Origin of the sequence: Micromonospora costi, from assembly GCF_003626655.1 — a bacterium.
GTDB classification, from domain to species: domain Bacteria; phylum Actinomycetota; class Actinomycetes; order Mycobacteriales; family Micromonosporaceae; genus Micromonospora; species Micromonospora costi.
On the sequence record NZ_RBAN01000005.1, the window covers coordinates 1 to 56196 of the forward strand.

Here is a 56196-nt window from a genome sequence, read left to right on the forward strand (position 1 = left end):
TCGCACGAGGAGATCCTCGAGATCATCGGGATCGTCATCAACATGAACGTCTGGACCCGACTCAAGATGGCCGAGGGCGCCACCCCCGGTCTCGCCGAGCAGTCGATGTTGTGAACCCGCCCACCTGCCCGGCCGCGCTGTACGCCGCGAGCGACTACCTCGGCGGGACGTGCGCGACGAACTGCCGCCAGGACGCGGGGCCGAACGTCAGTGCGAGGCCGTCGGGGTCCTTGGAATCGCGTACGGCAACCACGCCGGGAAGGTTGGTGGCGACCTCGACGCAGTTGCCGCCGTTGCCGCCGTTGCGGCTGCTCTTGCGCCACGCGGCATCGGCTAGGTCAGTCATGTCGCACCTCCGCGATGATCCGCTTGATCATCTCGGTCGATTGTGCCTCATCGAGCGCGAGTGCATCCAGGCTCTTCCACGCCGTCCGGTAGGCGGCCAGCTCATCCGGCTTATCGAGGTAGAGAGCGCCGGTCAACGATTCGCTGTACGCGACGGATGGCTCAGGTGCCGCCCGTCCGCCCTTTGTGGGAGCGAAGTCCAGGATCACGAAGGAGCCTGCGACTGCGCCGGAGTGCGGCCCGACGGCGAACGGAAGCACTCGCACTGACACATTCGCCAGCTCGGCAGCTTCGAGGAGCCGGTTGAGCTGGCCGATCATGACACCGGGGTTGCCAACCACGCGGCGCAGCACCGATTCCGACAGCACGGCCTCCAACCGAGGCGGCTTCGGCAGCCGGCGGTTCAACAGGCCCTGCCGCTGCAGCCGCACCTCGACCGCCCGCTCCCGTTCTTCTTCGCTGGCCGAGGGCCGATCGAGTCGAGCGAGGCCGAGGGCGTAGTCGTGGGTCTGTAGCAAGCCGGGGATCAGCGTTTCCTCGTACTGACGCAGGTGTGACGCGGCGGATTCCAGCCCCACGTACAGCTCGAACCAGCTCGGCACCGCGTCGCCGTACGCGTGCCACCAGCCCTTCGACTTCGTCTCCGCGGCCAGGCCCTTCATGGCCTCGGTCATCTCGGTCGAGACGCCGTACAGCTCGCACCGGCGGTACGTGATCCACCTGCCGCTGGTCGCCGCCGACCTGCCGGCCGCGCAGCGCCTGGCCCGCGTGGTCGGCCGGTGGATGACGGTCCTGCCGATGATGGACCCGGGGGAGATGACGGTCTCCGAGGAGGATCAGCAGTTCCTCCGCCATCGTGTCTTCTGTGACCTGCTGCTGCCCGGCGGCCGGCGCTGCGTGCTCCGCGCCGACCACGACGGCGAGTGCACACGCCGCGTCCACAAAGGTCACGGGCAGATAACTTAGGGATACATGGCCGTCGAAGATCGTTAGCCTCGATGCCGGACCAGGCGACCTCGTCTGGAGTTAGGTGGAGGATTGATGAACCTTCGGAGGAGGGTGGTCTCGCCCGTCGCGGCGGCCGGTGCACTGGCCATCATCACGAGCCTCGCCGCGGGTCTACCGTCGGCGGCACAGGCAGCTCCGGCGTCCGCGGCAGCTGGCGCCCCGATCACGCACGAGGAGAACCCGCGGGTTCCCGTGGGGGCCGCGTGGACGGAGACGTACTTCCCGTCCTCGGACGGCAGCGGGGTCGAACTGCACGCCGACATCCTGCGCCCGGCGCACCTGCCGGCGCACGCGAAGACGCCGGTGATCCTGTCGGTGGGTCCGTACTTCTCGCACGCCGGGGAGACGTCTCCCGGTGGGTTCGACCAGGTCGGGCCGTCGGGGCGCTTCCAGGACTTCATCGACGGCGCGGGGCTCATGGAGCGTGGGTACACCTTCGTGATGGTCGACCTGCGCGGCTTCGGCGGCAGCACGGGGTGCCTGGACTTCCTCGGCCCGGGTGAGCAGGCCGACATCAAGGCGGCCGTCGAGTGGGCGGCGCGTCAGCCGTGGTCGACCGGCAAGGTGGGCATGTACGGCAAGTCGTACGACGCCAACACCGGGCTGGCGGCCAACGTCCTGAAGCTCAAGCCGCTGCGGGCGATCGTCGCCCAGGAACCGACATGGGACAGGTACAACTACCTGTTCAGCAACGGCGTGCCCCGCTCCAACGCGACCAGCAGCCCCCGGAGCTACTACTCGATCGCGACGATGCAGCCGCTGGCCGACGACAGCGACCGCTACAGGGCGAACGCGGAGTACGAGAAGACCCACCCCGAGTGCGAGATCAACAACCGCACCGACACCCAGAACCCCGACCCGAAGTCGGCGTTCTGGCGTGCCCGTGACTTCGCCTCCCGCGCCGCGGGCACCCACACGCCGCTGTTCGTCACGTCGGGCTTCATCGAGGACAACACCAAGCCCGAGGACATGCAGAAGTACCTGGCCAACCACCACGGTCCGGAGCGCGGTTGGCTCGGCCAGTGGGAGCACGTGCGCGGCAACGAGACCGACGCCAACGGCCGGCTCAAGATGGGCCGGGCCGGCTGGTTCGACGAGGTCATGCGCTTCTACGACCAGCACCTGCGCGGCATCAAGCCGTCGGTGACCGACCCGGCGTTCTCCGTCGAGGACAGCCTCGGCAACTGGCGTGCCCAGCCGACCTGGCCGGTGGTCAACGACTCGTACAAGGCGCGGCTGTCGCCCGGCCGGTACGTCGACGACGGCGGCCAGGCGCAGCGGACCGCCGAGCCGCTGGCGGCGCAGCAGGCCGCCGGCTGGGACATCGAGTACGCGCCGGAGGCCGGCTCGCCGACGGCCGACCAGACGACTGCGCTGAGCGCCGACGCGCCCGGCAACAGCTACTGGACCTTCTCGACGCCCGCCGCGAAGCAGGTGCGGCTCACGGGCACCCCGGAAATCACGCTGAAGACCAGGGGAGAGGGCAACGTCTGGGTACGGCTGTGGGACGTCGCGCCGGACGGCACGGCGACGATGTTCAACGAGAACGTCGCGTTGCTGAACTCCGACGGGGCGACCTCGTTCGCCCTGAAGGCCACGGACTGGACCTTCGAGCGAGGGCACCAGCTGGGGGTCCAGATCGGCACCATCACCTCCCGGGGCTGGCGCCCCGTTCCCTCGGGTCAGACGATCACCGTCACCGACGCGCGGCTCGCGCTCGAGGTGCAGGACCCGCGGTTCGACCGGCCCACGCAGGGTGACCGGTCGCCGTACCTGGACCGGTACGTGGCGGCGAACACCATCACGCTCGACACCGTCGGTGCTCCGACCTTCCCGCTGCGAGTTTCCAAGAAGGGATGACCGGGCGAGGGCTGCCCGACGCTCCTGCCGGGTGCCGGGCAGCCCGCCGCGTCCTCGGACGCAGAGCGTACGACCAGGCGCGTCGCGCCTGAACAGCGAAGGCCGTATCGGGCATCTTCCGCCCGGTGCGGCCTTCGCCGTGCGCGGCTTCCGTCGGCGTGTCCGCGCCTCGGCCGCCGCCTTGGCGAGCCCGCCGGTACCCGATGGGGGACCTTCGGCGGGAGCGACAGCGGCCGCCCGTGCGGGCCGAGAGAATCGGCGTGTCCGTGCCGGAGGCGCCGACCCGGCGACGAACCGTCGAGGAAGGGCGAGATGGTCCGTGGTCGCGCGTCGCGGGAAAGCCCAGCCGGCCGGGGGCGCCCAGCCGACCGGGAGCGCCCTGCCGTCTCGGCGCCCACTCGATCATGTGACTCATTCCACGACTTTTCCGACTTGGAAACTTTGCCGCCTGGGCAAGCCGCGCGGATAGTAGTGCCGTGACCTCGGACGTTGGCCTGCGCGAGCGGAAGAAGCGGGCGACCCGCACCGCGTTGAGCCGCGCGGCGTGGTCACTGATGGTGGAGCGCGGAATCGACGCGGTGACCGCCGAATCGGTGGCCGCGACGGTGGACGTCTCACCGAGGACCTTCCGCAACTACTTTTCGAGCCGCGAAGAGGCGATCCTCGACGCGATGGTGCAGCGTGCCGGCGCCCTCGTGGAGGCGCTGCGCGCCCGGCCCGCGGACGAGCCGGTGTGGGACTCTCTGGCCCACGTGCTGCCCGACGCGATCATGAACGTGCTCGGCGAACGGGAAGCGGACGTCGCGGCCCTGGTCCGCGCCTCCGCGGACCGGCCGGCGTTGCTGGCACAGCAGGTGACGGCGTTCGCCCGTGTCGAGCGGCGCGTCGCCGAGGTGATCGCCGAACGCACGGGCGCCGACCTCGACCGTGATCTCGCCCCGCACCTGCTGGCCGCCGTTCCCGCGGCCGCCCTGCGGGCCGTGGCCACGATGTGGGCCGACGGCGCGACCGGCGCCACCCTGCCCGACCTGGTCCGGGCGAGCATCGCCCAGCTACGCGACGGTCTGCCGCTGGGCCGCGCCGCTCCGGTGACGTAGCCCGTCACGGCGACGTCCCGCCGCGTCGCCGAACCGGACAAGCCTCCCGAACACGGGGTGGAGCGCGTCCCCGGCCTGACAACCCCTCGGGGTTGCCGGACCACGGACAACGACGGACGCGCCGCCCTGCCCAGCCGCCAGGAAAGGAACGCCGTGGGTGCCGTCGAGCGCAGGACACGCCCGCACCCCATCCGGGAGTTGCTGATCGTCGCCGCATTGTTCCTGGCGTACAAGGTGGGACGGCTGATCACGGTGGGGGACCTGTCGACGGCGTACGCCAGTGCCACCCACGTCTGGTCCTTCGAGCGCGCGTTGCGGCTGCCCGACGAGGCGGCGCTGCAGCAGTCGGTGCTGTCGTACCACGGGCTGGTGCGGGCAGCGAACATGTACTACACCTCCCTCCACTTCCCGGCCACTGGGGCGCTGCTGCTGTACACGTACCTGTTCCGTCCGGACCTGTACCGGTGGGGGCGGACGCTCCTCGCGGCGCTGACCGGCGTGGGGTTCGCCATCCAGGCGTTGCTGCCCATGGCCCCGCCGCGGCTGCTGTCCACGACCGGTGTGCTGGACACGGGCCAGATCGTGGGGCCGCGAGCCTACGGCGACCCCGCCACGGACACCCTCTCCAACCAGTACGCGGCCATGCCGTCGCTGCACGTCGGCTGGGCCACCGTGGTCGCCATCGTCCTGATCGCCGCCGGGCGCACCCGGTGGCGCTGGCTCTGGCTGCTGCACCCGCTGCTCACCCTCAGCGTCGTGGTCATCACGGGGAACCACTACTGGCTCGACGCCGTCGCCGCCCTGGGCCTGCTCGGCTCGATCCTGCTGCTGGCCCGCCGGCCTCAGGTGTCGCCCGGCGCCGCGCCCGCCGTCGTCGCGCCGGCCACGTACGCGGCCGCGCCGCCGACCGGCGTCACGCGCCGCCGGCTGGTGCTCACCCCGGACGGATGGGTTGACGGCCGCCCGGCCAATTCCGCCCGGCGGTTCGCCCGTTGGCAGGGGAGCGGTGACGCGGTCGCGGGTGCGCTGGTGAACGATCGAGGCGCCGAACCCGACCCTCTCCGGATGCACGACACGGGTGTGCGGCGCGTCGACGCCCGACGCGGCGACATGGACCAGGAGGTCGTCGCCGCCGGCGAGCCGGAACACTGATCACGCGACGGCCAAGGCGTACGCCGATGACGCCGGTCAGCCGGTGAACGACTCCGGGCCGAAGCGACCCCACGCCACGAACGCGGCCAGGACGAGATAGACCAGGTCCACCGCCATGAACCTGAACTCGCGACGCCGGATGCGGGTGAGCGCCGCACCAGCCATGATGATCGCCAGGCCGAGGGCGGCCAGCGGCGTCAGAACCGGCGCGACGTCGAGCGCCGCGGGCAGGATCAGACCCACCGCGCCGAGGACTTCGAGGGCTCCGATGGCCTTGACGCTGCCGGCGCTGAAGTCGTCGACCCATCGCGAGCTGGGGCCGAAGGCGGCGAGCCTCTCCTTCGAGATGATGATCTTGCCGCCGCCGCCCAGCAGGTAGGCGGCGGCCAAAAGTCCGGCAACGATCCACAGAGCGAGGTTCACGAGGTTCTCCCTGACGGTGTCGGCCATTCTCGTTCCGAAGCGGCGTGCTGTCCGGGCATGAGATGCCGGCGAGGCGATGCCTGTGACAGCCCGCGGCGTGACGCGCGTCACCGACCGGCGCTGTAGCAAAGAGATGGCGGCCGGCGTCTTGTGGTGGACAGGCAGACCACGGAGACGGGAGTCAGACGTGACCCAGGACGGCCGGCCGGACCCCGCCACCGACGCGTTCATCGCCCACCGCAACCTGCTCTTCACCGTCGCCTACGAGATGCTCGGCTCCGCGGCCGATGCGGAGGACGTCCTCCAGGAGACCTGGCTTCGCTGGGCGGACGTCGACTTCGACACGGTCCGGGATCCGCGTCGGTACCTGGTCCGGGTCACCACCCGGCAGGCGCTCACCCGGCTGCGGACGCTCGGCCGCCGCAGGGAAACGTACGTGGGGCCGTGGCTGCCGGAGCCGCTGCTGACGACGCCCGACGTGGCCGAGGACGTCGAACTGGCGGACAGCCTGTCGATGGCGGTGCTGCTGGTGCTGGAAACGCTCACCCCGACCGAGCGGGCGGTGTTCGTGCTCCGCGAGGTGTTCGACCTGGGGTACGACGAGATCGCGGAAGCCGTCGACAAGAGTCCCGCGGCGGTCCGCCAGATCGCCCACCGGGCGCGGGCCCACGTCGCGGCGCGCCGGCCGCGGGAGGTCGTCTCTCCGGCCGAGACCCGCGTGGTGCTCGAGGCGTTCCAGCGGGCGGTCGAGACGGGCGACCTGCAGAGGCTGCTCGACATCCTCGCGCCGGACGTCGTCGCCCTCAGCGACGGTGGCGGACTCAAGCAGGCCATGCCGCGGCCCGTCGTGGGGGCCGAGCGGGTGGTCCGCCTGTTCGCCGTCGGTCTGAAACTGGTGGGTGCCGACCTGTCGGTCGAGCCGGCGCAGGTCAATGGTTACCCGGCGCTGATCCTGCGACTCGGTGGCGAGATCGACAGCGTCATGGCGGTGCGGGTCGAGGGCGGGCGGGTCGCCGGGCTCTACACGGTGCGCAATCCGGAGAAGCTGTCCCGCGTCGAGCGGGAGACGGCGGTGGGCCGCTGAGTGGACCCGTGGCGCCCTCCGGCGGGTTCGCACGGAAGGCGCCACGAGGCCCTCGGATCAGGCGCCGGCGAGCTGCTCGCGGTGCTCGCGGGCGAACTCGGCGAAGCTCCGCGGAGGCCGGCCCACGATCCGCTCGACGTGGTCGTTGGTGAAGTCGCCCCATCCCGAGCCGTAGGCGATCCGGTACTCGGTCAGCGCCTCCGCCGTCCACGCGTCGAGCCCTGCCGCAACAAGGGTGTCGTGGGTCCGCTCCGGGGACTGCGCCGCGTACCGCACCGGGCGGCCGAGCACACGGGCGGCCTCCTCCGCGGCCTGGTGCAACGAGATGCTCTCCGGTCCGGTCGGCGTGTAGATCCTGCCCTCGTGCGCCTCGGGCGCCGCGAGGATCTCGGCCCCCGCGGCGGCGATGTCCCGTGCGTCGATGAGGCCGGCCCGCGACTCGCCGAGGAGCCCGAACAACTGGTCCCCGGTCACGGCGCCCAGCAGGTTCTGCATGAAGTGGCTCGGCCGCAGGATCGTCCAGGAGATGCCCGAGTGCTGCAGTTCGGCGTCGGAGAGCGCGTGCAGGCGGCCGTTGCGGGTGGGGGCGTCGTGCGCCGCGCCGATCGCGGAGAGCCGGACGATGTGCCGCACCCCGGCCTGCCGGGCGGCCCAGACCGCGTTCATGCTCTGGCTCGGCGCGAGCGGGCCCATCGGCGTCAGCAGCCACAGCGTCGTCACGCCGTCGAACGCCGGCGCCAGGGTGGCGGGCCGGTCCAGGTCACCGACGGCGACGTCGACGCCGTCGAGGTCGGGTGCGCGCTTCGCGTCGCGTACGAGGGCGCGTACGGGCTGCCGGCCGGCGAGTTCCCGCAACACCTCCCGTGACACGGTGCCGGTCGCTCCGGTGATCAGAATGGTCATGGCGTTCCTCCCGGTTGCGCGGCGTGATCCGGCCGCGGCTGGTCGGGCACGACGATATAGTCCAAAACTGTGATCGTCCAATGATTGGACTAAAAGATGAAACGCAGCACACGCAAGGAGCGCGATCCCGACCTCGGGATCCTGGCCGTCCAGCTGTCCGCCCGGGTCCAGCGCGAGATCTTCACGCGGGCGGCGGAGCGCGGGTTCGGTGACGTGCGGCCCCGTCACGGCGCCGTGCTCGCGTACCTGGACCCGGAGGGCACCCGTCCGGGCGAACTGGCCCGGCTCGCCGGGCGGAACAAGCAGACGATGGGGGCGATCCTCGACGAGCTGGAGCGGTTGGGCTACGTACGCCGGGCCCCGGACCCGGCCGATCGGCGGGCGAAGCTGATCATCCCGACGGACCGGGGCCGGGAGTTCATGGCGGTTTCCGACGGGCTCGTGGAAACGATCGAGCAGACCCTCGCCGACACACTCGGGCCGGACCTCTACCGGGACTTCCGCGCCGCCCTGGGCCGTAGCGTGGCGAGCCTCCCGGCGACCGGGCCCGACGGCGACGCCTGACGCGCCGCGCGTCACGCGGCGCGACCGGACCGGTCAGGAATCGAGAAGCGTCGGTTACCGGACCGCACCTAGCGTGATGGCCGTTGACGTCCCACCCGGCAGATCGCCGGAGGGGACTGCTCGTCACCCGAGGAGGTCACCGTGAACGGGAAGATCTGGATCCGACAACTCCACCGCTGGCTGGCCGTCACCTTCACGGTGACCGTCGTCGTCACGTTCGTCGCCCTGGCCCAGGAGGAGCCCGTCCTCTGGGTGTCCTACGTGCCGCTGTTCCCGCTCGCCCTGCTCTTGGTCACCGGCCTGTACCTGTTCGTGCTGCCGTACGCCACCCGGCGGCGCAGCGGTCGGCGCGCCGCCAGGTCCTCGTAGCCCGGCATGCTCCCGGCCGGAACGGGAAGGCCAGGGCCGTCCGCCGGACCGACCGAGGGGAATGCGCCATGACGGACACACCGGGCACGGCGTCGGGTGGTGCCCAGCCGTCGGGCGGCGGCTTCGCCGTCGTGGAGATGTTCACCTCCCAGGGCTGCAACAGCTGCCCTCCGGCAGAGGACGTGCTGTCCGAGATCGACCACGACGCCCGGGAGCGGGGCGAACCCGTCTACGCGTTGGGATTCCACGTCGACTACTGGGACCACCTGGGCTGGGCCGACCCGTTCGGCGCCGGGGCGCACACCCGACGGCAGGAGGCGTACGCGCGCGCGTTCGGCACCGGAGGGCTGTACACGCCGCAAATGATCGTCAACGGGTCCGTCGAGTTCGTCGGATCCGACCGCCGACGCGCGTCGACGGCGATCGCGTCCGCCCTGTCGCAGGCCGCCGTCACGCCTCTCACCCTGTCGGTGCGGGACGGTGCCGAGGGCACGCCCGCCGGGCGCCGGGTGATCGTGGAGTACGAGGCGGAACGGCTGCCACCGCAGGCGGTGTTGAACGTGGCGGCCGTCGAGCGTGGCCTGGAGACCGACGTGGCCCGAGGTGAGAACGCCGGGCGGCGGCTGCGGCAGGACAACGTGGTACGCGCCTTCGTGTCGACAGCGGTGAGCGCGGAGCAGGGCCGGGTGCACCTGGAGGTGCCGTCGGCGCTCGACGCTCGACACTCCTCGCTGATCGGCTACGTCCAGAGCAACGGCGACGGGGCCATCGTCGGCGCCACGACGGTCGACCTCCCGCCGGCACGGACCTGACCGGGCGGGCGTCCTCCCGCCACCGTCGGCCCGTAGGGCGTGTCCTGATCCACGAGCACCCGCAGGAAGGGACGGAGCGATGACCGACACGACCGAGAAGGCGATCCTGGCCGGTGGCTGTTTCTGGGGGATGCAGGATCTCATCCGGAAACGCCCCGGCGTGCTCGACACTCGGGTCGGATACACGGGCGGGGACGTGCCGAACGCGACGTACCTCAATCACGGATCCCACGCCGAGGCGATCGAAATCCACTTCGACCCGAGCCAACTGTCGTACCGCGACCTGCTCGAGTTCTTCTTCCAGGTCCACGACCCGACCACGAAGAACCGTCAGGGCAACGACGTCGGCACCAGCTACCGGTCGGCCATCTTCTACACCAACGACCAGCAGCGGCAGGTGGCCGAGGACACGATCGCCGACGTCGACGCCTCCGGCCTGTGGCCGGGCAAGGTGGTCACCGAGGTGAGCCCGGCGGGCCCCTTCTGGGAGGCCGAGCCGGAACACCAGGACTACCTGGAGAAGCATCCCGGCGGCTACACCTGTCACTTCGCCCGCCCGGACTGGAAGCTCCCCCGGCGAGGGGAGAGCGCCCGATAGCGGCCAGGGGGCCCGCCCGGCGCCGTGTATCCATCAGGAATCGAGAAGTGCGGTCGCGGTCCCGCGTCTAGCATGATGATCATGGACATCACCATTCACACCAGCGTCCTCCCGCACGTCGACCCGGACGCGAGCCTGGCCTTCTACCGCGACGCCCTGGGCTTCGAGGTCCGCAGCGACGTCGGCCAGGGCACGATGCGGTGGATCACCGTCGGCCCCGTCAACCAGCCCGAGACGTCCATCCTCCTGGCGCCGCCGGCCGCCGACCCCGGGATCACCGACGACGAGCGCCGCACCATCGCCGAGATGATGGCCAAGGGCACCTACGGCTGGATCCTGCTGGCCACCCGGAACCTCGACGACACCTTCGAGCAGTTGCAGGCCGGTGACGCCGAGGTCGTGCAGGAGCCCACCGAGCAGCCGTACGGCGTGCGCGACTGCGCCTTCCGTGATCCCGCCGGCAACCTGGTCCGCATCCAGGAAGTCCGCTGAGCGGCCGGAAGGGAGTGCTCTCATGTGTCACCCCTCCTGGGGGCGCGCGCTCGCGGAGGCGCAGCGCCTCAGGGACCTCGCGCGGCTGCGCCGGGTCCGCGACCGGATCGACCGGGAGTACGCGCAACCACTCAACGTCGAGGCCCTCGCCCGCGCCGTGCACATGTCCGCCGGCCACCTCAGCCGCCAGTTCCGGCTGGCCTACGGCGAGTCCCCGTACTCTTATCTCATGACCCGCCGCATCGAACGCGCCATGGCCCTGCTGCGTCGTGGCGACCTCAGCGTCACCGAGGTCTGCTTCGCGGTCGGCTGCGCGTCGCTGGGAACATTCAGCACCCGCTTCACCGAACTGGTCGGCATGTCACCCAGCGCCTACCGGCGCAGCGTCTCGCCGGCGGCCGGGATGCCGCCCTGCGTGGCGAAACAGGTGACCAGACCCGTCAGGAATCAAGAAGCTCGGGTCGCCGAGCCGCACCTAGCGTGATGGCCATGGCAACCATCGAATCCGTCACCCTCGACGTGGCCGACCCCGCGGCCGCCCACACCTTCTACACCGCCGCCTTCGGCGCGGACACCCCACTGCGCCTGCGTGCCTCGGAGGCGCCGACGACCGGCTTCCGCGGGTTCACCCTGGCGCTCACGGTGTCCCAGCCGTCCACCGTGGACGCGCTCGTCGGCGCGGCCCTGGACGCGGGCGCCACGTCGCTGAAGCCCGCCGCGAAGTCGCTCTGGGGTTACGGCGGTGTGATCCAGGCCCCGGACGGGACGATCTGGAAGGTCGCCACCTCGGCGAAGAAGGACACCGGCCCCGCGACCCGGCGGATCGACGAGTTCGTGCTCCTGCTGGGGGTCGCCGACGTGGCCGCGAGCAAGCGGTTCTACGTCGAGCGCGGCCTCGCCGTGGCGAAGAGCTTCGCCCGCATGTACGTCGAGTTCGACGCCGGATCGGGTCCCGTGAAGCTGGCGCTGTACCGCCGCCGGGCCCTCGCCAAGGACCTCGGCGTCGCCCCCGACGGCACCGGTTCGCACCGGCTCTCGATCGCCGGCGATGCCGGCCCGTTCACCGACCCGGACGGGTTCGCCTGGGAGGCCGCGTCAGTGGCCGCCGCACGCTGACAACCGGGGAAGGGCCCACGGGCGACACGGTGCCCGCCGTGGCATCCGTCATCTCCGATCCGACCGTCACCTTGTAGCATGCGGCGGACGACGGGCGGCAGCCGGAGCGCAGGCTCCGGCGCGACGCGGCGGAATCGCCGGGTCGGGCGGCCACGGTGCCGGCCCGGCCGGGGCCGGAGTGAGAGAGGAACCTGCTCCGCGTGTTCCAGGAACCGGATCCCACCCGCGTGACCGGCGGAAACAGCAACGGCGTGGCGTACCGCGCCACCGACGCGACCAGGGCCCCCGACCGGCCGGAGACGTGGGACGCGGAGCTGGCCACCGCCGTGCGGCGGGTCGCGGTGCTGCGCACCGGGTTCTACGTCGTCGTACTGCTGATCGCGCTCGGCGGCCAGGTGTCCGGGGCGATGGAACGGCTCGGCCTGCCGTGGTACGTCGCCCTTCCCGCCGTCGGCGCGCTGGAACTGGGCGGCGTCGTGGTCCTGGCCAACGCCGACGTCCGCCGCCGGCTCGGCGAGCGGGCGGTCCTGTCCCGGGTGCTGTCGGCGGGCATCGCCGCCGCCGCGGTCGCCTTCAACTGGCTGGCCCACGGCGACCACCTCGAAGGCGGCTTCTACGCGGGCATGTCCCTGCTCGGCTATTTCGTGTGGCTCATGAACACCGAGAACCAGCGGCGGGACCGGCTGCGCGCCATGGGGCAACTGCCGCCCACGACGCCCGCGTACGAAGTCGTCGGGCACTGGCTGCGCCACCCGTGGCTGACCCGCCGCGCCCGTTCGCTCGCGAAGGTCGACCCTCACCTGGGGCTGTACGGTTCGCTCGACGCGGCCCGGGCGCAGATCCGTGCCGAACGGCGGCAGGCGGCGCTCAGCAAGGTGCTGCACCGCAAGATCAGCCGCGCGCTGGACGCCACCACGGCGGACATCGCGGTGGCGGTCTACGACCTCGACGAGATCGCCCGGCGGCTCGCCGCCCAGGCGGACTACGACGGGCTCACCGCCCTGATCGCCGCCGACCTGGCACCCGCGCGCGTGCTGGCCGGAAACCTGCCGGCGGGCCGCCGCCGGTGGTGGCGGCGTAGGGCCCGCCGGTCCGAGGCGCTCGCCACCCCGGCGGCGCAGACGGCCGCCGACACCCGGCTGCTCGCCCATGCCCTCCAGTCGCTGACGGTCGCGCCCGCCGCTCCCGACACTGGCCCCGCACCCGCCGCAGGCCCGACGCCTGGTGCGGCCCCCACCGCCGACGGCACCCACGAGACGGCGGACGCGGCCACCGTCCGCCCGGCGGCCTCCGATCGCACGGAGGTGGACGCGGTCGGCGACGGGCCGGGGGAGGCCGGGGACACGAGCGGGCAGGAGAGCCCCGCCGAGCAGGCGGACGCGGGGCCCGAGCAGGCGGGGAACGGCACCGGGCGACCGGGGGCGGAGCGGTCCCGGCCCGCGGACCGCACGGACCGCCAGCAGGACCGGGCCGAGAGCGGGGGAGAGGCCTCGACCACGGGACAGGCCGACGCCGCCCGCGTCTCCGGCTGGGCCGCGCTGCACGCGGAACTCGCCCCGCTACTGCCGGCCGCGCCGCGCCGCTCGCGCAGCACACCGGACCGCCCGGCATCGTCCGGCCCGGACGGGTCCGGGCCGGTCGCCGAGCCGGAGGACCCGGCACCGCCGGCTCCGACCCGCAGGGCGCCGGCGCGAACCGCGACGGGCCGAGCGCGCGTGGCCCGGGTCGCCGGTGCCACGGGCGAGCGGGGACCCATCGCGGCCGCCACCCGCGAGTTGCCCCTGCTGACCGCGCGGGACCTGCCCGACCTCGTGGACGCCGCGGCGAGCCGTACCACCGCGCCCGTCGCGGTGCCCGACGCCACGGACGACGTCATCCCGCAACCACCGGCGTCACGGCCGCGACAGCGCCGGCGCGACGACACCGGCCCCTCGGACACCGCGCGGCGCCGGCCGACCACCCAGCCGACCGAGGCCGACCGCTCCTGACCGTGACCGGCGGCACTCGGCGTGCGGATCCCGGCCGCCGCCGTCCTCACCGCCACAGGGGGAAACGCGGCCGAGTGGAACCAACCCCGATCCGCCGTACGCACGCTCGATAGGCTGGCGATCGTGGCGGACTGGCGGATGCGGCCGGCCTCGACGGCGGACGTCGAGACGGTCGCCGAGTTGCGGGCCGTGGCGCTGCGGGCTGATCTGGAGCGGCTCGGGCGGTACGACGAGCGGCGGGTGCGGCAGCGGCTGCGGGACGGGTTCGCGCCGGAGCACACCTGGGTGATCGAGGTGGGTGACGCGTTCGCCGGCTGCGTGTCGCTGCGGCCGGCGGCGGACGCCCACTGGCTGGAGCACTTCTACCTGGCCACGCGCCTGCAGGGCAGCGGCATCGGTACGGCCGTGTTGCGCGTGCTGCTGGACGGGTGCGACCGGGACGGCACCGTGGTCCGGCTGAACGTGCTGCAGGGCAGCCGAGCACGCCGGCTGTACGAGCGGCACGGATTCACGCTGGAGGCCGAGGACCCGGTGGACGTGTTCATGGTGCGCCAGCCCTGCCGGATAAATGATCTAGCGCCGGCTGCGGGCGCGTGGCAGGCCCGCCTCGGGGCTGGGTAGCCAGGCGCCATCCGGCAGGTCGCGCCAGTTCCCGGCGGTGCCAAGGTCATCGGCCGCCTCCCGGAGCGCCGCGAGGCCGGGATGGCGCAGGTCCTTGCGCCAGATCATGCTCCAGGGATACATCGCGACCGGTTGCACGAGCGGTCGGACGACGGCCCCGGGCACGTCGGGTTGGCTGCTGATGGTGAGGATCGGCAGATCCCACTGCTGGATGTGGTAGGCGAGCTCGTCGACGCCCCGCACGTTGGGCCGGGGCGGCGCGGGTGGCATACCGGTGTCGGTGAACAGCTGCTCCATCACCTGTTCCCACTGGGCCGAGACGTGGTCACCGCAGTGCCAGCAGGCGTCGGTTTCCCGCAGGGCAGCGAGCGGTACCTCGGTCTCCTCGGCCAGCGGATGGCGCTCGGGCACCAGGACGGAGATCCGTTCGTACCGGATCAGATGGTGCTCCAAGCCGTGCGGCGGCTCACCGGTGATGCCGTGCCAGCGGCCGAACGTGACGTCGAGGCGGTGGCCGGCCAGCAGCGGCAGGGAGGCGTCCAACCCGCCGTGGAATCGGGCGAAGAACTCGTGACCGTCGGCGCGGGCTCGGGCTGCGGCGAGAACCAGCGCCGGCGTGAGCCGTTGGCCGACGACGTCGACCAGCAGTGACCGCCCCTCACCGCGCAGCTCACGCAGCGTCTCGTCGTGCAGGGAGAGGATCTGCCGGGCCCGGCCCAGCAGGCGCCGGCCCGCCGGGGTGAGAGCCACGCGGCGGCTGGTCCGGTCGAACAGCGTCGTGCCGGCACGGTCCTCGAGCTTGCGTACGTCGCGGCTGACCGCCTGCTGGGCCACGAACAGCCGTTCCGCGGCCCGGCTGAAGTGCAGCTCCTCGGCGACGGCGACGAAATGCCGCAGCAGGCGCAGGTCCAGATCCTCGGCCACCTGACCTGTCTACCGGACCTACACAACTTCTGTGTGGATGGTGCGGGAATGGGTGTTGGACCGTGACCGGTGGTGGCCGTCACGCTGAGGTTCACGCCAGCACAGACGATTCCCGAGAGGGGTGGCCACCATGACAACCATCGACGTGCGCGAACCGCAGTCGGTGCTGAGCACCCGGCAGACGGTGCCGATCGCGGATCTGACCCGGGCGCAGGGAGCGAGCCTGCACGAGCTGTGGCGGTTCCTGCGCGAGCGCGGGCTGTCGCCGAGTGGGCCGCCCTTCGTCCGATACCACACCTTCGGCGACGTCGAGACCGACGTGGAGGTCGGCGTACCCGTCGGGGATGCCGTCACCGGCGCGGGGCGGATCTCCTCCGGGGAGTTGCCCGGTGGGCGGGCCATCACGACGGTGCACCTCGGCGCGCACGACCGCCTGGGCGACGCCTACGACCGCTTGCAGGCACGGCTGGCCATGCACGGCCGGGCCGCCGGTCCCGGCTGGGAGGTGTACGAATGGATCGACCTGACCCGGGAGCCCGACCCGTCGAGCTGGCCGGCGCCGGCCGACTGGCGGACCCAACTCGTCCAGCCGATCACATGACCGGGTCGCCGCTCACCGGCCCCCGGTCCGCCGCACTCCGCGCGCCGGCTGGGGCGATGCGCCGGGCGTACCGGCTCGTCCGGCCGGCCGGGCGGTGACGCCATGCTGGCCGTCCTCCTGGCCCTGGGTGCCAGTCTCGGCTGGGGAGTCTCCGACTTTCTCGGCGGGCGGACGTCGCGTTCGGCGCCGCTGCTGTCGGTGTTGCTGGTGTCGCAGGCCACGGCGCTCGTCGTGGTGGTGGCGCTCGTCGCGGCGCGTGGCGTCGGCCCACCGGATGGCCGGTACCTGCTCTGGGCCGCGGCGGCGGGAGCCGGGGAGGCCATGGCGATCGCCTCCCTGTACCGGGGACTGTCGGTCGGGACGATGAGCATCGTCGCGCCGGTCGCCGCGACGGCGCCGGTGGTGCCGGTGATCGGCGGACTGCTCATCGGGCAGGTGCCCGGGCTCACGCAGGGCATCGGCCTCGGTCTCGCGATCGTCGGGTTGGTGATCACCTCGTGCCGGCCGCGATCCGCGGGCGTCACCGCCCGCGTCGGTCCGAGCGTCCGCTACGGGCTGCTGGCCGCGCTCGGGTTCGGTGCGTTCTTCCTCGCCATGGACCGGGCCAGCGAGGGGGACATCCGGTGGGCGTTGCTCGGCGCGCGGCTCACCTCGGTGGTGATCATCGCGACCATCGTGGTGGTCGGCGTCGCACGAGGTCGCAGGGCCGCGATCCGCCGTGCCGACCTGCCGACGATGGCACTGATCGGCGTCCTGATCGTCGCCGCCGACTCGCTGTACGCCCTGGCGACCACGCGTGACCTGGTCGGCGTCGTCGCCGTCGTCGGCTCCCTGCACACGGTCGTCACCATGGCCCTCGCGAGGATCTGGCTGCACGAACGGCTGGCGCGGATCCAACAGGTCGGCGTCGCCACCTCCCTGTGCGGCGTCCTCGCTCTCGCGGCGACCTGACCACCCACCGGTGCCCCATCCAATCCCGCTGTCCGACCGTACTGGCGGGTCAGTTGGCCAGGAGCCCGCCTTCGACGAACAGCTCCTGGGCGTTGACACCGCGGTTACGCAGGAGGAAGTCGGTCGCGTCGACGATCTCCGCCATCGTCACCAGCCGCCCGATCGGGGTCCGGGCGACGTGCGGGTGCGCGGGAATGTCGCGCCACTTCGGGCTGTCGCCGACGATTCCCGGGTGCAGGACGTTGATCCGGTGCGGGGCGACTTCGACGGCCAGGGTCTTCACCAGGCCGGTGAGACCCGCGTTGTGGGTCGTCACCATGGTGGATCCCGGGTACGGGCGGTCCTTGGCCACCCCGCCGAAGAGCACCACCGACGCGTCGGGGCGGAAACGGTCGCGCAGGACGCGTACCGTCTCGGCGTAGCCGACCAGCTTGATCGTCAGGGCGGTGACCGCCGCGTCGAGGTCGAAGGCACCGAGGCTGTTCGGCGTCTGGCTGGTGGCGGTGATGACGAGGTGGTCGACCTCCGCGACGTCGCCGAACGCGGCGGCGATGGTGTCCGGCTGGGAGAGGTCGACGCTCAGCCCGCGGGTGGCCCCGCCGATCTCCGCGGCCACCTGCTCGGCTCGCGCCTTGTCCCGGCTGGTGATGACGACCGTGTCCCCGCGATCCGCGAAGTGCTCCGCGATGACCCGACCCAGCCCGTTGCTTCCCCCGACGACGATTGACGTACTCATGGTGGCTCTTCCCCTCACCGGCCGCACCTTGATCAACAGTTGCCGACAGTAGCGCGGCCGAGGACGGCCCCGCCGACGCCGGCGCGGATAGTGACCCAGCTCCCGATGCCGGCGGCCCCCGACCGCGCTCACCTGACGGCCGGTCGTCTCCCGTTCCATTGACGTTCAGCCGGTTGTCCCTGCCCGCGTCGCATGCCGTCCCTACGTTGCCTAGGGCGACGAAAGAAGGGGCTCAATGGACGCACCACTCGCAATCCGCGCTCGCGGGATCACCAAATGTTTCGGCGATGTGGTCGCACTCGACGGCATCGACCTGGACGTGACCCCCGGGCAGATCCACGGCCTGGTCGGCCCGAACGGCGCCGGCAAGACCACCCTCCTCGGGCTCCTGTTGGGACTGGCCGCGGCCGACAGCGGCCGCCTCGAGATCCTGGGTACGCCGGTCGCGCGGGCGCTCGCCGCTCCCGAGGGCGTCGCCGGCTTCGTGGACGGGCCCGGCCTCTATCCCTCGCTCACCGCCCGGCAGAACCTCGCGGCGCTGGCCGCCCTGCGTGGCGAGGGCGTGGGGGCCACGGGGATCGACGACGTGCTCGCCCAGGTCGGGCTCACCGATGTCGCGGACGACCGGGCGAGCGGCTTCTCCCTCGGCATGCGTCAGCGGCTCGGGCTCGCCGCCGCCCTGCTCACCAAGCCTCGTCTGCTCGTGCTCGACGAACCGTCCAACGGCCTCGACCCCGCCGGCAAGAAGCACGTCCACACCGTCCTCAGCCGACTCGCGGCGGACGGCACGAGCGTCGTGCTGTCGAGCCACCGCATGGACGACCTCGAGGCACTGTGCTCCGAGGTCACCATCCTCGCCACCGGACGGGTCGTCTTCTCCGGCCCGCTGAGCAAGCTGGCCGCCGAGAACCGCGAACTCGACTACCGGGTGCGCACCTCCGACCCGCAGGGCGCCCGCCAGCTCGCCGTCGACGTGGACGGTGTCCACGTCGACGAAGCCGGGACGCGGGACGCCGAGGTGCTCGTCGTACGCGCGCTGGTGCCCGCCCTCGACGACTTCGTGGCGCGGCTCGTGACCGCGGGCATCGCGGTGCGCGAGCTGGCGCCCGTGGTGTCACCGCTCGAAGCGGCGTTCCTCGCCCTCACCGACCAGCAGGAGGCCGTCCGATGACCGCGACCGTCGCCGCCGAACCCGTTGCCGGCGTTCGCCGCGTCTCGGTGTCGCGCGGGTACCGCTTCGAACTGGTCAAGCTGGTGTCGCAGTGGCGGATCCGGCTGCTGGTCCTCGCCTGCTGGATCGCGCCGGCGCTGTTCGTGGCCGGGGTGAGCCAGCAGAGCACGCTGCCCGTCGACACCCTCTTCGGCCGGTGGATGCACGCCACGGGCTGGGCCGGGCCGCTGGTGACGCTCGGTTTCGCGGGCTCCTGGGCGCTCCCGCTGCTGACCTCGGTGGTGGCCGGCGACGTCTTCGCCGCCGAGGACCGGCTCGGCACGTGGCGCCACCTGCTGGTGGCGGTCCGGTCACCGCGGCGGATCTTCGCCGCGAAGGCGCTGTCCAGCCTCACCGTCATCCTGCTGCTCGTGGCCGGGCTGGCCTGCTCCAGCGCGGTGGGCGGGGTCCTGGCGGTCGGCAACCAGCCGCTGGTCGGGCTGGACGGCCACCTGCTCACGCCCGGGGACGCCGCCGTGCGGACCCTGCTCGCCTGGGTCTGCGTGCTCGCCCCGACCCTCGCTCTCGCCGCGATCGGGCTGCTCGGGTCGGTCGCGTTGGGGCGGTCCCCGATGGGCCTGCTGCTGCCCGCGCTCGTCGCGCTCGCCATGCAGCTCGCCCAGATGCTGCCGCTGCCGGTCGCCGTACGCCTCGCGCTGCCCGGCTACGCCTTCATCGCCTGGAACGGCCTGTTCACCAGCCCGGCGCAGCTCGGCCCGCTGCTGATCGGCATCGTGGTCAGCCTCGTGTGGGCCGTCACCGCGACGGCGCTGGCGTACCTGCTGTTCGTACGGCGCGACTTCAGCAACCTGACGGACGACGGCTCGGGGCGCCGGGCGATCACGGTCGGCGCCTTGCCGCTGGCCGCGTTGCTCGGGGTGACGGTCGGGTTCGTGGCCGTGGCGACCCCGGCGACGGGCTCCGGGATCGAGCAGGACAAGGTCCAGCGCTCGGTCGCCACGGCGTTCGCCCACCTCTACCGGATGCAGACCGCGCAGCTCAACCGCCCCGACGTCACCGAAGCGCAGCTCAGGGCGACGGCGGCGTGCAACAAGGGCGGCGGCAAGCTCACCCCCGAAGGGCCGGGCAACGACTGGCGCTGCGTCGTCTCCTGGCACCTCCCCGACGTCGAGGCCGCGGGCACGGCCATCTACCAGCTCGACGTCACCCCGGACGGGCGGTTCGTCGCCGACGGCGACGGACCGAAGGAAGTGAACGGCTACTTCCTGGTGCGGACCCCGGTCGGGGACGCGCCGAACCCGCTCTGGCAGTTCGACGGCAACGTCGAGCTGCTCCACACCACGAAGGGATGACCCCATGCAGGTAACACGCCGCCGTCGGCGTGTGGAGAGGGACCTGTCCGGCCTTCTCCGTCGACGCATCGGCCGCGGGCTACCCCTGGCGACGGCGGGCACCACCGCCGTCGTCGTCGCCGCCGGCACCGGTATCGCATTCGCCCAGACGCAGCAGTTCGGCACCGACCAGGTCGGCCAGACGACCGACAAGGGTCTGGTCGTGTCCGACGACCAGTACATCGACCCGATTGGCGAGCGCCTCGTCGTCAACAACGGCAAGATCATGTCGTCCTCCGTCAGCCCGGACGGCACCCACCTGGCGGCCTCGATCACCGACGGTGGGATGGCACTGGCCATCGTCGACCTCAAGACCTGGAAGGTGCAGCAGCTCGTCGGCAACAACGCGGCCGCGAACCTGCGCATCAGCGGCAACGACGTGGGCCAGGAAGGGCCGACGTACTCGCCCGACGGGTCCCAGCTCTGGCTGGGCCAGGCCGACGGTTACACCCGGTTCACCGTGAACGCCGACGGCACGCTCGCCAACCCGACGTTCATCCGGATCCCCCAGGACGGGCCCAAGCGCGCGCTGGTGGCCGAGGCGGTGTTCTCGCCCGACGGCGCCACCGTCTACTCCGCCGTCAACGGCCAGAACCGGGTGGTCGCCATCGACACGGCCACCGGGACCGTCACGCGGAGCTGGACCGTGGGCAACGCCCCGCGCGACATGCTTCTCGCCGGCACCAAGCTCTACGTCAGCAACGAGGGCGGTCGCCCGGCGCGGCCCGGCGAGAGCACGATCAACTCGTACAACACCCAGGTTCCGGCCGACCCGGTGACCGCGTCGACCACGACCGGCACGGTCAGCGTCATCGACGTGGCGAACCCGACCAGCGCCCCGGCGACCATCGACGTCGGCCTGCACCCGACCGCCCTGTACGCCAGGAACGGGGCGCTGTTCGTCACCAACACCAACAGCGACGACGTGTCGGTCATCGACATGACGCGCAACACGGTCGTCCAGACCATCGCCACCCAGCCGTGGCCGGAGGCGACGGTGGGCTACCAGCCCAACGCCGTGACGCTCACCGACGACGGGCACCTTCTGGTCACGCTCGGCCGCGCCAACGCGGTCGCCGTCTACCGGTACACGACCCCACTGGAGCCGGTCAGCTACGTCGGCCTGCTCCCGACGGACTACTTCCCCGCGGAGGTCACCACCGTCGGCAAGGAGGTGCTGATCTCCAACACCCGTGGCATCGACGCCCGCCGTCCCACCACCGCCGCCGGGCACGGCACCCACGACACGACGTCGAGCCTGCAGCGCTTCCAGCTGCCGAGCGACAACACCATCAGGTCCGAGACCGGCAAGGTGTTCAGCCAGAACGGCTGGACCGACGGCTCGGTCAAGGAGGCCAAGGGCAGCAAGGCCAAGCCGGTGCCGGTGCCGCAGCGCCTCGGCGACCCCTCGACGATCAAGCACGTCTTCCTGGTCGTCAAGGAGAACCGGACGTACGACCAGGTCCTCGGCGACGACCCGCGGGGCAACGGCGACCCGGCGCTCGCGCAGTTCGGCGAGAACGTGACGCCGAACCAGCACGCGCTGGCGACGCAGTTCGGGCTGTACGACAACACCTACGACATCGGCACGAACTCGGCCGAGGGTCACAACTGGCTGATGCAGGCCGACAACCCGGAGTACACCGAGTCCACGGCCGGTGAGTACATCCGCAGCTACGACACCGAGGACGACGCCCTCGGCCACCAGCGGACCGGTTTCATCTGGACCGGCGCGCAGGCGGCCGGCAAGACCGTGCGCAACTTCGGCGAGTTCCACCAGTTCCTGACCAAGCCGCCGGGCTCCACCTGGCAGAACCTGTACTGCGACACCGTGAACATGGCGGCGACCGGGCAGGACACCGCGTACCGCATGGTCTCGTCCTCGCCGATCCCGTCGCTCAACAGCGTGTCGGTGCCCGGCTTCCCGAAGTACGACCTCGGCGTCCCGGACATCTACCGGTACGAGATCTGGAAGCGTGACTTCGAGAAGAACGGGCCGGCGAACCTGAACATGTTCTGGCTCTCCAGCGACCACACCGGTGGGCCGCCGAACGCGGCCGCCCAGGTGGCGGACAACGACCTCGCGGTCGGCCGGATCGTTGACACGATCTCGCACAGCCGCTACTGGAGGGACTCTGCGATCTTCGTGGTCGAGGACGACTCGCAGGCCGGCCTCGACCACGTCGACGGCCACCGTGCCCCGATCCAGATCATCAGCCCCTGGGCCCAACGCGGTGTCGTGGACAGCCGCTACTACACCCAGATCACGATGATCCGGACCATCGAGCAGATCCTCGGGATCCGCCCGATGAACCAGAAGGACAGCGCGGCCAGCCCGATGCGTCAGGTGTTCACCAGGAAGCCGGACTACACCCCGTTCACCGCCGTGCCCAACCGGACGTCGCTGACCGCGGGTCTGCCCACCCCGCCCGCCTGCGGCGTGGACACCCCCGCGCCGCAGAACCCCCTCGCCGCGGCCGCGCCGTCGGCCACGGTGCCGGCGGACAAGCAGCAGCTGGCGGCGCAGTGGGACGAGTGGAGGTCGCACCAGCGGCTGACCGGGCCCGACGCCAAGGCGGACTACGCGAACCCCGCGCAGATGAACCACCTCACGTGGTACCAGGCGCACGACTGGGCGAAGCCGTACCCCGGGGAGGACACGTTCTTCGCACCGGACGACGTGCCGGGTGCCCTCATCCCGCCGGCGGAGTCCGACGGCTGACCTGGCCCTGATCGCGTCCGAGGGGCCCCGGCCGGTGTTCACCACCGGCCGGGGTCCCTCCGTCCGCGCGGCGCGGCCTCGTCAGTCGTCCTCGCCCGGCCACGTGAGGGCCTGGGCGACGATCACCCGGTCACCGTTGAACGTGACGGCCGGGCCGCCGTGGAGGCGGAACCCGAGGTCGAGGGCCTCGCTGACCCTGCGACAGAAGGCTTCGTCGTCGGGCCCAGTCAGGACGCGGTAGCGGGGGAGGCCGTCCGGGGGCTGATCGCTCATGGCGTCCAGCATGGCAAAGGGGGTGGCTGACCCGGTCGTCGTGGCCGTAGCATGGGCCTCCACGCATAGATGGATAACGATCATCGGGGGATCGGTGGCTGATCAGCAGATCCAGCGCGTGTTCGTACCGCCGTCCGACGGGTCCGGGTCCGACGTCCCGCACGGCGCAGACCCCGCACCGCCACTGAACCCCGCGCGCATCACCGGCGTGGCATCCGGCTTCATGACCGCCAAGGCGCTCTTCGTGGCCGCCGAGGTCGGCCTCTTCGCCGCCATGCCGGCCGAGGGTGCGACCGCGCCGATCCTCGCCGCTCGCTGCGACCTCCCGGTACGCAGCGCCCGCGCGCTCGCCGACCTGCTGGTCGCCACCGGCTTGCTCGAACACGACGGTGAGCGCTACCGCAACGCCCCCGACACCGAGGCGTTCCTGGCCGGCCGCGGCCCGCTCGACATGCGTCCCATGCTGACCTACTGGGACACGGTCAGCTATTCGACCTGGGCCCGGGCGTCGGTCGCGTTCCGCACCCGGGAGGGCGTCCGCACCGACCTGACCGAGGCACAGATCCAGGCGTACGAGTCGTCGGTGGCGCTGGTGACCGCGGAGACCGCCGCCGACCTCGCCGGGGCGTACGACTTCGGCCCGCACCGCCGGGTGCTCGACGTCGGCGGCGGCATCGGCACCTTCGTCAAGCCGATCCTCGGCGCGTATCCGCAGCTCACCGCGACGCTCCTCGACCTGCCCGAGGTGGTGGCGGTCGCCCGGGACAAGGTCGCCGACGACGCCGTCGCGGGCCGGCTCGACCTGGTCGGCGCGGACGTGTTCGTCGACCCGCTGCCGGCCGGGCACGACGTGATGGTCGTGGCCAACGTCCTGCACCTGTTCTCGCCGGAGCGCAACACCGACCTGTTGTCCCGGTTGCGGGCCGTTGTCGCACCGGAGGGCCGCCTGCTGCTGGTCGATTGGTGGCGCGACGCGTCCGCGCCCCACCCGGCGACCCGGCTGGGCGCGGGGGAGTTCCTCATGATCAGCGGCGGCGACACGTACGAGGCGGGCGAGGTGGCACAGTGGCTCGACACGACCGGCTGGCGGGTCGTGGCGCACCTGCCGCTGGCCGCGCCTGCGGGCCTGATCGTCGCCGAGCCGATCGAGTGAACGGAAAGCGGCCCGACCGCCGCGAAAAGCCGGTTTAACGCGGGGTACACGCGGGACTCCGGAGACGGTAAGGTCTTCGGGTCGTCGCAAGTAGACCGGCTTGGTGGGAGGTCGGGCGTGCCGATCACAGGCCAGCGTGTGGTGCGCCGTACCCTCGGCCGCCGGCTGACCCGGCTTCGGCTGGCCAGCGGCAAGACCCGGCGCGAGGTGGCCGAGGCGCGGCTGGGCATCTCGGAGCCGACCCTGCACCGGATCGAGACGGGCAAGGTCCCGGTGACCGCGGCGAACGTGCGGGCGCTGTGCTGGCTGTACGGCGTCGACCAGAGCGTCACCGACGTGCTGGCCGACCTCGCGCTCGGCACCTCGCAGGAGGAGTGGTGGGACGCCAACCCGGTGATCCCCGACTGGTTCAAGCTCTACGTCGGCCTGGAGGCCAGCGCCACCCGGATCAGCACCTACTACGGGGAGATCATCCCCGGCGAGTTGCAGACCGAGCGGTACGCGCTGGCCGTGTACGCGGCCGAGCGGGCGACCGACGAGGAGTCCGCACGGCGGCACGTCAAGCTGCGGATGCAACGGCAGCGGGCCCTGTTCGCGCGCGAACCCGCGCCGCGGCTGGTGTTCGTCCTCGGCGAGAACGTGCTGGCCCGGCCGGTCGGCGGCAAGGCGGTCCTGGACGAGCAGCGCGAACACCTGCGGGCCATCGCGGCGCGCGGTGAGGCGGAGATCCGGATCCTGCCGTTCTCCGCGGGCGCGCACGCGGCGATGGCCGGCGCGTTCCGGATCCTGGACTTCGACGATCCCGACGACCCGGACACGGTCTACCTGGAGTCCCACGTCGGCGCGCTCTACCTCGAGGAAACCCACGAGGTGGACGAGTACCGCCGGATATTCCAGCTGGTCCACGACGCCGCGGTCCCGCTGGACGACCTCCGATAGGCCCCTGACGGGGATGATCTCCCGGTCCGCTCAGGCCCGGAGCGTTCGTACAACTCATCACGGAAGGGGCGGCATGGCTGGTGTGATCGACGACGGCGAGGCGAAGCCGGCGACCGCGGCCAGGATCTACGACTACTACCTCGGCGGCACGTACAACTTCCCTGCCGACCGGGAGGCCGCCCAGGCGATGCTTCAGGTGCTGCCGTTGGGGCCGCAACTCGCCCGCACCAACCGGGCGTTCCTGCGGCGCGCCGTGCGGTTCCTCGCCGAGTCCGGGGTGCGCCAGTTCCTCGACGTGGGCTCGGGGATCCCGACCGAGGGCAACGTCCACGAGATCGTCCAGCGGATCAACCCGGACGCCCGCGTGGTCTACGTGGACATCGACCCGGTGGCGGTGGCGGAGAGCCTGGAACTGCTCGAGGGCAACGAGGGGGCCACGGCCGTCCGGGGTGACCTGCGTGATCCGCAGTCCATCCTGTCGCACCCGCAGGTCACGGCGCTGCTCGACTTCGACCAGCCGATCGGGCTGCTGCTGGGCGCGGTGCTGCACTTCGTGCCCGACGACGACCTCGCGTACGACGCCGTGGGGCAGTTGCGGGCGGCTCTCGCGCCCGGGAGCTACCTGCTCGTGTCGCACGCGACGGCGGACGAGGCGCCTCACGACCAGGGCGAGCTGGACGTGGCCCACGACATCTACCGGCGCAAGACCGCCACACCGCTGGGCCTGCGCAGCCGTGCCCAGGTGGAGCGGTTCTTCACCGGGCTCGACCTCGTGGAGCCGGGCCTGGTGTGGATGCCGCTGTGGCGGCCCGCCCCGGACGACCCGCAGTACTTCGCCGACGACCCCAAGCTCAGCTCCGGGCTCGCGGGCGTCGGACGAATCCCGTAATCGAGCGGCTCGACAAGCCAGAGCCCGCCGGCGGAGCCCGGCGGGCTCTGGCCCGCTCGTCGTCGCGGTCGTGCGGGCGACCGCCTTCGTGTCGCGCCTGTCAGCCCAGAAGCTTGTCGAACTCTCCCCGCTTGGCGCCGTAGAGGAACGAGTCCCACTCCTCCACGGTGAACCGCACGATGCCAGCCGCCGGGTTCTTGCTGTTGCGGACCTCGATCAGCTCCGCGTTACGGCGAGCTTCGACGCAACTGCCCCCGTTGCCCGTCGACCTGCTGGACATCATCCACCCGTTGCTGTCAGGCATCAGTAGCTCCTTTGTAGACGGCCCGCGCCGGCCGCTCTCCGAATCTGAGGGGTTTGCCTCTGCGCGATCACAGACGAGTCAATCACGGACTGTAATCAGCCGAGCGCAACAGCGAGAGTCGGATAGGCGTCTTTCCGCAGTACACCGGCCATGCTCCGATCCTCGCGCCCTGGACGCGCGCCTTCATCGAAGATCGCGTCGCACGCAGAGTAACTGATGACCGCATCCCTGCACGAGTTCACCGTGACATCTTGTCTGCGTGAAATCTTGCACGATGACGTTCGCACTGCCATGCTCGTCGGAGCAGTAGCCACAGTGGATCCGGCAGATCGGAGGGCGATGATGTCCGCGCCACCGCTGAGCCCGCACGAACACGCGAGGGCGGTCCCGGTTCCGCCAGAAGGGTTCGGTGAGGGAGACCGCGTCTGGGTACGACGCGACGGCTCCTGGCGTCCCGGCGTCATCCTGTGCTCCAACAGGTCCGCTGCCACGCTGCGGTACCGCCCGGCGGAGACCGTCGGCACCGCGGTGGACACGGTGACCGCGAACAGCCTCCGTCCGCGCCACGACGACGACCCCTACCTCGACAACGTCCCGGCGGCCGATCCCGACCGTCCGGCGCCGGCTCTCGCGACCCGGAGCCACCCCGGAACGGTCGCGGGTCTCGCTAGCTGATCCCCCGGACCGTCAGGTGACCGGAACGGCGGCGGACACCTCGGCGATCAGCGTCCGTACGTCGTCACCCCAGTGCGACGCGATCACCAGATCACGCGCGGGGTCGACCCAGAGCAGGTGTCGACCCCCGTTGCCCCGGGCGCACCGGCCACTGGCCGGGGCGCCGGGCTGCACCCGCTGGGAGTCATTGCGCCACCAGAGGTAGCCGTAGTCGGGGTTCAACTCGCACGGGCTCCAGACACGGTCGATCCACTCCGTACTGAGCACCCGCCGTCCCTGCCACCCGCCCCGGCACCGGTACAGCTCGCCGAGCAGCGCGAGGTCCCTTGCGGAGATCCACAGACCACCGCCCCAGTGCGCCCCGCCGCTGACCACCGGCACGGGCCTCCCGTCGATCTCGACCACCGAGTCGCGGTAGCCGTGCCAGGACCAGGTCTCGGTGGCGCCGAGCGGAGCGAGAACCTCCTCGCGCAGCACGTCGGCGAGCGGCCGGCGGAACAGCACCGTCAGGGCCAGGCACAGCAGGTTCACCCGGACGTCGTTGTAGGCCCACCCCGTGCCGGGCGCGCCCTCACGCTCGAAGCCCTCGCGGCGGCTCTGCGCGTCCACCCGGGTCGGCTTGCCCCACAGCTCGCCGGTCCACCCACTGGTCTGCTGCAACAGGTGGTGCCAGGTCACACCGTCGAGGCCCAGCCGGTCGAGGAGGGGATGGCGGACCGTGTCGACCACCTCGGCCGCGGGGTCGAGCAGGCCGCGGTCGAACGCGACACCCGCCACGGTGGCCACGACGCTCTTGGTGCCGCTGAAGAGCATCTCCGTGGCTGTCGCGTCACCCCACTCGGCGACGATCCGGCCGTGGTGCCGCACGACACCGCTGGCACCGGACCCGGCCAGCAGCGGGCCGGTCGCCTCCCGGTGCGACTCGTCCGCCACCTGGCGGGACAGGTACTCGGCCATGTCCCCGATGCCGGCGGTCACCCGCCGGCTCTGCCGGTGCGCGGCCGCCCGGACCGCGGCCACGTCGATGCCCGCCCGGGCCGGCGACCCGCCGGGCCCCGGCGACGGAGGTCGACCGGCATCGTCGTCGTTGACGCTCACCTCCCCGACCCTAGGCCGCCCGGGTCCGACCCCGGCGGCCCGACGCCCGCGACCTCGGTCACAGCGGACGCCCGCCGAGACGGTCCCGGTGTACCCGGGGCTAGCGCGGCGGCGACGAGTGCTCGGGTGGGCCGCCCCGGGCACGCCGCGCGTCGGACACGGCGATCGAGGCCAGGACGAGCGCGGGCACGACGGCGACCGCCAGTGGGGGCAGCAGGACCATCGCCGGTGCGCTGGCGGCCAGCGCGACCACACCGATCACGCGGTCGCGGGAAACGCGACCGAACACCGCGTACTCGAACATGCTCCTCCCGACGAGGAACAGCGCAGGCCCGCCGAGGATGACCGTGACCCACGCCGGCGACGTACGCCCGGACGGGTGCGTGATGACGAGTTCGACGGCGACCGCACCGGGGACGATGCCGGCGACCATCAGCAGGTGTGCGTACAGCGACCAGATGCTGGCGCGGACGGGGTCCCGCGCCGCGCCGATCGCCTCGGCCAGCAGGCCGCCGGCCCGATGGATGTAGATGCGCCACAGCAGCGCCGTGGTGGCGAACGCGACCACGACCGCGGCGATCCGGCCGGGCCCGATGGGGTTGTCCCGGATGGTCAACCCGGTGACCAGGACGAGCTCGCCAAGCCCGATGATGAACAGCTGACGGTACCGTTCGGCCAGGTGCTCGCCGGAGATCGCGAACTCCGGACCCTGCATGAACGCGCGACCCAGCCGCGGTGTGGGGAGGCCCAGCGCGAGAGCCACGTACTCCGCGGCGACCGCCAACGCCCACAGCACGCCCCGCTGGCCGCCGTGCGCGAGGGCGCCCGCGATCCACGGCACGGCCGCCAGGCAGTGCCAGAACAGGAGGCGCGCGAAGGCACGCCACGCCGCATGCCCGCGCAGCATGAGCATGGCGAGGACGGTGCGACCGATCTGGGTGGTGACGAAGGTGACGGCGAAGAACAGTCCCTGCTCGCCGAACGCCTCCGGCGTCACCGCGGCCATCAGCAGCGTGCCGAACATGGTCGCGAGGACGAGCAGCTGCACCACCGGTTGCTGCGGATCCAGGCGATCGGTGAGCCCCGCCGTCGAGGTCCAGACCGACCACAGGGCGAACAGCAGCACCAGCGTCTGGAAGGCGCCCCGCCCGCTCAAGTCCGCCGAGAGCCCGGCGGACAGCGCGGCGAGCGCGAACACGAACACGAGGTCGAAGAACAGTTCCAGGAACGTCGCCCGCGGATCCTCGGGTCGCCGCAGCAGCGCCGCCGCCCCACCCCTCATCCGGTTCGCCCGTTCCTAGCGGTCCTGACTGCCCTTCCGGCAGTCGTACCACAGCGGCGGCGGTCCGGGACGACGATCCGCCACGGCCGCCGTCGTCACGCCCGCGACGACGGTGCGGTCACTCCCGGATCTCCATCTCCGCAACGAGCGTGCCGGCGAAGCGGTACAGGTGCGTGACCGTGTGGTCGACCAGGATTGCGCCCTCGGAGTCCCGGACGACCTGGTGCACCGTCACCGCGACCCGACCGTCGGCGTCGACACCGAACGCGGTGGGCTCGACCCTCGGGTCGATCTGCGCCCACTGCCGCTGCCAGTAGGCCGCCACGGCGTCGCGCCCCTGCACGATCCCGCCCTCCCAGCCGTTCGGCCAGCAGACGTCCGCTGCCAGAGCCGCCATCAACGAGGGCAGGTCGCGTGCGTTGAACGCCGCGTAGAGGTCTGTCAGCCGTCGCGTCCGTTCGGCCAGCTCCGCCGGGGTCATGCCGCCAGCCTGGGGGAGAAGGCACACCCCGGGCAACCCGCTTCGCGCTCGGCAGACCGGCCGGCGGCGGGCAGGTGGGCTCCGGAGCGGTGATCGACACGGGTTCCGTGGATGTCGCGGTGTCCGGGTCGGGTGGACACCGCGACTACACGGATGTCGAGTCGATCATCGGTTCGGCGCGACACCCCCCGGCGGCCGGCGGCCGAGCGCGGGGACGGGTTCGCCGTACCCTGAGCGGTGTTCCGACTCCCCGCCGTCGACGGGAGGCCGTGGGTGCACGTCAGCATGGCGACCAGCGCCGGCACGCCCGGCCGGCCGAACGAGGACTTCGCCGGCGCGGTGCCCGGCGCCGTCGTGCTGCTGGACGGTGCCGGCATCCCGGGCACCGAGTCGATCTGCGTACACGGGGTCGCCTGGTACACCCGCCGTCTCGGTGGGGCGCTGCTCGGCCGGCTGTCGCGCGACGACGGCCAACCCCTCACGGCGATCCTCGCGACCTCGATCGACGAGGTCACCGCCGAGCACAAGGCCACCTGCGACGTCACCCACCCCGCCAGCCCGCAGGCGACGGTGGCGATCGTCCGCTCGTACCGGGGCAGCCTGGACCACCTCGTCCTCGCGGACTGCACCGTCGTCCTCGACCCGGTCGGCGGCGGCCCCCAGGTCGTCACCGACGACCGTGAGGTCACCAACCGGCGGATCTGCGCGGAGCCCCTGCGGGGCATCGCGAGGGGAACCCCGGCGTACGACCGCGTCCGGGCCGCCTGCTCCGAGGCGCTACGGGCGCGCCGGAACCAGCCGGGCGGCTACTGGATCGCCAAGGACGACCCACACGCGGCGGAGGAGTCGGTGACCGGCAGCCGGCCCCTCGACGACCTCACCGGCGTCGCGCTGCTCAGCAACGGCGCGAGCCGCATCGTCAGCCCGTACGGCCTGACCGACTGGCCCGGCGTACTGGAACTGCTCGACGCCCGCGGCCCGGCCGGCGTCATCCGCCGCGTCCGGGAGGCCGAGGCCCACCCTCGCGCGGCGCCGGACGCTCCGGTGCCCGACGACGCGACGGTTGCCCACTGCACCCGCCTGGCGTCGTCATGAACCGGCGTCGTTCAGCGGGCGGCCTTCTTCGTCGCCCGCTTGCGCGGCGGCGTCAACAGGTCGGCGATGTCGGCGATCGCGGACGGCACCAGGCGGTAGTACGCCCAGACACCGCGCTTCTCGCGCTCGAGCAGACCGGCCTCGGTGAGGATCCGGAGGTGATGGCTCACGGTCGGCTGGGAGAGCCCCAGCGGCTCGGTCAGGTCGGTCACGGACGCCTCACCCGCCGGATTGGACTGGATGAGGCTGAGCAGACGTAGCCTGGCCGGGTCGGCGAACGCCTTGAGCACGCCAGCGAGCCGCTCGGCGTCGGCGCGCTTGATCGGCTCGCCAGCAAGCGGCGACACAACAGGCATAGCAGTTTTCGCAGGTCCCACGTCTTCCATCGTTACACATCGCCCTGAGCCGGCTGGCAGAACCCGGGTGAGTACCCCGGATGGCGGTCGTGCTCGGGCACGGCGGACCGCCGAACCGAACCGACGCGGGGCCGCGGAAGTAGGGCATCGGCGCGCGGCCGGGCCGTCGACATCCCGCACACCACCGTTTCCCCACCGCCGAGACGAGTGACACCGTGGACCGATCTTGACGCCCGGCCGCGAACGTGGAAATGTCGATGATCTTGGAATGGTGTGGTGATGGGGGAGGGGACATGCGCCGGAGCCGCGTCCGTGGAGGTCTCGTCGCACTGCTCGTCGGCTCGACGGCGGCGGTGATCGGGCCGGCCGCCGGGGCGAACGCCAGCACCGCGGCCGGCGACGGCTGTGGGCCGGTCGTGACGGCCGCCCGGCCGGCGGTCGGACTTCAGCAGAAGTGGGCGCACTTCGGAGACGGCGCCGGCGAGGGGGAGTGGGCCGGTGGCGACGGCACCTACTCGACGCCACTGCCGGACGGCCGCACCGCGTGGCTGTTCAACGACACGTTCCTGGGCCCCGTGGGCCCCGGCCGGAGCATCACGCCGCACGCCCCGGTGCACAACACGATCGTGACGGCGCACGGCCGCAGCCAACGGCCGACCCAGACCATCCTGCGCGGGACCTCGGCGAGCCCGCTCCCGATCGTCGGCCCGGCCGGCACCGACGATCCGTGGTACTGGAACGGTGACGGCATCGTCGACGACGGCAAGCTGTACGTCTTCGAGTTCCAGCAGCGGGCCGCCGGCGAGGGCCACTTCGGCTTCGAGTGGATCGGGACGGACCTCGCGTCCCTGTCGTTGCCGGATCTGCGCCTGCAGCACGTGGCCCCCACGTACGACGGCCACGGCATCCAGTGGGGCGTGGAGCTTCTCCGCGTGGACGACTACATCTACATCTACGGCACGGGGTCGCAGTGGCCGGGCAAGCAGGCGCACGTCGCGCGCGCCCGGGCCGGTCACCTCGACGGCGCCTGGGAGTTCTACACGGGCAGCGGGTGGTCCCCGGACGAGGGTGACTCCGCCGCGATCCTGGAGGACGTCGGTTCGTCGTACGGCGTCGCGCAGGTGCAGGGCCGGTACGTCCTGGTCACCACGGACAGCTACCTCGGCTCCGAGATCTACGTCCACACGGCGTCGACGCCGTTCGGTTTCTCCGGTACCGAGCGGGTGCAGGTCTACGACACGCCGGAGGGGCAACCCGCGTACGACGCCGACGCGGCGGGCGACATCTACACCTACAACGTGGCCGTGCACCCGACGTTGAGCACCGGGAACAGCCTCGTCGTCTCGTACAACGTCAACAGCACGAGCATCGCGGACCTGTACGGAGACATCAGCAACAACCGCGCCCGGTATCTGGACCTGCCCTTCACGTCCGGAGACAGCCCCTGCCGCTAGCCCTCGCCCAGGCGGGGGAGAGCAGGGTTCACAGCCAGGGCGGTGGGCCCTCGAAGGCCAGGGCGTGCACGTCGAACAGGACGGCCGCCTCCACGCCCAGCGCCGGCCCGCCCTGGCGGGCCGCCCACGTGAGCATCGGCCCGGGTTCGGGCCCCGCCACGCCCAGGCCCCGGGTGTACTCGGCGTGCGCCTCGAGCGAGGCGATGCCCCGTCGCAGCGGCTCGCCGGTGACGTCCACGCCGTGCGTGGGCCGCTCCGCGCCCGCGAAGCACACGTAGCGCACCCCGCCCCAGGGCGGCAACCCCTCGTCCACCAGCTCGGGGAAGATCCACCGGTTGCCCGCGTCGCGGGCGGCGTCCAGCGTGGCCAGCCCCACGGCCCGGTGGTCGGCCTGGTTGGTCATGCCGCCCACCATGCGGACGGTGAACGCCCCCGAGACGATGACCTCGGGCCGGTGCCTCCGGATCGCGCGCACGATGTCGCGGCGCAGGTCGGGACCGTACTCGACAACCCCGTCGCGGTGGTCGAGGAACTCCACGACATCCACGCCGACCTCCCGGGCCCCGGCGCGTTCCTCCTCCTCGCGCAACGGCGCCGCCCGGTCCGGGTGCAGGCCGTCGATCCCCGCCTCGCCCCGGGTGGCCAGCAGGTAGGTGACCTGCTTGCCCTGGGCCGTCCAGCGGGCGATCGCCGAGGCGGCGCCGTACTCGATGTCGTCGGGGTGCGCGGCCACCGCGAGGCAGCGCTCCCAGTCCTCCGGCAGTGCCGGGAGAAGCCCGTCCACAGCCCACACCGTAGCCACCTCCGCGCCGGTCCGACACCGCCGAGCGGGCACGTGGGCGACCGCCGTGCGGGCGATACTGGGCGGGTGGATCCCCTCCGGCTGCACCCCCAGGCCCGGGCCGCCATGCAGGTCCAGCAGCGCGTCCCGCTCACCCGGGCGACCCTGCCGGCGGTACGGCTCAGCATGCTCGAGGCCACCCCGGCCGAGGTGGGCGACGGGCCGGAGATCCGGTCCGTGGTCGACGTCGACGCCGGCGGTGTGCCCGCCCGCCTCTACCGCGACGACGACCACGACGCGATGCCGGTGGTCCTCTTCGCCCACGGTGGGGGCTGGGTGATGGGCGGCGTGGACACCCACGACGGGCTGTGCCGGCAGGTGGCCGCCGCGTCCGGGTGGGCGGTGCTCTCGGTGGACTACCGGCTCGCCCCCGAGCACCCGTACCCGGCCGCGGTGGACGACATGGCGCGCGCGCTGGCCTGGCTGCGCGGGCCCGGGGCGGCCCGCCACGGCCTCGACGCCGGCCGGATCGTGGTGGCCGGTGACTCCGCGGGCGGGCATCTCGCGGCGGTGACCGCCCGGCGCGCCCGGGACGAGGGATTCCGCCTCGCAGGTCAGCTCCTCGTCTGCCCGGTCATCGACCCCGCGGCCGACTACCCGGCGCTCGACGAGTACGGCCTGGACCGGGAGGAGATGCGGTTCTTCTGGGACGCGTACGCCCCACCCGGCGTGGACCGCACCCAGCCGGACCTCGATCCACTGCGCGCGGACCTCGCCGGGCTGGCCCCGGCCGTCGTCATCACCGCCGAGCTGGACGTGCTGTGCGCCGAGGGGGAGCGGTACGCGGCCGCGTTGCTGGCGGCCGGCGTTCCCGTCACCGCCACCCGGTACCAGGGGCTGATCCACAACTTCCCGCGGAAGCTGGCCCTGTTCGACGCCGCCCACCTCGCCCTGGCACAGATGACGGCCGCGCTGCGCCGCTGGTGACGTCGGCCCCCGCGACGCGGGGCGCCCACCGACCGCCCCTCAGTCCTCCGGGGAAGCGGCCGCCTCGACGATCGAGACGGGAGTGCCGAGTTCGACCGTGCGGGAGACGGTGCAGAGCCGGTCGTGCGACTGCTGCAGCGACCGGGGCAGCGCCTCCCGCGCCTTGTCGCCGTCAGCGCCCTCCGGGAACGTCACCGTGAACTCGACCCGGAGGTTCTGCATCCGGTTCCCGCCGGTCTCGTCGCGGATCTTGTCACCGGTGACGGCCACGGAGAACCGGGTGGGCTCGGCCCGGCGGCTCGTGATGTAGTCCACGTCCACCGCGGTGCAGCCGCCGATGGCCGCCAGCAGCAGTTCGACCGGCGTGAAGCTGCCGTCCTCGCCCGTGCCCACCGCGATCGACCCGCCGCGGACGTTCCGCACGACGTACTGCCCGAGCTTCGTGCGCTCGATCTCCACCGAGCGGAAGGTGTCCTCACTCATGACGGGCACGCTACCCACGCCGCCTGAGCCCTGAGTCACCGGGCAGGAAACCCGTCGGTTGCCCATGCCTCCCCGCTTCGCGGACCCGCACCGGGTGGTTGTGACGACGTTCGACGTTGTAACGTCGTTCATCGTGAAAACCCCGAGCACAGGGCCGGCCGGGGAGGTCATCGACTCCACCCGGCACCGCGCCCTCGGCACCGCGAGCCGGGCCTCGATCCTCGAGCTGGTGCGCGCGGCCGGTGGCGGCCTGACCATCGCCGAGGTCGGCGAACGGACAGGCCTGCACCCCTCCACCGCGCGTACGCACCTCGACCGGCTCGTGGACGCCGGCCTGCTGGTCAAGGCGCGTGCGAGCGGTGGTCAGCCGGGGCGGCCGGCGTGGCGCTACCGGGTGACCGCCGAGGAGGGCCCGGCTCCGGCGCCGTACCGGGCGCTGGCCGCCGCCCTGCTCGACCACCTCGCCCGCGACGGCCGGGGTGACGTCCGGGCCGAGGCGGCCCGCGCCGGACGGGAGTGGGGGCACCACCTCGCCGCGGCGACGCCCCCGGGCGGGAACCCCGTCGACACCCTGCTGGCGGTGCTCCACGGTCTCGGCTTCAACCCCAGCCTTCACCCGACGGCCGACGGCAGCACCGAGATCCACCTGTCCACCTGCCCGTTCCTCGAACTGGTGGGCCGCAACCCCGACGCCATCTGCGGACTGCACGTCGGTGTCGTACGCGGCGCCCTGGAGCAGGCCGGCGGGCCGCCGAACGGCGCCGTGCTGGAACCGTTCGGCGCGCCGACCGCCTGCGTGGTGCGCCTCACCCTGCCGCCGAGCGCCACCCGTGGCCCCGCCGAGGTGAACCCGTGACCACCGCCGTGCTGGTCGCGTACTGATCGAGGCGCGACCACGGGCCGGACGCTCGCGGTGCCCCGCCGGCCGGCAGGGCACCGCGCGCCGGTGCGGGACCGTCAGCCGCGCAGCATGCCCGGCCCGAACACCTCGTACGCGATCCGGTCCGCCGGCACGCCCCGGCGCCGCAGCCCGCTCCGCACGAGGCTCATGAACGGCACCGGCCCGCAGAGGTGCACGCGCGCCCCGGGGGACAGCGGGATCCGGTCGGGGTCCACCAGACCGGTGGCCACCTCCGCCTTCAACCCGGCCAGCTCGCCGTCGGCGGCGTCCTCGTACCACAGCCGGACGGACAGGTTCGGCAGCCGCTCCTGGAGCCGCGGCAGTTCCGCGCGGCGCGCGTGCGCGCTGGCCGCCCGGTCGGCGTGCACGAGCACCACCTCCCGCTCCGGCTCGGTCACGGCCAGGTGCTCCAGCGCCGACATCGCCGGGGTGAGGCCGATGCCGGCGCTGACCAGCAGCAGCGGACCGCCGTCGCCGACCGCGCTGACCTCGCCGAACGGCGGGCTGAGCCGGAGTGTGTCGCCGGCGGCCACCCGCTCGTGCAGGAAGGTGGAGACCATGCCGTCCGGAGCGCCGGCGACACCGCGTACCCGCTTGACGGTGATCCGCCAGTCGGGGGCGCCGGGCCGGCCGGAGAGGCTGTACTGGCGGATCTGCTGCCCCCGGCCGCCGTCCAGGTCGACCGCGACCGAGACGTACTGCCCGGGGGTGAACGCGGGCACCGCTCCACCGTCGGCCGGGACGAGGGTGAACGAGACGACGTCGGCGGTCTCCCGGGTCCGGGCCGCCACCCGCCAGTCCCGCCACACCGCGCCGTCCTCGGCCACACCGGCCAGGGTGTAGAGGCGCGCCTCCCGGGCGATGAGTTCGCAGGCGAGCAGCCAGTACACCTCGTCCCAGGCCGCCGCGACCTCGGTGGTCACGGCGTCACCCAGCACCTCGCCGACCGCGGCGAGCAGGTGCCGGCCGACGATCGTGTACTGGGCGGCGGTGATGCCGAGCGAGGCGTGCTTGTGCGCGATCCGGTCCAGCACCGGCCCCCACGGCACGTCGCCACCACCGGTCAGGTGCTCGGCGTACGCGACCACGGCGGCGGCGAGCGCGGCCTTCTGCTGGCCGGTCGCCTGGTTGCCCCGGTTGAAGATGTTCAGCAGCTCCGGGTGGGCGTCGAACATGCGCTGATAGAACCGGCCGGTGATCGCCTCTCCGTGTGCCTGGACGGCGGGCAGGGTCGCGGCCACCACCGCGGCGGAGGATTCCGAGAGCACGACTACTCCTTCGGGCGTCGATGAGGTCGATCTCCACGGAACAGAAAGGCAACATGCCTCGTCAGGGTCGAAGGTCCCGGGCGCGGGTATCGCCGGTCACACCGGCCGCGCGGGGCCGGGAGACGGGCATTCATCGCCGCGAGCGGTGACCGCACCCTCGTTGTCCGCCTGCAGGCCGGATTCCATTCACCGGCCGGACGGGTGCGCCGCCTAGCGTCACCGGCTGACAGTCGTCTGCGGCCCGATGAGTGGTGGTCATGTCAGCTGCACCCGAGGTAAGCGTCGTCATCCCCACGCTCGCCCGTCCCGACCTGGTCACCCGGGCCGTCCGCAGCGCCCTGGCCCAGACGGTGACCGACATCGAGGTCATCGTCGTCGTCGACGGGCCGGATCCGGCGACCCGGGACGCCCTGGCCGGTTTCGGTGACTCCCGCCTGCGGGTCGTGCAGCTCGGACAGAAGGGCGGGGCGCCCAACGCCCGCAACGTCGGCGCCCGGGAGGCCCGCGCGCCGTGGACCGCCCTGCTGGACGACGACGACGAGTGGCTTCCGGAGAAGCTCGCGGTGCAGTTGCGGCACGCCGAGGCGGCCACCGTCCCGATGCCGATCGTCGCCAGCCGGCTGATCAACAAGACGCCGCGGGCCGAGTTCGTCATGCCCCGCCGCCTCCCCTCCGACGGCGAGCCGGTGTGCGAGTACCTCACCGTCCGGCGCGGCCTGTTCCACGGCGACGGTTTCATCCAGACCTCGACGATCATGGCGCCCACGGCGTTGCTGCGTCGGGTCCCGTTCACTGTCGGCCTGCGCCGCCAGCAGGAACTCGACTGGACGCTGCGGGCGCTGGACCACGACGACGTCGCGCTCGTCATCGCCCCCGAGCCGCTGGTGCTGTGGCACCAGGACGAGGACCGGCCGCGGATCAGCCTCAACTCGCCGTGGGAGGCGCAGCTGGAATGGGTGCGCACGATGCGCCCGCTGCTCACCCCGAAGGCGTACGCCGCGATCGTCATGAGCATCATCAGCTCGATGGCGGCGCCCACCCGGGACGTCCGCGTCTTCCGGATGTTGCTCGGCGACGCGCGGCGACACGGCCGGCCGAGCGCCATCGACTACCTGACGTTCTTCCAGATCTGGCTGATCCCGCCGCAGCTGCGGCACACCCTGCGCGACCGTGTCCTCGGCCGCCGGCGCCCGGCTCCCGCGCCCATGCCCGACCCGCGTGCCACTGCGCTGCCCCTCCCGCCGGTACCGACGACCACCCCGGGAAACGATGTCCACGCCTAAGGTCGCCGTCATCTGGCGCAGCGGCATGCTGCCGGTCTCCGAGACGTTCATCCGCGACCAGGGTGACGCGCTGCCGTCGTGGCGGCCGGTCTACCTCGGCGCCACGAAGGTCGCCTCGCCGATCGCCGCCGACAGCGACGTCATCGCCTACCCGGACACGCCGGCCGGTCGCCGCGCCTGGAACCTGCTGCGGCTGACCGGCGGTTCGGCGCGGCTGCGGCGGCTGCTGACCCGCCTCCGGCCGGCCGTGGTGCACGCGCACTTCGGCGGCGACGGGTGGCTCATCAGCCGCACGGCCCAGCAGGTGGGCGTACCCCTGGTCATCACCCTGCACGGCGTCGACGTGACCCGGCAGCCCGCCGTGCCCGGCCCGCGCGGCGCCCGGCACCGCCGCAAGCTGCGCGTCGCGTTCCACCACGCCGCGCTGATCATCGCCGTCTCGGCCTTCATCCGCGACCGCGCGGTGGAGCTGGGCGCCGACCCGGCGAAGGTACGCGTCCACTACACGGGCGTACCGATCCCGGCGGAGACCCCGGCGGCACCGAAGACCTGGGACGTCATCTTCGTGGGCCGGCTCGTCGACAAGAAGGGCGCCGACGACCTCGTCGAGGCCCTCGGGCGGATCCCCGAGCTGCGACCCCGCGCCCTGTTCATCGGCAGCGGGCCGCTGGAGCAGTCGACCCGGGCGCGGGCGGCCGAGCTGGGCGTGGACGCCACGTTCCTCGGCGCCCAGCCGCCCGAGGTGGTCATGGGGCACATGGCGCAGGCCAGGATGCTCGCCGCGCCGTCGCGCACCGCGTCCGACGGCGACTGCGAAGGGCTTCCCACCACCATCCTGGAGGCCGCGAGCCTCGGCTTGCCGGTCGTCGCCACCCACCACAGCGGCATCCCCGAGGCGGTCCGCCACGGGGAGACCGGCCTGCTCGGCGCCGAGCGGGACCCGGTGGCGCTGGCGGACAACATCCGGCGGCTGCTCACCGACGAGCCGCTGCGGGAACGCCTCGGCCGCGCCGCGCGCCAGCACGTCGAGACGACCTTCGACCTGCGCCGGCAGACGCGGTTGCTGGAGGAGCTGTACGAGAGCGTCACGTCGTCCGGCCTGCCGGAGCGCGCGGGCGCCCCCGCGCCGACCGCGCGCTGAGGCAGCCCCCTCAGTCGTGCGGTAGCACCCGCCGTACGACGGCTCCCGCGGTCCGGCGGGCCCGGCGGGCGCCGGCCAGCACGAGCTTGCCCGCCCGCGCGCTCGGCGTCCCGCTCAGCACCGCGAGGAGGCTCCGCGCCCGGCGCAACTCCGTCTCGCGCTCGACGAGCGTCCGCTCGTACCACGCCTCCCGCTCGCGCGCCTCGGCCAGTTCCCGGGCCAGCCGGTCGCGGTCCGCCACCAGCTCCCGCACCCCGGGCACGGTGGGGCGATCCGGCTCGCCGCCCGCCGGTGCGGCCGGTACGGGTGCCTGCCCGGCCAGGGCCACGAGCGTGAGCGCCAGCTCGGCCGGATCGGCGGGCGACGGCCACAGGTGGGCGAGCCCGGCGTCGAGCAGCCGGACAGCGAGGCGCCGCACCGCGTCCGCCGGGAGACCCGCGGGCGCCAGCGGGACCAGGTCCCGGCCCGGCGTGACGACGATCTGGTCCGCGGGCACACCGGCGTACGGGCCGGCCTGCCACGGGCGCAGCAGCTCCCGCACGGCCGGCAGGTCACGCCGCACGGATGCGACGATCAGCGACTGTTCGAGGCCGGAGCCCTTCGGCAGCGCACCCGTGGCGCCGTCGGGACGGCGCAGGAGCAGCCCGCCGCCCGGACGGTGCACGACCTCGACACGCTCCCCGTCGATCATGACCAGCGCCTCGGGCAGGGCCGGGGACGGCACGCCTCCGGCCGCGGCCCCGGTCGCCCACGCCGCGGGACGCCCGCCGACGGGACCGGACGGTCCCGGGTCGGGGGCGATCCGTTCGGCCTGGAGGATCCAGGCCGGCGCGAGGGTGGCCGCCGCGCCGTGACGCAACGCCGTGGCGACCAGCCGTTCCGGGTCGGTCAGCACCGTCTCCCGCGGTGCGCAGGCCCGGCCGAGCGTCGCCCGGAGGAACGCTGCCGCGTCCTGGTCGGCCAACAGCTCCGGTGCGACCAGCGCGGCCGGCGCGATCGGCGCCGGCCAGGCGGCGTACGTGCGGGTCACCGACAGCCCGGCGCCGGCGAGCCCGGCCCGCAGCCGGTCCAGGCCGGCCGGGCGGTCGGGGTCGTACTCGCCCGCACCAGCCCAGTCCGAGTCGGTGACCTCGGGCGGCAGCGCCACCAGCCGGTGCACGCCCAGGTGGTTCTCCGCCGCGAGAAGCAGCCGCCCACCGGGCCGAAGGACGGCCACCAGGAGCGCGACCGTCTCCGCCCAGGTCAGGTCGGCGCCCTCGGTCGAGCCGAGCCGCTCGGTCCCGTCTAGCGCCACCACGCTGTCGTACGGCGGCTCGGTGGCGAGCTTCTCCGGGCTGCCGCACAGCACGGTGGCGCCCGGCCGGTCGGCCAGGTGGGTGGCGAGCGCCTCGGCGTCGGGCACTCCCCGGACCAGCACGGTCAGGTCGTCGGCCGGCACCGCATCGAGCAGGGCCGGATCGAGCGGCCCGACGACCAGGGTCCGCCCCGTCACGGTCGCCAGCAGCGGGGCCAGCACCTCCCCACGGACCGGGCCCGGCCCGTGCCGGCCGTCCAGGTCCGACCAGACCTGCATCTCGCCGCCGATCGGTCGTACGGTCACCGGGTCTCCTCGGGCAGGTCGGCCCCCGCGGGCCGCGACGGCGGATCGGGCCAGTGGAACAACCGGCGCAGCACGGCGGGCGGCAGCAGACGGTCGGCCCCCAGCTCGGCGACCGCGACCTCCCGCGCGACCACCGGATCGACCTGCGGGCCGTGCAGCTCGGCCCACTGTCGACGGATCCGGGGCTGCCCGCCCCAGAGCGGCACCTCGCCGGCCAGCTGCATGGGGTCGCCGTACACGGCGGGCTCGCAGCCGGCGAGGATGGCGTAGAAGACGGCGGTGCAGAGCCGGTTCGAGGCAACGCGGCGGTGCCGGCGCTGCTCGGCCAACTGCCGGCGCAGGAAGTCCGGGTCCAGGCTGTCCCACTTCCCGCCCCGGTAGCCGTGGCAGATGACCCGGAAGCCGGCTCGCTCGTACCGCTCGCGTACCCGCCGGACGCGGTACTCCTGCCAGTACAGGCAGACGGTCACCGGGCCCGGTTCGGTCGCCTTGATCTCCGCGACCAGCCGGTCGTGGTCACCCACCACCTGCTGGCCCTCCCAGCCGTGGAACGGATACCAGATCGTGCCCTCCCGCGGCCGGGGTCCGTCGGGCTCCGGCTCCATCGCCAACAGGTAGGCCCAGGGCGCCCCGACGGCGTACGTCTGGCGTCGGCCCAGCGACCAGGCGCGCCGGCGGGTCCGCTCCGACCACAGGAACAGCGGCACACCCGGCACGAACTCGTGGTCGGCGGCCATCCCGTCGCCGATGTTCCAGCCGTGCTGGAGGTAGCCCCGGATGCGCTGCGGGTTCCGGTCGTCCAGACCGCAGTAGCGGGCCAGCACATGTGAGTGGCCGTAGTAGTGGTTGGCGTGGTGCACGGTGGCGACGACCGTCCCTGGCTGGTGTGAACGCGAGCCGTACGGTAGCCACGCGACGTGAATACCGGGCCACGCGGACATGGACGACGGGGGACGGGCCGGGGCACCGACGGGCGGTGACGTGCGCCGTCCGTAACGAGCGGCGCTCCAGCCGGACGGGCGGGGTGACATCCGTCTTGCCGTCCCCTGTCCGGACGGTGAGCGGGGCAGTAGCGTGATGAACGCTTGTCGGCTACCGCAGGTGATGGGAGGAGCGTGGCGGACCCGTCGCTGACCGTGCGGACGCGTGACGACGGCACGATCGTGCTGCAACCGCACGGCGAGGTTGGTCTCGACGCCGCCGTGGAGCTGCGTCAGACCCTCGTGCACCTGGTACGCCGGGTGCGCCCGTGCCGGCTGGTCGTGGACCTCGCGGAGGTCACCAGCCTGGACGACATCAATGCCGGAACGTTGGTCGCGATCGTCCCGGTCGCCGACGAGCACGGCGTGGCCGTCTTCCTCGACAACTCCCCGGCCGGCGTGGCGGACCTGCTGTGCGCGTGCGGCGTCCCCCAGCAGCGGCTGCGGCCCCTGCCGGCCTGACCAGCTCCTCGCCCGCAGGGCACCCGTCGCGCCGGCAGCGCCCGGCGGGTCGTCTCCGGCCGTGGAGGATCGTGCAAGGGTCTGCGGGCATCGTTCTACCCGCCGCTCGGCTGCACTGGTGGTATTGGGCCAGTCCCAGTCCCTCGGGGCGCCGACGCGCTCCGCGACATGAACAGGTGGTCGAACCATGCGGGTCGCAATCGTGACGGGTGCCAGCTCCGGCATCGGGCAGAGCGCAGCCATCCAGATCGCCGGGCGTGGTGTGGGTGTGATCCTGACCTACGGCCGGAACCCGGCCGGGGCGCACGACACCGTTGCGAGCATCGAGAAGGAGGGCGGCACCGCGGTCGCGTTGCCGCTGGACGTGGGCCGGAGCGAGAGCTTCCCCGCCTTCCGCGACGCGGTCGGCGCGGCGCTGCGCGAGACGTGGCAGCGGGACACCTTCGACATCCTGGTGAACAACGCCGGCTTCGGCCAGATGGCGCTGTTCGAGGACACCACCGAGGAACTCTTCGACCGCTTCATGCGGGTCCTGCTCAAGGGGCCGTTCTTCCTCACGCAGACCCTGCTCCCGCTGCTCACCAACGGTGGCGCCATCGTCAACGTCACGAGCAACGCGGCGCTGCACTCCGGCCTGGAGCCCGGCTACTCGGCGTACGCCTCGATGAAGGGCGGCCTCACGGTGCTGACCCGGTACCTGGCCAAGGAACTCAGCCCCCGTGGCGTCCGAGTCAACTCGATCGCGCCGGGCGCCACCCGTACCCGCCTCGCCGACGACGCCTTCGAGCGCTTCCCGGAGGTGATCCCGGCCCTCGCCGCGAAGACGGCGCTCGGCCGGGTCGGCGAGCCGGACGACATCGGGATGGTGATCGCGTCGCTGGTCTCCGAGGAGGGGCAGTGGATCACGGCCCAGGACATCGAGGTCTCCGGCGGTCTGAACCTCTAGTCGCGCGGTCGGCGGGCCGGGGCTCGGGATCGGTCACGGCAGAAGTCAGGCCATCTGCAAGAAAATTCGGGACGACTTGATTGACGCCCGCCGATCGTGACCATGATCTGATGCGTCGTCTCCCTCCGATCCTGGGGCGGGCGTTTTCCGGCCTGCTCGCGCTCGTCCTCGCGTCCGCGGTCGCCGTGCTGGCGGCGCCACCGCCCGCCGCGGCCCACGGCACCCTGGCCATGGCCACACCGGCGGACGGCGCGACGGTGAACGAGCCGCTGGCCGCGGTACGGCTCTACTTCACCGAGAAGGTCGCCAGCAACGCGTACTTCACGATCACCGCGCCGGGTGGCGGTCGGGTCGACAACGGCTGGAGCCACGGCGAGCCCGTTCCGCTGGAGAAGCCGGTACGGGAGTACTTCCTCGTCGACGGCACCTTCCAGCCGCGCGACTACACGACGGGCTTCCCGGCCGTCGTGACCCTCGCGCACCTGCCGGCGGCCGGCCGGTACTCGGTGAGCTACCTGTCGGTGGCGTCGGACGGCGACCTGGTGCGCGGCGCCGTGACGTTCCGCTACAGCGGGCCCGTCACGGCGGCGCCGCAGGGTTGGCGTCCACCGGCCAACCAGCCGGATCCGGCGCTCCTGGCCGCCACCGACCAGCACGGCGGCGGGTCGGGCACGCCGCCGGCCACGCCGGCCACCGCGACGGCCGCCCCGGCGCCGGCCGCGTCCGCGACGGCCGCCGATGGTGGCGGTGATTTGGGTTGGCCGGTCTGGACCGGGGCCGCGGCGGCCGTCGCCGCGGCGCTCGCCGGCGTCGTGGCCTGGCGTCGGCGCCCGACCCGGTCCGCCCGGGCCGCCCGCGGGTCCGGCCGGATTCGCCCGGCCTCCCGCCGGACCGGCGGCGCTGCCCGACCGGGCCGCCCGAAGGAGGTCGCCCGCCGGGCCACCACCGGCCGGACCGCCACCGCGGCGGGCTCGGGCGGCAAGCGCCGGCCGGCGGCCGTACCGGCGGCGCGTACGGGCGGCGTGGCCGTCACCGCCAGGGCGGCCGCCGTCACCGGATCGCCGGTACGCGAGGACACGGCGACGCCCGCGAGCAGCGTCGCCACGGCGGTCGGTGCCCCCGGCGCGGTGGTGGCGGACGCTCCGGCGATCCCGGGCCCGGAGGGCCCGCCCGTGACGGGCGGGCCGCGACTGAGCAACACGCGGGTCGGGCTGGTGGTCGGCGGTCTGGTGGTGGCGCTGCTCGCCGGCTTCGGGCTCGGGCGCCTCGGCGCGGGAGGCGAGAGCGCCGCCGGGCGTACGCCCACGGCGCCCGCCGGGGGCGCGCCGGCCGCCGGTCAGGCGGTGTCGGCGGGCGACGGGCACCAGCACGCGCCCGGTACGGGCCCGCACACGCACCCGGGCGATGCCGGCGCGCCCCCGGCGAGCGGGACAGTCGTGAGCGCCGGCGGGTACACGTTGCAGCCGTTGGAGCGGTCGCAGCCGGCCGGGGCGAGCGTGGACTACCGGTTCCGCATCGTGGGTCCCGACCGGCAGGCGGCGACACGCTTCGCGGTGGTCCACGACAAGCCGTTGCACCTGATCGTCGTGGGCCGTGACCTGGCCGGGTACCAGCACCTGCACCCCACCATGGCGCCCGACGGCACCTGGAGCGTCCCGCTGCGGCTGGCCCGCGCCGGCGGCTACCGCGTCTACGCGGACTTCTCCGTGACCGGGGCCGCCGGCACACCGCTTCCCCTGGTCCTGGGCGTCGACCACCTGGTGCCGGGCGCGCACACCCCCGCTCCGCTGCCGCCCCCGCAGCCGCAGGCGACGGCCGGCCCGTTCACCGTGTCGATGGAGGGCACGCCCACGGTGGGCGTGACCACGCCGATGGTCTTCCGGGTGTCCGGCGGCGGCGGGCCCGGGCCGGCGGCGCTGGAGCGCTACCTGGGCGCGTACGGGCACCTGGTGGTCGTCCGCGAGGGGGACCTGGGCTACGTGCACGTCCACCCGGAGCCGGAGCTGGTCGACGGCGCCGTCACGTTCTGGCTGACCGCGCCGAGCCCCGGCCGGTACCGGGCGTTCTTCGACTTCCAGGTCGGCGGGACGGTGCGCACCGCCGAGTACACGATCACCGTGACGTGAGATCCGGGTCGGCGCCCGGCGGCGTGCAGCTCGCCCTGGGCACGGCCCACCGCTCCCGGTAGTCGGCGACGAGGAGGCCCGTGCCTTTGGGGCATGACGGTCAGCCCCTGGCGATCTCGTCGAGGAGCCCGGCCAGTTCGGCCGGACGGGACAGGAACGGGGAGTGGCTGGTGGCGATCCGCCGTACGTCCTTGATGCGGGCGGCCATCTGCTCCTGCAGGTCGACCGGGAGTGAGGCGTCCCGTTCGGTGAGGATGTAGGTGGCGGGAACGGTGTGCCAGGCGGCCCGGGTCACGCGGTCGACCCAGGGCTTGAGAAGCTGGTCGACGAGGCGGCTGATGGCCAGGTCGGCCACGTCCTTCGGCACGTCGGCGTAGAGCTGGGCGCGAGGGTCCGACCCGATGGGGAAGAGCCCGTCGGCCGAGTCGGGGTCGGGCACGCCGTGCAGCGTGTGCATCGACTCGCCGACGTCGGGGACGTAGGCGGCCAGGTAGACGAGGCGTCGCGCGCCGGGCAGGCCGGCGACGCCCTCGGTGGCGGGAATGCCGCCGTACGAGTGGGCCACGACGACGACCGGGCCGCTGAGCGCCTCGACGGCCGAGCGGATCGCCGCGGCGTCCTCCCGCAGGCCGCCACGCGGATCGGGACCGGTGGTGGGCAGCTTCACGGCGCGGCTGGCGTAGCCGAGGGCGTCGAGTTCGCCGCGCAGCAGATCCCAGGTGGACGGCAGGTGCCAGGCGCCGGGAACAAGCACGAACGTGGGTCGCTCTACAGACATGGTGGTCTTCTCCCGATTTCCCCGGTGAATGGTTGGACATCGTGACTGGACATGATGTCCAGGTCGAGGGTAGGGGATCGTGCCTAGGATCGGCATATGGCTTCTGTCACCCGCCGCCGCTCGACCGGCCCGGCCCGTCGGGCAACCACCGACGCCAAGATCATTGAGGCGACCGAGCGGTTGCTGGCGGGTGGCGAACGCTTCACCGAGCTGGGCGTGCAGCGTCTCGCGGCCGAGGCCGGAGTCGGCCGTTCGACCTTCTACCTGCATTTCCGTGACAAGACCGAGGTGCTGCTGCGGATCATCGACACGCTCACGGACGGCGCCTTCGACCTGTTCAGCGCGGCCTCACCCGCCGTGGGCGCGGAGGGCGTCGTCGAGATCATGGTCCGGGATCTGCGGTACTACCGGGAACGGCGGCACCTGCTGGCCGCGGTCCTGGAAGTGGTCGCGTACGACACGGTGGCGCGCGAGGTCTGGAACGGCAAGCTGCAACGCTTCATCGACCTGGCCGAGGTGTGGCTGCGCGGCGAGCAGGACGCGGGTCGGACGGCGCCCGACCTGGACCCGCCCACCGCGGCCCGGGTGTTCGTCTGGGGCGGGTTCCAGGCACTGGCCAACCAGGTGCTGATCGGGCCGGAGAGTCAGGACGAGGTGGTGGCGCGGGAGATCGCCCTGCTCATGTGGCACGGCGCGTTCCGCCGGCCGGCGGGGAGCTGAGCGGCCGGCCGGATGCTGGGGCGTGATCGACACCAGATCGCCGATCTGGCGGTATCCGGCACGTGGTGAACCCGCCGTATCGGCGGAATGGAGTCGATCACGCTGGCCGGGCGGGGCGTGGCCTCCGCGGCCGGTCAGCGGTGGTGGGCCTCGCCGAGGACGCGGGCGATCCGGGCGTGTTCGTCGTGCCGCAGCGTGGTGGCGATCCGGACGTGCGACCGACCGTCGCCGTGCACCGTGAAGGGCGCGCCCGGGGCGATGCCGATGCCGTCGGCGGCCAGTGACCGGATCGCGGTCGCGGCGTCGCGTACGGGCACCCAGACCGAGAGCCCGGCGACGCCGGTCGGCGTCAGGCCCTGCTCGCGCAGGGCGTGGACCATCTGCTGGCGACGGTGGCGGTAGATGGCCCGGGCCCGGCGGATCGTCTCCCGGGTCTGCGGATCGGTGAGCATCTGCGCCAGGGCCCGCTGGGTCAGCGCGGAGGGCCAGCCGCCGGTGGCCTTCTGCCGGGCCCGGACCCGTGAGACGACCCGCCGGATCCCGGCCAGCGCCCCGACCCGGAGGTGGGGCCCGTGCGACTTGTTCCAGCTCCGGACGAGCAGGATCTGCTCGGGCAGGAACTCGCCGAGCGACACGTGGGGGGTCGGGGCGAGTTCGTGGGCGGTGTCGTGCTCGACGATGACGATGTCGTGGCCGGCGAGCATCGGCGTCAACGACTCGGCCCGCCGGCGGGACAGCGCGTGGCCGTACGGGCTGGCCATGCGGGTCTGCAGGAGCAGCATCCCGGGCCGGGTGGCGAGGGCGGCCGCCAGCGCCTCCGGGAGCGGTCCCTCGTCGTCGCAGCGCACCGGCACCGCCTGGGCGCCGTGGTCCTCGACGATGTCGAGCAGCGAGGCGGCGGCGACCTCCTCGACGAGCACCCGGTCGTGGCGGCGTAGGACCACGCCGGCGACCCGGTGGACGGCGTCGTGCGCGCCGCTGGTCACGGTGAAGTCCTCGGCCTCGAAGGGCCATGTCGCGTGCAGGGCGGCCGCCAGGTGGGGGTCCACCATGTCGTCCGGGTACTCCCGCCAGGGCGTTCCGGCCACGGCCAGGGCCATCGGGCCGGCGAGGTCGGGCACCAGGGCCGGATCGGGATAGGCCGTGGAGAGGTCGAGCCGGACCGGCGGCGGGGGAGGAAGGCTCGCGAACCGCCGGCCCGCCAGCATCCCGGGCCCGCGTACGAAGCTGCCGCGTCGCCGGTCGCAATGGATCAGCCCGCGCTGGCGCAGCTGGGCCCAGGCGGTGGCGATCGTCGTGGGGCCGACGTGCAGGGCGGCGGCCAGCGCCCGCACGGTCGGCAGGTGCAGACCCTGCGCGAGTTCGCCGGAGTGGATGAGGTCTCCGAGGCGGTCGGCGATACCGCGCGCGGACCGGTCGGTGAACACCGACGCGAGCGCGCTGGCGTGCAGGCGTTCCGGTCGCCGCGCTGGTACCCCGTCGCCGACTCCGTCGAGCGTGTCGGCGAATCGCGTCCTCGACACCTCACGATCATGTCTGTCGATATCGCACGGGCGGAGGCCGCGGCAATAATGTTGAGCCATTCTTGAGATTTCCGGGGCTTGCGGGAAAGCGAACAAACGCGAACAGCGGAGCCACTGTGGAGGCCGGTGCGCCCGGCTAGGTTCAGCCACAGTCCATCCACCGAGATTGATGTCGAGTGGAAAGGCCCGCCCATGCTCAAGACCCGTCCACCCCTGTTGTACGGCGCCTGCGCGGCCCTGCTGGCGCTGGTGGCAGCCACCGCCTCCGCGCCGGTCGCCACCGCCGACCCCGGCCTGACGCGCGCCGCGGCGTCCGCCAAGGCGGCGGCCATCCCCACCCCGGAGCAGCACTTCGGGTTCGCGATGGGCACGGAGGGAAAACTCGCCGCCTATCCCGACGTGCTCCGGTATCTGAAACTGATCGCCGAACGGTCCGACCGCGTCGACTACCAGGCCGTGGGGCCGACGACGATGGGCAACGAATACGGGACCGTCATCATCAGTTCGCCGAAGAATCTGCGCCGCCTGGACCGCCTCGTCGAGATCAACCAGAAACTCGCCGACCCGCGCCGCACCACCCCGGACGAGGCCCGCCGGCTGGCCGCGGAGGGGGTGCCGTTCTACCACCTGGAGGCGACCATCCACTCCAGCGAGGTGGGCAACGGGCAGGCGATCAACGACATCGTCCACCGCCTCGCCACCGAGGATTCGGACTTCACCCGGAAGGTCCTGAACAACTCGGTCATCGTCCTGGTGCCGTCGCAGAACCCCGACGGGCAGCACCTCATCATCGACCACTTCAACCGGACCGCCGGCACCGACTACCGGCGGACCTTCCCGGACCTGTACCACAAGTACACGGGCCACGACGACAACCGGGACTGGACGATGTTCACCCAGGTCGAGGCGCGGTACCGGCTCGCCCTGGAGAAGAAGTACCGCCCGGCGATCGTGCACATCATGCACCAGAAGGGCAACTCGGGCAGCCGGATCTTCGTCCCGCCCTACGGCGGCATCACCAGCGAGAACGTCCCGGCGAACATGAGTTCCTCGGTGGCCGCGATCGGGCAGCACGCCGCCCGGGCCTTCGCTGCCGCCGGCAAGACCGGTGTCGGCAGCCTCGACTACCACATCTTCTGGACCCTGGAGCAGCCCGTCGGGTACTTCCCGTTCACCGGCTCCGGCGTCTACCTCACCGAGATCGCCTCGGTCACCGACTACGCGTACCCGCAGGTCTCCCGTGACGGCGGCCCGCTCGGCCCGCAGCAGGCCCGGATGAACCTGATCGAGCCGTACCGCTCGAACACCTGGACGCTGGCCGACATCGTCGACTACGCGAAGATCGCCACCTACGCGGGCCTGGAGTACACCGCGGACAACGGCGAGAAACTGCTCTACGACAACCTGTTCGCGGTCCCGCACGAGTACCTGACCAAGGGTGTGCCGTCGGGCACCTACGCGTTCGTCGTCGACGCCAAGCAGCGCGACCCGTACGCGACCTTCGAGATGCTCCAGCGTCTCGAGTGGACGGAGGTGGAGATCGAGCGCGCGACCTCGCCGTTCGTTGCCGACGGGAAGCGGTACGAGGCCGGCTCGCACGTCATCCGGATGCACCAGCCGCGGGGCAACTGGGCGCACCAGGTCCTCGGCACCGACCGGTACCCCGAGGTCCGGGACTGCGGTGACTGTCCCGTGCTGCTGCCGTACGCCGAGGCGACGACCAGCCTGCCGCTGCAACTCGGCGTGGACGTGGCCGAGATCCGCACCCCGTTCCAGGCGCAGCTGGAGCGGGTGACCTCGGTCACGCCGCCGCAGGTGACCATGCCGCCCGCTCCCGGCGGCAAGGGCGCCTACCTGGTCCGCCCGGAGTCGTACGGGACGATCCAGATCGTCTCGGCCCTGCAGGGCGCCAACATCCCCACCTACCGGGGTGGAGCGGCGTTCCGCGCGCAGGGCGTCGACTACCCGGCGGGCACGTACATCGTGCCGGCCACCCCGCAGGCCCGTAACGTTCTGGCGACCGCGTCGGCCCGGGTCGGCGTCCCGGTCAGCGCCGTGGACCGGAGCCCGAAGGTCGCGGGGGTGCAGCTCAAGCCGAAGACCCGGGTCGGGCTGTTCCGGGGCGTCGGCAACATGCCCGGCGGCTGGGACATGTGGCTGTTCGACCAGTACGGCATCAACTACGACGTGGTCTCCGCGCAGGACTTCCAGAGCAGGTCGCTGAACGACCTGTACGACACGATCGTCGTCTCGTCCGGGGTGTCCCGTGACGACATCGTCGAGGGCCTGGACCCGGCGCAGTACGACGAGGCGTACTCCTGGGCCTACGGCGTGGGTGAGAAGGGCTGGGGCAAGCTCCAGCAGTTCGTCCGCAACGGCGGCACCCTGCTCGCGATCGGCGACTCGGTGCAGACCGCCCAGCAGCTGCTCGACCTACCCATGAAGCCGGCGCTGCCCGAGGACGACGACGAGTTCACCACGGGTGGCAGCCTGCTGAACCAGGAGTTCGACCCGAACCAGCCGGTCGCCTGGGGCATGCCCGAGTCCTGGCCGGTCTGGCTCTACGACACCCAGGCGTGGGAGCTCACCGACGACTCCGGCGAGGTGGTGGCGAACTACCCGGCCGAGGGCGAGGTCCTGGCCAGCGGCTACCTGCGCGGCGCGGAGCACATCCGCGGCGCCGTCAACGTCGCGTCCTTCAGCGTGGGCAAGGGCCAGGTCGTCACGTACGGCAGCGAGATCACCTTCCGTGCGCTGCCACGGTCGCAGTTCAACCTGCTCTACAACGCGATCTACGCCGGCCCCGCGGCCGAGGTGGACGCGACAGCGGTCCAGCAGTTGCGGCCGCAGTTCGGCCCCGACGGCGCGCCCGTCCGGCGCTAGCGCGCCCCTACCGGGTCGGCCCGGGGTGGCCACCGCGCACGTGGCCACCCCGGCGCCCCCGGCCCCATCCCCGGCGCCGGCGAGAAACGGCGACGATCCCGACCCACCAGCGAGCCCGAGGAGGTCCCGCCATGCGCACCTGGACGAGGAGAGGTCTGCTACCCGCGGCCGCGCTCCTTGCCCTGACCCTGCCCCTCAGCAGCGGTCTCGTCCCGAGTTCCACCGCACACGCCGCACCACGCGTCACCACGCCCGAGCAGTTCTTCGGCTTCAAGCCCGGCGCGGAGGGACGGCTCGCCCGCTGGACCGACATGGTCCGCTACTACAAGCTCGTGGCGGACCGGTCCGACAAGGTGACCTACCAGGAGATCGGCAAGACGGCCACCGGGAAGCCCTTCCCGCTGCTCACCGTCAGTTCGCCGGCCAACCTGGCGAACCTCGACCGGATCAAGCAGATCAACCGGCGGCTGGCCGACCCCCGGGGGTTGACCGAGGCGCAGGCCCACAAACTCGCCGAGGAGGGCAAGCCGGTCTACCTGCTGGAGGCCGCGATCCACTCCACGGAGGTCGGCACCGCGCAGGCCATCCCCAACATCCTCCACCGGCTCGCCGACGAGAAGTCCACGACGGTCAACGAGATCCTCGACAACATCGTCCTGCTCGTCATCCCGGCGCAGAGCCCCGACGGCACCGAGTGGGTCGGGGACTACTTCAACCAGACCGCCGGGACGAGCTACGCCCGCACCTATCCCGACCTGTACCAGAAGTACATCGGGCACGACGACAACCGCGACTGGTTCATGTTCACGCAGCCGGAGACGAAGATCAGCGTCGCCCTGCAGAACGACTGGAAGCCGCAGGTCGTCCAGAACCTCCACCAGATGGGCTCCGGCAACGCGCGGATCTTCATCCCGCCGTACCTGTCGCCGAACGACCCGAACATCGACCCGATCACCGTCCAGCAGACCAACGCGCTGGGCATGGAGATGTCCCGCAGCCTCACGGCCGAGGGCAAGAAGGGCGTCACCTGGGGCTCGACCTACGACTACTGGACGCCGTCGCGGCAGTACATGACCTACCACGGCGCGCCGCGCATCCTCGTCGAGGCGGCGAGCGCCCGGGACCTGGCCTACACGTACACCAGCAGCAACGGCGGGCCGATCGGGCCGCAGCAGCCGGACACCAACTTCATCGAGCCGTACGACCAGTCCTCCTGGTCGCTGGCGCAGATCGTCGACTACCTCGACACCACGGTCTTCGCGGGCCTGAGCAACGTGGCCAAGTACCGGTCCGAGTGGTTGTTCAACTTCTACCGTACGCAGCGCAACGCGGTGAGCCCGGGTGCGGGCAAGCCGTACGGCTACGTCCTGCCGGCCGACCAGCGCGACCCGTTCGCCACGTACGAGCTGCTGAGCATCCTGCGTACCGGCGAGGTCGAGATCGAGCAGGCCACCGCCGCGTTCACCGCGAACGGCAAGCGGTACGACGCCGGTTCCTGGGTCATCCGGTACGCGCAGCCCTACGGCCGGTTCGCGAAGACCCTGCTGGAGGTGCAGCACTACCCGGACCTGCGGGAGTACCCCGGCGGCCCGCCGCAGAGCCCGTACGACGTGACCGCGCAGACCCTGCCGATGCTGCTCGGCGTGCAGGTGGACACCGTCGCCCAGCCGTTCACCGCCTCGACCACCCAGGTCACGACCGTGCGGCCGGCCGACCCGCCGTTCCCGGGCCAGCCCGGCGTGCGGGGCGCCTACCTGGTCGGACCGGAGTCCTACGGCGCCGCGATGTTCATCGCCGCGCTCCAGAAGGCCGGGGCGCGAACGCTGCGGGCGAGCGCGGAATTCAGCGCCGGCGGCCGCACGTACGCCCCGGGGACCCTGATCGTCGAGCCGAGTGCCGAGGCCCGGGCGGCCCTGCGCGAGGTGTCCCGGAAGACCGGCGTCCCGGTCCACGGCGTCGGGCAGGCGCCGCAGGTCGCGGCCGAGAGGCTCAAGGACAACACCCGCATCGGTCTCTACCGGGGCGTGAACAACATCCCGGGCGGCTGGATGAAGTGGCTGTTCGAGCAGTACGGGCTGGGCTTCACCGAGGTGGTCGCCGACGACTTCACCGGTGACCTCAACGCGAAGTACGACACGATCGTGCTGCCGGCCGGGATCAGCCGCAACGACCTCGTCTCGGGCCTGAACCGGGACCGGTACCCGGCCGAGTGGTCGTGGGCGTACGGCGTCGGCGAGGCCGGTTGGGCGGAGCTTCGCCGGTTCGTCGAGGACGGTGGGACGCTGCTGGCGATCGGCGACTCGGTCGCGACGGCCCGCCAGCTCGCGAACCTGCCCATCACCCCGGCGCTGCCGTCCGACGAGCACGAGTTCTACTCGCCGGGCAGCATCCTGAGCCAGCGGTTCGACACCTCCGACCCGGTGGCCTGGGGCATGCGGCCGGACGCTCCCGTGTGGTTCGGCGAGAACGACCAGGCGTACACCGTGACGGGCGGCGACGTGGTCTCGTCGTTCCCGGAGTCGGGTGAGCAGCTGCAGAGCGGCTGGCTCATCGGCGGCGAGCACCTGAACGGCAAGGCCAACATCGTCAAGCACGAGGTCGGCAAGGGCCTGATCGTGACCTTCGGCAGCGAGCCGACCTTCCGTACCTGGTCGCGTGACCCGAGCCGGCTGCTGTTCAACGCGATCTACCACGGTCCGGCGACCAGTGTGGAGCCGGCGGCGCTGCCCGCCGCGCTACGCGGGTAGCCGTCCCGGTCCCACCATGCGGGGGTCACGTCCGACGGACGTGACCCCCGCGCGGGTCAGCGCGAGTAACGTTCCGCGATCGTGGCGAAGGCGGCCTTGGGCTCCCAGGGCAGGCCCGGGTAGGTGTGGCCGTCGCGGTCTTCGAGCACCTTGACGATCCCGAGGCTCGCGAGGTCGAGGTCGTCGCGCGGGTCGCCGTCCGGGCGGTGGGGCAGGTTGTGCAGGGCGAACAGGTGGACGAAGGCGCTGTCCACGCCCTCGCTGTCGAAGATGTCGAGCAGCTCGCCGACGTAGGCGGCCTGGCCGGCCTCGTCGCGCTCGTACGGCCCGTCGAGCCGCACCGGCAGGCCCGTGCCCTCGTCGTACTCGAGGATCTCCATGCTGCGGGGTGCGACGTCGCCGGCGCCGCGCCACGTCGCGGTGCCGAAGCCGGTGACGGCGACCGGCTTGGGCTGCGCGACGAGATCGCGTACGCCGTCCCGGAACCGGTCGGCGACCTCCGCGGACCGGATGAGTTCGAGGGTCACCACGTCGAACAGATCCCAGTCGACGCCTTCGAACGGTATGGCGGCGTAGGTGATCCGCCCGTGGAAGCGGTCGCGGATCGCCGGCACCGTGGTGCGGAGGAAGCGGTCGAGGCAGGCGCGGACGTCGGCGATCCGTTCGGCCCGGCCGTGAGGGTCGGCCAGCAGGTTGCCGAGGCGTTCCTCGATGCGGTCGCCGTCGACGAACCCCCGGTTCATGATGCTGAGCTCGACGCCCGCGACGAACACGACCTGGGCGCCGCCCGCGCGCAGGCGCTCGGCCCGCTCAGCGGAGTCGAGGAGCAGCGCGAGGATCTCGTCGGTCGACAGGTCCAGCGGGTACGGCGAGAACCAGACCTCCAGCCCGAGGTCGGCGGCGCAGCGGGCGGCCTGCTCCAGGCGCTGCGGGTCGCCGCCGACGATCTGCACGGCGGTGCAGTGCAGGTCGTCACGGATGATGGTCAGCTCGCGCCGGACCAGCTCGGGGTCGAAACGCTCCAGGGAGTTGCGGCCGTCGCGGACGAAGCCGGTGTCGTAGGTGATGCCCTTGGCTCGCATGGGTGTCCGTCCTTCCAGGTTGCGTGCCGCCGGGTGGGTGCACGGTGACGCTACCGAATTTTTGCGTGCACGCAAGTTTGCGCGTACGCATGACCTGTGGGATCGTGGGGCCGTGACAGAGGCCCGACCCACGCTGCGCGAACGGAAGAAGCAGGCCACCAGGGAGGCGCTCCGCAGCGCGGCGCTGCGCCTCGCGCTGGAGCGGGGGCCCGCGAACGTCCGCGTCGACGACATCGCGGAGGCCGCGGGCGTGTCACCGAGGACCTACAACAACTACTTCTCGAGCCGCGAGGAGGCGATCGTCGCGGCCGTCATGGCGGAACGCGCGTCACGGGTGGCGGCGGCCGTGGCCGCCCGGCCCGCCGACGTCGGCCTCGCCGACGCCGTCGTCGACGCCGTCGTGGAGCAATACACCGACCCGGGCGACGACGCCCGCGACGCGCTGCTGATGATCATGACGAGTCCCGCCCTGCGCGCCTGCTACGTCGACACCGTCGCCGCCGTCGAGGGCCCGCTCGCCGACGCGATCGCCGCGCGGTGCCCCGGCATCGACCGGCTCACCGCCGAGGCGCTGGCCG

General features: G+C 72.5%; 55 protein-coding genes (1 of these 55 only partly in view). 35 read left to right on the forward strand and 20 right to left on the reverse strand.

The window, feature by feature from the left end:
- Positions 1 to 154 precede the first annotated feature (154 nt).
- Both D7193_RS25780 and D7193_RS25785 read right to left on the reverse strand, forming a co-directional pair.
- On the reverse strand, positions 155 to 346 hold the full coding sequence (locus D7193_RS25780; RefSeq protein WP_120782229.1) for a DUF397 domain-containing protein: 192 nt from the start codon (positions 344 to 346) through the stop codon (positions 155 to 157).
- Positions 339 to 1019, reverse strand: coding sequence for a DUF5753 domain-containing protein (locus tag D7193_RS25785; RefSeq protein ID WP_187356269.1), 681 nt, complete (start codon positions 1017 to 1019; stop codon positions 339 to 341). Before D7193_RS25785 ends, D7193_RS25780 begins: the two co-directional genes overlap by 8 nt.
- Between D7193_RS25785 and D7193_RS25790 the strand changes: the two genes are divergently transcribed.
- From D7193_RS25790 to D7193_RS33875, 4 genes are all read left to right on the forward strand, one after another.
- Positions 1006 to 1311: a hypothetical protein gene (locus tag D7193_RS25790; protein WP_120782475.1), complete on the forward strand. Its 306-nt coding sequence runs from the start codon at positions 1006 to 1008 to the stop codon at positions 1309 to 1311. The genes D7193_RS25785 and D7193_RS25790 overlap by 14 nt on opposite strands.
- 75 nt (positions 1312 to 1386) lie before the next feature.
- Positions 1387 to 3213: a CocE/NonD family hydrolase gene (locus D7193_RS25795; RefSeq protein WP_120782230.1), complete on the forward strand. Its 1827-nt coding sequence runs from the start codon at positions 1387 to 1389 to the stop codon at positions 3211 to 3213.
- A gap of 476 nt (positions 3214 to 3689) precedes the next feature.
- Complete coding sequence (locus D7193_RS25800) at positions 3690 to 4310, forward strand: TetR/AcrR family transcriptional regulator (RefSeq protein ID WP_120782231.1); 621 nt, start codon at positions 3690 to 3692, stop codon at positions 4308 to 4310.
- 153 nt (positions 4311 to 4463) lie between these two features.
- A complete protein-coding gene (locus tag D7193_RS33875; protein WP_120782232.1) occupies positions 4464 to 5462 on the forward strand; it encodes a phosphatase PAP2 family protein in 999 nt (332 codons plus the stop codon).
- A gap of 36 nt (positions 5463 to 5498) precedes the next feature.
- Here D7193_RS33875 and D7193_RS25810 read toward each other — a convergent pair whose 3' ends face one another.
- Positions 5499 to 5912 (reverse strand): DoxX family protein, encoded by a 414-nt coding sequence (locus tag D7193_RS25810; RefSeq protein WP_338324119.1) that lies wholly within the window; start codon positions 5910 to 5912, stop codon positions 5499 to 5501.
- 160 nt (positions 5913 to 6072) lie between these two features.
- Between D7193_RS25810 and D7193_RS25815 the strand changes: the two genes are divergently transcribed.
- A complete protein-coding gene (locus D7193_RS25815; RefSeq protein ID WP_241563460.1) occupies positions 6073 to 6969 on the forward strand; it encodes an RNA polymerase sigma-70 factor in 897 nt (298 codons plus the stop codon).
- Positions 6970 to 7026: 57 nt separating this feature from the next.
- Here D7193_RS25815 and D7193_RS25820 read toward each other — a convergent pair whose 3' ends face one another.
- Positions 7027 to 7872, reverse strand: coding sequence for an NAD(P)H-binding protein (locus tag D7193_RS25820; RefSeq protein ID WP_120782234.1), 846 nt, complete (start codon positions 7870 to 7872; stop codon positions 7027 to 7029).
- Between the two features lie 96 nt (positions 7873 to 7968).
- Here D7193_RS25820 and D7193_RS25825 point away from each other — a divergent pair, with 96 nt between their 5' ends.
- From D7193_RS25825 to D7193_RS25865, 9 genes are all read left to right on the forward strand, one after another.
- On the forward strand, positions 7969 to 8436 hold the full coding sequence (locus D7193_RS25825; RefSeq protein ID WP_120782235.1) for a MarR family winged helix-turn-helix transcriptional regulator: 468 nt from the start codon (positions 7969 to 7971) through the stop codon (positions 8434 to 8436).
- 141 nt (positions 8437 to 8577) lie between these two features.
- Positions 8578 to 8805: a hypothetical protein gene (locus tag D7193_RS25830; protein ID WP_120782236.1), complete on the forward strand. Its 228-nt coding sequence runs from the start codon at positions 8578 to 8580 to the stop codon at positions 8803 to 8805.
- A gap of 68 nt (positions 8806 to 8873) precedes the next feature.
- Complete coding sequence (locus D7193_RS25835; RefSeq protein ID WP_120782237.1) at positions 8874 to 9617, forward strand: DUF1223 domain-containing protein; 744 nt, start codon at positions 8874 to 8876, stop codon at positions 9615 to 9617.
- A gap of 79 nt (positions 9618 to 9696) precedes the next feature.
- The gene (gene msrA, locus D7193_RS25840; RefSeq protein WP_120782238.1) at positions 9697 to 10215 is read left to right on the forward strand and encodes a peptide-methionine (S)-S-oxide reductase MsrA; all 519 of its coding nucleotides are present in this window, start codon (positions 9697 to 9699) and stop codon (positions 10213 to 10215) included.
- A gap of 81 nt (positions 10216 to 10296) precedes the next feature.
- The gene (locus tag D7193_RS25845; protein WP_120782477.1) at positions 10297 to 10707 is read left to right on the forward strand and encodes a VOC family protein; all 411 of its coding nucleotides are present in this window, start codon (positions 10297 to 10299) and stop codon (positions 10705 to 10707) included.
- Between the two features lie 22 nt (positions 10708 to 10729).
- The gene (locus tag D7193_RS25850) at positions 10730 to 11191 is read left to right on the forward strand and encodes a helix-turn-helix transcriptional regulator (protein ID WP_120782239.1); all 462 of its coding nucleotides are present in this window, start codon (positions 10730 to 10732) and stop codon (positions 11189 to 11191) included.
- Between the two features lie 5 nt (positions 11192 to 11196).
- A complete protein-coding gene (locus D7193_RS25855; RefSeq protein WP_120782478.1) occupies positions 11197 to 11823 on the forward strand; it encodes a VOC family protein in 627 nt (208 codons plus the stop codon).
- Positions 11824 to 12023: 200 nt separating this feature from the next.
- Entirely contained in the window at positions 12024 to 13811 is a 1788-nt protein-coding gene (locus tag D7193_RS25860) for a hypothetical protein (protein WP_120782240.1), read from the forward strand.
- Positions 13812 to 13934: 123 nt separating this feature from the next.
- Positions 13935 to 14432, forward strand: a complete 498-nt coding sequence (locus tag D7193_RS25865; RefSeq protein ID WP_120782479.1) for a GNAT family N-acetyltransferase — start codon at positions 13935 to 13937, stop codon at positions 14430 to 14432.
- Here D7193_RS25865 and D7193_RS25870 read toward each other — a convergent pair.
- Positions 14385 to 15356, reverse strand: coding sequence for a LysR family transcriptional regulator (locus D7193_RS25870; RefSeq protein WP_120782241.1), 972 nt, complete (start codon positions 15354 to 15356; stop codon positions 14385 to 14387). The two genes, D7193_RS25865 and D7193_RS25870, sit on opposite strands and share 48 nt — an antisense overlap.
- Positions 15357 to 15486: 130 nt before the next feature.
- On the opposite strand from D7193_RS25870, the gene D7193_RS25875 reads away from it, so the two are divergent.
- Both D7193_RS25875 and D7193_RS25880 read left to right on the forward strand, forming a co-directional pair.
- Complete coding sequence (locus D7193_RS25875; RefSeq protein ID WP_147434454.1) at positions 15487 to 15957, forward strand: GyrI-like domain-containing protein; 471 nt, start codon at positions 15487 to 15489, stop codon at positions 15955 to 15957.
- 102 nt (positions 15958 to 16059) lie between these two features.
- Positions 16060 to 16908, forward strand: a complete 849-nt coding sequence (locus D7193_RS25880; protein ID WP_120782243.1) for an EamA family transporter — start codon at positions 16060 to 16062, stop codon at positions 16906 to 16908.
- 49 nt (positions 16909 to 16957) lie between these two features.
- Here D7193_RS25880 and D7193_RS25885 read toward each other — a convergent pair whose 3' ends face one another.
- The gene (locus D7193_RS25885; RefSeq protein WP_120782244.1) at positions 16958 to 17644 is read right to left on the reverse strand and encodes an SDR family NAD(P)-dependent oxidoreductase; all 687 of its coding nucleotides are present in this window, start codon (positions 17642 to 17644) and stop codon (positions 16958 to 16960) included.
- A gap of 235 nt (positions 17645 to 17879) precedes the next feature.
- On the opposite strand from D7193_RS25885, the gene D7193_RS25890 reads away from it, so the two are divergent.
- The 3 genes from D7193_RS25890 to D7193_RS25900 are packed head-to-tail and all read left to right on the forward strand — an operon-like array spanning position 17880 to position 22928.
- Positions 17880 to 18815, forward strand: coding sequence for an ABC transporter ATP-binding protein (locus tag D7193_RS25890; protein ID WP_120782245.1), 936 nt, complete (start codon positions 17880 to 17882; stop codon positions 18813 to 18815).
- Positions 18812 to 20167, forward strand: coding sequence for an ABC transporter permease (locus D7193_RS25895; RefSeq protein WP_120782246.1), 1356 nt, complete (start codon positions 18812 to 18814; stop codon positions 20165 to 20167). Before D7193_RS25890 ends, D7193_RS25895 begins: the two co-directional genes overlap by 4 nt.
- A gap of 4 nt (positions 20168 to 20171) precedes the next feature.
- A complete protein-coding gene (locus D7193_RS25900; protein ID WP_120782247.1) occupies positions 20172 to 22928 on the forward strand; it encodes a bifunctional YncE family protein/alkaline phosphatase family protein in 2757 nt (918 codons plus the stop codon).
- An 81-nt stretch (positions 22929 to 23009) separates the two neighbouring features.
- Here D7193_RS25900 and D7193_RS25905 read toward each other — a convergent pair whose 3' ends face one another.
- A complete protein-coding gene (locus D7193_RS25905) occupies positions 23010 to 23201 on the reverse strand; it encodes a DUF1737 domain-containing protein (RefSeq protein ID WP_120782248.1) in 192 nt (63 codons plus the stop codon).
- A gap of 94 nt (positions 23202 to 23295) precedes the next feature.
- Here D7193_RS25905 and D7193_RS25910 point away from each other — a divergent pair, with 94 nt between their 5' ends.
- The 3 genes from D7193_RS25910 (at position 23296) to D7193_RS25920 (ending at position 26182) form a co-directional block, all read left to right on the forward strand.
- Entirely contained in the window at positions 23296 to 24354 is a 1059-nt protein-coding gene (locus D7193_RS25910) for a methyltransferase (protein WP_158674863.1), read from the forward strand.
- A gap of 117 nt (positions 24355 to 24471) precedes the next feature.
- Positions 24472 to 25293 (forward strand): helix-turn-helix domain-containing protein, encoded by an 822-nt coding sequence (locus D7193_RS25915; RefSeq protein ID WP_120782250.1) that lies wholly within the window; start codon positions 24472 to 24474, stop codon positions 25291 to 25293.
- A 73-nt stretch (positions 25294 to 25366) separates the two neighbouring features.
- Positions 25367 to 26182, forward strand: coding sequence for an SAM-dependent methyltransferase (locus D7193_RS25920; RefSeq protein ID WP_120782251.1), 816 nt, complete (start codon positions 25367 to 25369; stop codon positions 26180 to 26182).
- 100 nt (positions 26183 to 26282) lie between these two features.
- On the opposite strand, the gene D7193_RS25925 is transcribed toward D7193_RS25920, so the two are convergent.
- The 4 genes from D7193_RS25925 to D7193_RS25945 form a co-directional block, all read right to left on the reverse strand.
- Positions 26283 to 26486 (reverse strand): DUF397 domain-containing protein, encoded by a 204-nt coding sequence (locus D7193_RS25925; protein ID WP_120782252.1) that lies wholly within the window; start codon positions 26484 to 26486, stop codon positions 26283 to 26285.
- A 687-nt stretch (positions 26487 to 27173) separates the two neighbouring features.
- Complete coding sequence (locus tag D7193_RS25935; protein ID WP_206611992.1) at positions 27174 to 28259, reverse strand: serine hydrolase domain-containing protein; 1086 nt, start codon at positions 28257 to 28259, stop codon at positions 27174 to 27176.
- A 100-nt stretch (positions 28260 to 28359) separates the two neighbouring features.
- Positions 28360 to 29541, reverse strand: a complete 1182-nt coding sequence (locus tag D7193_RS25940; protein ID WP_120782254.1) for a low temperature requirement protein A — start codon at positions 29539 to 29541, stop codon at positions 28360 to 28362.
- Positions 29542 to 29659: 118 nt separating this feature from the next.
- On the reverse strand, positions 29660 to 30022 hold the full coding sequence (locus tag D7193_RS25945; RefSeq protein ID WP_120782255.1) for a nuclear transport factor 2 family protein: 363 nt from the start codon (positions 30020 to 30022) through the stop codon (positions 29660 to 29662).
- 237 nt (positions 30023 to 30259) lie between these two features.
- Between D7193_RS25945 and D7193_RS25950 the strand changes: the two genes are divergently transcribed.
- Positions 30260 to 31117, forward strand: a complete 858-nt coding sequence (locus D7193_RS25950; RefSeq protein ID WP_241563462.1) for a hypothetical protein — start codon at positions 30260 to 30262, stop codon at positions 31115 to 31117.
- Positions 31118 to 31128: 11 nt separating this feature from the next.
- Here D7193_RS25950 and D7193_RS25955 read toward each other — a convergent pair whose 3' ends face one another.
- On the reverse strand, positions 31129 to 31473 hold the full coding sequence (locus D7193_RS25955) for an ArsR/SmtB family transcription factor (protein ID WP_377456371.1): 345 nt from the start codon (positions 31471 to 31473) through the stop codon (positions 31129 to 31131).
- A gap of 293 nt (positions 31474 to 31766) precedes the next feature.
- On the opposite strand from D7193_RS25955, the gene D7193_RS25960 reads away from it, so the two are divergent.
- Complete coding sequence (locus D7193_RS25960) at positions 31767 to 32927, forward strand: hypothetical protein (RefSeq protein ID WP_158674864.1); 1161 nt, start codon at positions 31767 to 31769, stop codon at positions 32925 to 32927.
- Positions 32928 to 32955: 28 nt separating this feature from the next.
- On the opposite strand, the gene D7193_RS25965 is transcribed toward D7193_RS25960, so the two are convergent.
- Positions 32956 to 33711, reverse strand: coding sequence for a PIG-L deacetylase family protein (locus D7193_RS25965; RefSeq protein ID WP_120782258.1), 756 nt, complete (start codon positions 33709 to 33711; stop codon positions 32956 to 32958).
- Between the two features lie 84 nt (positions 33712 to 33795).
- Here D7193_RS25965 and D7193_RS25970 point away from each other — a divergent pair, with 84 nt between their 5' ends.
- Entirely contained in the window at positions 33796 to 34695 is a 900-nt protein-coding gene (locus D7193_RS25970) for an alpha/beta hydrolase (protein WP_241563465.1), read from the forward strand.
- A gap of 39 nt (positions 34696 to 34734) precedes the next feature.
- On the opposite strand, the gene D7193_RS25975 is transcribed toward D7193_RS25970, so the two are convergent.
- A complete protein-coding gene (locus D7193_RS25975) occupies positions 34735 to 35178 on the reverse strand; it encodes an OsmC family protein (RefSeq protein ID WP_120782259.1) in 444 nt (147 codons plus the stop codon).
- Positions 35179 to 35311: 133 nt separating this feature from the next.
- On the opposite strand from D7193_RS25975, the gene D7193_RS25980 reads away from it, so the two are divergent.
- Positions 35312 to 36034, forward strand: coding sequence for a helix-turn-helix transcriptional regulator (locus D7193_RS25980; RefSeq protein WP_241563467.1), 723 nt, complete (start codon positions 35312 to 35314; stop codon positions 36032 to 36034).
- 101 nt (positions 36035 to 36135) lie between these two features.
- On the opposite strand, the gene D7193_RS25985 is transcribed toward D7193_RS25980, so the two are convergent.
- A complete protein-coding gene (locus D7193_RS25985) occupies positions 36136 to 37347 on the reverse strand; it encodes a globin domain-containing protein (protein WP_120782261.1) in 1212 nt (403 codons plus the stop codon).
- Positions 37348 to 37604: 257 nt separating this feature from the next.
- On the opposite strand from D7193_RS25985, the gene D7193_RS25990 reads away from it, so the two are divergent.
- Both D7193_RS25990 and D7193_RS25995 read left to right on the forward strand, forming a co-directional pair.
- Positions 37605 to 38630 carry a glycosyltransferase family 2 protein gene (locus D7193_RS25990; RefSeq protein ID WP_120782262.1) on the forward strand — a complete coding sequence of 342 codons (1026 nt, stop codon included), beginning with the start codon at positions 37605 to 37607 and terminating at the stop codon, positions 38628 to 38630.
- Positions 38617 to 39771 (forward strand): glycosyltransferase, encoded by a 1155-nt coding sequence (locus tag D7193_RS25995; protein WP_120782263.1) that lies wholly within the window; start codon positions 38617 to 38619, stop codon positions 39769 to 39771. The genes D7193_RS25990 and D7193_RS25995 overlap by 14 nt, the downstream gene beginning before the upstream one ends.
- 10 nt (positions 39772 to 39781) lie before the next feature.
- Here the strand turns inward: D7193_RS25995 and D7193_RS26000 are convergent, their stop codons facing one another.
- Positions 39782 to 41371, reverse strand: coding sequence for a serine/threonine-protein kinase (locus D7193_RS26000; RefSeq protein WP_120782264.1), 1590 nt, complete (start codon positions 41369 to 41371; stop codon positions 39782 to 39784).
- On the reverse strand, positions 41368 to 42231 hold the full coding sequence (locus D7193_RS26005; protein ID WP_120782265.1) for a hypothetical protein: 864 nt from the start codon (positions 42229 to 42231) through the stop codon (positions 41368 to 41370). Before D7193_RS26005 ends, D7193_RS26000 begins: the two co-directional genes overlap by 4 nt.
- Positions 42232 to 42486: 255 nt before the next feature.
- On the opposite strand from D7193_RS26005, the gene D7193_RS26010 reads away from it, so the two are divergent.
- The 3 genes from D7193_RS26010 to D7193_RS26020 all read left to right on the forward strand — a co-directional run bounded on the left by D7193_RS26010 (position 42487) and on the right by D7193_RS26020 (position 45885).
- The gene (locus D7193_RS26010) at positions 42487 to 42813 is read left to right on the forward strand and encodes an STAS domain-containing protein (protein ID WP_241563469.1); all 327 of its coding nucleotides are present in this window, start codon (positions 42487 to 42489) and stop codon (positions 42811 to 42813) included.
- A 187-nt stretch (positions 42814 to 43000) separates the two neighbouring features.
- Entirely contained in the window at positions 43001 to 43759 is a 759-nt protein-coding gene (locus D7193_RS26015) for an SDR family NAD(P)-dependent oxidoreductase (RefSeq protein ID WP_120782266.1), read from the forward strand.
- A 110-nt stretch (positions 43760 to 43869) separates the two neighbouring features.
- Positions 43870 to 45885 carry a copper resistance CopC family protein gene (locus D7193_RS26020; protein ID WP_120782267.1) on the forward strand — a complete coding sequence of 672 codons (2016 nt, stop codon included), beginning with the start codon at positions 43870 to 43872 and terminating at the stop codon, positions 45883 to 45885.
- A gap of 100 nt (positions 45886 to 45985) precedes the next feature.
- Here D7193_RS26020 and D7193_RS26025 read toward each other — a convergent pair whose 3' ends face one another.
- The gene (locus D7193_RS26025) at positions 45986 to 46663 is read right to left on the reverse strand and encodes an alpha/beta hydrolase (RefSeq protein ID WP_120782268.1); all 678 of its coding nucleotides are present in this window, start codon (positions 46661 to 46663) and stop codon (positions 45986 to 45988) included.
- 96 nt (positions 46664 to 46759) lie between these two features.
- On the opposite strand from D7193_RS26025, the gene D7193_RS26030 reads away from it, so the two are divergent.
- Entirely contained in the window at positions 46760 to 47383 is a 624-nt protein-coding gene (locus D7193_RS26030; RefSeq protein ID WP_120782269.1) for a TetR/AcrR family transcriptional regulator, read from the forward strand.
- A 134-nt stretch (positions 47384 to 47517) separates the two neighbouring features.
- Here the strand turns inward: D7193_RS26030 and D7193_RS26035 are convergent, their stop codons facing one another.
- Positions 47518 to 48906, reverse strand: coding sequence for an aminotransferase-like domain-containing protein (locus D7193_RS26035; protein ID WP_158674865.1), 1389 nt, complete (start codon positions 48904 to 48906; stop codon positions 47518 to 47520).
- Positions 48907 to 49098: 192 nt separating this feature from the next.
- Between D7193_RS26035 and D7193_RS26040 the strand changes: the two genes are divergently transcribed.
- Positions 49099 to 51789 carry a M14 family zinc carboxypeptidase gene (locus D7193_RS26040; RefSeq protein ID WP_120782271.1) on the forward strand — a complete coding sequence of 897 codons (2691 nt, stop codon included), beginning with the start codon at positions 49099 to 49101 and terminating at the stop codon, positions 51787 to 51789.
- Between the two features lie 131 nt (positions 51790 to 51920).
- A complete protein-coding gene (locus D7193_RS26045; RefSeq protein ID WP_120782272.1) occupies positions 51921 to 54536 on the forward strand; it encodes a M14 family zinc carboxypeptidase in 2616 nt (871 codons plus the stop codon).
- A 56-nt stretch (positions 54537 to 54592) separates the two neighbouring features.
- Here the strand turns inward: D7193_RS26045 and D7193_RS26050 are convergent, their stop codons facing one another.
- Positions 54593 to 55618 carry a hypothetical protein gene (locus tag D7193_RS26050; protein ID WP_120782273.1) on the reverse strand — a complete coding sequence of 342 codons (1026 nt, stop codon included), beginning with the start codon at positions 55616 to 55618 and terminating at the stop codon, positions 54593 to 54595.
- A 112-nt stretch (positions 55619 to 55730) separates the two neighbouring features.
- Here D7193_RS26050 and D7193_RS26055 point away from each other — a divergent pair, with 112 nt between their 5' ends.
- Positions 55731 to 56196: the 5' portion of a TetR/AcrR family transcriptional regulator gene (locus tag D7193_RS26055; protein WP_241563471.1), read on the forward strand. It continues 164 nt past the right edge of the window; only the first 466 of its 630 coding nucleotides appear in the window; its start codon is at positions 55731 to 55733; the stop codon falls past the right edge of the window.

Bases quoted from the DNA above. Each gene is read 5' to 3' on its own strand.
- D7193_RS25795 (WP_120782230.1), top strand. From the start codon at position 1,387: ATGAACCTTCGGAGGAGGGTGGTCTCGCCCGTCGCGGCGGCCGGTGCA.
- D7193_RS25960 (WP_158674864.1), top strand. From the start codon at position 31,767: ATGCGCCGGAGCCGCGTCCGTGGAGGTCTCGTCGCACTGCTCGTCGGC.
- D7193_RS25790 (WP_120782475.1), top strand. From the start codon at position 1,006: ATGGCCTCGGTCATCTCGGTCGAGACGCCGTACAGCTCGCACCGGCGG.
- D7193_RS25895 (WP_120782246.1), top strand. From the start codon at position 18,812: ATGACCGCGACCGTCGCCGCCGAACCCGTTGCCGGCGTTCGCCGCGTC.
- D7193_RS25945 (WP_120782255.1), bottom strand. From the start codon at position 30,022: ATGACCCCGGCGGAGCTGGCCGAACGGACGCGACGGCTGACAGACCTC.
- D7193_RS26050 (WP_120782273.1), bottom strand. From the start codon at position 55,618: ATGCGAGCCAAGGGCATCACCTACGACACCGGCTTCGTCCGCGACGGC.
- D7193_RS25850 (WP_120782239.1), top strand. From the start codon at position 10,730: ATGTGTCACCCCTCCTGGGGGCGCGCGCTCGCGGAGGCGCAGCGCCTC.
- D7193_RS25975 (WP_120782259.1), bottom strand. From the start codon at position 35,178: ATGAGTGAGGACACCTTCCGCTCGGTGGAGATCGAGCGCACGAAGCTC.
- D7193_RS25920 (WP_120782251.1), top strand. From the start codon at position 25,367: ATGGCTGGTGTGATCGACGACGGCGAGGCGAAGCCGGCGACCGCGGCC.
- D7193_RS25900 (WP_120782247.1), top strand. From the start codon at position 20,172: ATGCAGGTAACACGCCGCCGTCGGCGTGTGGAGAGGGACCTGTCCGGC.
- D7193_RS25825 (WP_120782235.1), top strand. From the start codon at position 7,969: ATGAAACGCAGCACACGCAAGGAGCGCGATCCCGACCTCGGGATCCTG.
- D7193_RS25925 (WP_120782252.1), bottom strand. From the start codon at position 26,486: ATGCCTGACAGCAACGGGTGGATGATGTCCAGCAGGTCGACGGGCAAC.
- D7193_RS25875 (WP_147434454.1), top strand. From the start codon at position 15,487: ATGACAACCATCGACGTGCGCGAACCGCAGTCGGTGCTGAGCACCCGG.
- D7193_RS25880 (WP_120782243.1), top strand. From the start codon at position 16,060: ATGCTGGCCGTCCTCCTGGCCCTGGGTGCCAGTCTCGGCTGGGGAGTC.
- D7193_RS25890 (WP_120782245.1), top strand. From the start codon at position 17,880: ATGGACGCACCACTCGCAATCCGCGCTCGCGGGATCACCAAATGTTTC.
- D7193_RS25995 (WP_120782263.1), top strand. From the start codon at position 38,617: ATGTCCACGCCTAAGGTCGCCGTCATCTGGCGCAGCGGCATGCTGCCG.
- D7193_RS26025 (WP_120782268.1), bottom strand. From the start codon at position 46,663: ATGTCTGTAGAGCGACCCACGTTCGTGCTTGTTCCCGGCGCCTGGCAC.
- D7193_RS25810 (WP_338324119.1), bottom strand. From the start codon at position 5,912: ATGGCCGACACCGTCAGGGAGAACCTCGTGAACCTCGCTCTGTGGATC.
- D7193_RS25780 (WP_120782229.1), bottom strand. From the start codon at position 346: ATGACTGACCTAGCCGATGCCGCGTGGCGCAAGAGCAGCCGCAACGGC.
- D7193_RS26015 (WP_120782266.1), top strand. From the start codon at position 43,001: ATGCGGGTCGCAATCGTGACGGGTGCCAGCTCCGGCATCGGGCAGAGC.
- D7193_RS25820 (WP_120782234.1), bottom strand. From the start codon at position 7,872: ATGACCATTCTGATCACCGGAGCGACCGGCACCGTGTCACGGGAGGTG.
- D7193_RS25845 (WP_120782477.1), top strand. From the start codon at position 10,297: ATGGACATCACCATTCACACCAGCGTCCTCCCGCACGTCGACCCGGAC.
- D7193_RS25785 (WP_187356269.1), bottom strand. From the start codon at position 1,019: ATGACCGAGGCCATGAAGGGCCTGGCCGCGGAGACGAAGTCGAAGGGC.
- D7193_RS25835 (WP_120782237.1), top strand. From the start codon at position 8,874: ATGACGGACACACCGGGCACGGCGTCGGGTGGTGCCCAGCCGTCGGGC.
- D7193_RS25855 (WP_120782478.1), top strand. From the start codon at position 11,197: ATGGCAACCATCGAATCCGTCACCCTCGACGTGGCCGACCCCGCGGCC.
- msrA (WP_120782238.1), top strand. From the start codon at position 9,697: ATGACCGACACGACCGAGAAGGCGATCCTGGCCGGTGGCTGTTTCTGG.
- D7193_RS26045 (WP_120782272.1), top strand. From the start codon at position 51,921: ATGCGCACCTGGACGAGGAGAGGTCTGCTACCCGCGGCCGCGCTCCTT.
- D7193_RS25940 (WP_120782254.1), bottom strand. From the start codon at position 29,541: ATGAGGGGTGGGGCGGCGGCGCTGCTGCGGCGACCCGAGGATCCGCGG.
- D7193_RS25955 (WP_377456371.1), bottom strand. From the start codon at position 31,473: ATGCCTGTTGTGTCGCCGCTTGCTGGCGAGCCGATCAAGCGCGCCGAC.
- D7193_RS26030 (WP_120782269.1), top strand. From the start codon at position 46,760: ATGGCTTCTGTCACCCGCCGCCGCTCGACCGGCCCGGCCCGTCGGGCA.
- D7193_RS25905 (WP_120782248.1), bottom strand. From the start codon at position 23,201: ATGAGCGATCAGCCCCCGGACGGCCTCCCCCGCTACCGCGTCCTGACT.
- D7193_RS25990 (WP_120782262.1), top strand. From the start codon at position 37,605: ATGTCAGCTGCACCCGAGGTAAGCGTCGTCATCCCCACGCTCGCCCGT.
- D7193_RS26020 (WP_120782267.1), top strand. From the start codon at position 43,870: ATGCGTCGTCTCCCTCCGATCCTGGGGCGGGCGTTTTCCGGCCTGCTC.
- D7193_RS26040 (WP_120782271.1), top strand. From the start codon at position 49,099: ATGCTCAAGACCCGTCCACCCCTGTTGTACGGCGCCTGCGCGGCCCTG.
- D7193_RS25885 (WP_120782244.1), bottom strand. From the start codon at position 17,644: ATGAGTACGTCAATCGTCGTCGGGGGAAGCAACGGGCTGGGTCGGGTC.